The organism is Quadrisphaera sp. KR29 (assembly GCF_052644995.1).
The window spans coordinates 346,030-402,435 of sequence record NZ_JBQXXG010000001.1 but is presented as its reverse complement, the minus strand read 5'-3'; the positions used below and the strand labels follow the sequence as shown (position 1 = coordinate 402,435).

Annotated in this window: 54 protein-coding genes, 1 tRNA gene and 1 pseudogene (2 of these 56 cut by a window edge); 24 read left to right on the top strand and 32 right to left on the bottom strand. The window is 77.4% G+C overall.

All coding sequences use genetic code 11. The features are described from left to right. Positions 1 to 422, bottom strand: partial view of a GuaB1 family IMP dehydrogenase-related protein gene (locus ACUN9U_RS01675; RefSeq protein ID WP_445483181.1) — the 5' end (the start) only. Its footprint begins 1,042 nt before the window's first position; 422 of the gene's 1,464 nt are visible here — the first part of the coding sequence; it begins with the start codon at positions 420 to 422; its stop codon lies off the left edge, out of view. 128 nt (positions 423 to 550) lie between these two features. On the opposite strand from ACUN9U_RS01675, the gene ACUN9U_RS01670 reads away from it, so the two are divergent. Together ACUN9U_RS01670 and ACUN9U_RS01665 are read left to right on the top strand one after the other, a co-directional pair. After that, positions 551 to 4,471, top strand: coding sequence for a multifunctional oxoglutarate decarboxylase/oxoglutarate dehydrogenase thiamine pyrophosphate-binding subunit/dihydrolipoyllysine-residue succinyltransferase subunit (locus ACUN9U_RS01670; protein WP_445483180.1), 3,921 nt, complete (start codon positions 551 to 553; stop codon positions 4,469 to 4,471). Between the two features lie 7 nt (positions 4,472 to 4,478). After that, a complete protein-coding gene (locus ACUN9U_RS01665) occupies positions 4,479 to 5,084 on the top strand; it encodes a GDSL-type esterase/lipase family protein (RefSeq protein WP_445483179.1) in 606 nt (201 codons plus the stop codon). 131 nt (positions 5,085 to 5,215) lie between these two features. Here ACUN9U_RS01665 and ACUN9U_RS01660 read toward each other — a convergent pair whose 3' ends face one another. The 3 genes from ACUN9U_RS01660 to ACUN9U_RS01650 all read right to left on the bottom strand — a co-directional run bounded on the left by ACUN9U_RS01660 (position 5,216) and on the right by ACUN9U_RS01650 (position 8,275). Next, positions 5,216 to 6,202: a zinc-binding dehydrogenase gene (locus ACUN9U_RS01660; RefSeq protein WP_445483178.1), complete on the bottom strand. Its 987-nt coding sequence runs from the start codon at positions 6,200 to 6,202 to the stop codon at positions 5,216 to 5,218. 17 nt (positions 6,203 to 6,219) lie between these two features. Next, a complete protein-coding gene (locus tag ACUN9U_RS01655) occupies positions 6,220 to 7,122 on the bottom strand; it encodes a YhjD/YihY/BrkB family envelope integrity protein (RefSeq protein ID WP_445483177.1) in 903 nt (300 codons plus the stop codon). An 85-nt stretch (positions 7,123 to 7,207) separates the two neighbouring features. Beyond that, positions 7,208 to 8,275 carry a type IV pilus twitching motility protein PilT gene (locus tag ACUN9U_RS01650; protein ID WP_445483208.1) on the bottom strand — a complete coding sequence of 356 codons (1,068 nt, stop codon included), beginning with the start codon at positions 8,273 to 8,275 and terminating at the stop codon, positions 7,208 to 7,210. Positions 8,276 to 8,480: 205 nt separating this feature from the next. Here ACUN9U_RS01650 and ACUN9U_RS01645 point away from each other — a divergent pair, with 205 nt between their 5' ends. After that, positions 8,481 to 8,555: a 50S ribosomal protein bL37 gene (locus ACUN9U_RS01645; RefSeq protein WP_370591786.1), complete on the top strand. Its 75-nt coding sequence runs from the start codon at positions 8,481 to 8,483 to the stop codon at positions 8,553 to 8,555. A 106-nt stretch (positions 8,556 to 8,661) separates the two neighbouring features. On the opposite strand, the gene rsrA is transcribed toward ACUN9U_RS01645, so the two are convergent. Both rsrA and ACUN9U_RS01635 read right to left on the bottom strand, forming a co-directional pair. Next, positions 8,662 to 8,973, bottom strand: coding sequence for a mycothiol system anti-sigma-R factor (gene rsrA, locus ACUN9U_RS01640; RefSeq protein ID WP_445483176.1), 312 nt, complete (start codon positions 8,971 to 8,973; stop codon positions 8,662 to 8,664). Continuing rightward, positions 8,970 to 9,614, bottom strand: a pseudogene (locus ACUN9U_RS01635) (sigma-70 family RNA polymerase sigma factor); the annotation flags it as partial. The pseudogene ACUN9U_RS01635 and the gene rsrA, both read right to left, overlap by 4 nt. 234 nt (positions 9,615 to 9,848) lie before the next feature. Between ACUN9U_RS01635 and ACUN9U_RS01630 the strand changes: the two are divergent. From ACUN9U_RS01630 to rsgA, 3 genes are all read left to right on the top strand, one after another. Beyond that, positions 9,849 to 10,412, top strand: coding sequence for a DoxX family protein (locus ACUN9U_RS01630; protein ID WP_445483175.1), 564 nt, complete (start codon positions 9,849 to 9,851; stop codon positions 10,410 to 10,412). Between the two features lie 177 nt (positions 10,413 to 10,589). After that, positions 10,590 to 11,930: a 3-phosphoshikimate 1-carboxyvinyltransferase gene (gene aroA / locus ACUN9U_RS01625; RefSeq protein ID WP_445483174.1), complete on the top strand. Its 1,341-nt coding sequence runs from the start codon at positions 10,590 to 10,592 to the stop codon at positions 11,928 to 11,930. Further along, positions 11,930 to 13,006: a ribosome small subunit-dependent GTPase A gene (rsgA, locus tag ACUN9U_RS01620; RefSeq protein ID WP_445483173.1), complete on the top strand. Its 1,077-nt coding sequence runs from the start codon at positions 11,930 to 11,932 to the stop codon at positions 13,004 to 13,006. The genes aroA and rsgA overlap by 1 nt, the downstream gene beginning before the upstream one ends. Before the next feature lie 39 nt (positions 13,007 to 13,045). Here rsgA and ACUN9U_RS01615 read toward each other — a convergent pair whose 3' ends face one another. Further along, complete coding sequence (locus ACUN9U_RS01615) at positions 13,046 to 13,696, bottom strand: hypothetical protein (RefSeq protein ID WP_445483172.1); 651 nt, start codon at positions 13,694 to 13,696, stop codon at positions 13,046 to 13,048. A 37-nt stretch (positions 13,697 to 13,733) separates the two neighbouring features. Then, on the bottom strand, positions 13,734 to 14,078 hold the full coding sequence (locus ACUN9U_RS01610) for a DUF2087 domain-containing protein (RefSeq protein ID WP_445483171.1): 345 nt from the start codon (positions 14,076 to 14,078) through the stop codon (positions 13,734 to 13,736). Between the two features lie 37 nt (positions 14,079 to 14,115). Between ACUN9U_RS01610 and hisN the strand changes: the two genes are divergently transcribed. Next, complete coding sequence (hisN, locus tag ACUN9U_RS01605; protein ID WP_445483170.1) at positions 14,116 to 14,904, top strand: histidinol-phosphatase; 789 nt, start codon at positions 14,116 to 14,118, stop codon at positions 14,902 to 14,904. Between the two features lie 87 nt (positions 14,905 to 14,991). Here the strand turns inward: hisN and ACUN9U_RS01600 are convergent. The 4 genes from ACUN9U_RS01600 to ACUN9U_RS01585 form a co-directional block, all read right to left on the bottom strand. Beyond that, positions 14,992 to 15,065 (bottom strand) — tRNA-Met (locus ACUN9U_RS01600). A gap of 107 nt (positions 15,066 to 15,172) precedes the next feature. Beyond that, entirely contained in the window at positions 15,173 to 18,139 is a 2,967-nt protein-coding gene (locus ACUN9U_RS01595) for a UPF0182 family membrane protein (protein WP_445483169.1), read from the bottom strand. A 277-nt stretch (positions 18,140 to 18,416) separates the two neighbouring features. Next, a complete protein-coding gene (locus tag ACUN9U_RS01590) occupies positions 18,417 to 19,541 on the bottom strand; it encodes a YlbL family protein (protein ID WP_445483168.1) in 1,125 nt (374 codons plus the stop codon). Next, the gene (locus ACUN9U_RS01585) at positions 19,538 to 20,719 is read right to left on the bottom strand and encodes an NAD-dependent epimerase/dehydratase family protein (protein ID WP_445483167.1); all 1,182 of its coding nucleotides are present in this window, start codon (positions 20,717 to 20,719) and stop codon (positions 19,538 to 19,540) included. Before ACUN9U_RS01585 ends, ACUN9U_RS01590 begins: the two co-directional genes overlap by 4 nt. 186 nt (positions 20,720 to 20,905) lie before the next feature. Between ACUN9U_RS01585 and ACUN9U_RS01580 the strand changes: the two genes are divergently transcribed. After that, positions 20,906 to 22,465, top strand: coding sequence for a zinc-dependent metalloprotease (locus ACUN9U_RS01580; RefSeq protein WP_445483166.1), 1,560 nt, complete (start codon positions 20,906 to 20,908; stop codon positions 22,463 to 22,465). A 7-nt stretch (positions 22,466 to 22,472) separates the two neighbouring features. Then, positions 22,473 to 23,042, top strand: coding sequence for an NUDIX hydrolase (locus ACUN9U_RS01575; protein WP_445483165.1), 570 nt, complete (start codon positions 22,473 to 22,475; stop codon positions 23,040 to 23,042). Positions 23,043 to 23,148: 106 nt separating this feature from the next. Here the strand turns inward: ACUN9U_RS01575 and ACUN9U_RS01570 are convergent, their stop codons facing one another. Continuing rightward, positions 23,149 to 23,763, bottom strand: coding sequence for a M48 metallopeptidase family protein (locus ACUN9U_RS01570; RefSeq protein WP_445483164.1), 615 nt, complete (start codon positions 23,761 to 23,763; stop codon positions 23,149 to 23,151). 335 nt (positions 23,764 to 24,098) lie between these two features. On the opposite strand from ACUN9U_RS01570, the gene ACUN9U_RS01565 reads away from it, so the two are divergent. The 4 genes from ACUN9U_RS01565 to ACUN9U_RS01550 all read left to right on the top strand — a co-directional run bounded on the left by ACUN9U_RS01565 (position 24,099) and on the right by ACUN9U_RS01550 (position 27,356). Further along, entirely contained in the window at positions 24,099 to 24,254 is a 156-nt protein-coding gene (locus tag ACUN9U_RS01565) for a DUF5679 domain-containing protein (RefSeq protein ID WP_109773365.1), read from the top strand. 84 nt (positions 24,255 to 24,338) lie between these two features. Further along, positions 24,339 to 25,313: a hypothetical protein gene (locus ACUN9U_RS01560; RefSeq protein WP_445483163.1), complete on the top strand. Its 975-nt coding sequence runs from the start codon at positions 24,339 to 24,341 to the stop codon at positions 25,311 to 25,313. A 114-nt stretch (positions 25,314 to 25,427) separates the two neighbouring features. Beyond that, positions 25,428 to 26,843 (top strand): ABC1 kinase family protein, encoded by a 1,416-nt coding sequence (locus ACUN9U_RS01555; protein WP_445483162.1) that lies wholly within the window; start codon positions 25,428 to 25,430, stop codon positions 26,841 to 26,843. Positions 26,844 to 27,002: 159 nt separating this feature from the next. Beyond that, positions 27,003 to 27,356: a histone-like nucleoid-structuring protein Lsr2 gene (locus ACUN9U_RS01550; RefSeq protein ID WP_445483161.1), complete on the top strand. Its 354-nt coding sequence runs from the start codon at positions 27,003 to 27,005 to the stop codon at positions 27,354 to 27,356. 91 nt (positions 27,357 to 27,447) lie between these two features. On the opposite strand, the gene ACUN9U_RS01545 is transcribed toward ACUN9U_RS01550, so the two are convergent. From ACUN9U_RS01545 to ACUN9U_RS01515, 7 genes are all read right to left on the bottom strand, one after another. Beyond that, the gene (locus ACUN9U_RS01545) at positions 27,448 to 27,876 is read right to left on the bottom strand and encodes a pilus assembly protein TadG-related protein (RefSeq protein ID WP_445483160.1); all 429 of its coding nucleotides are present in this window, start codon (positions 27,874 to 27,876) and stop codon (positions 27,448 to 27,450) included. Between the two features lie 38 nt (positions 27,877 to 27,914). Next, positions 27,915 to 28,421, bottom strand: coding sequence for a pilus assembly protein (locus ACUN9U_RS01540; protein WP_445483159.1), 507 nt, complete (start codon positions 28,419 to 28,421; stop codon positions 27,915 to 27,917). After that, positions 28,418 to 28,822, bottom strand: a complete 405-nt coding sequence (locus ACUN9U_RS01535; protein WP_445483158.1) for a pilus assembly protein — start codon at positions 28,820 to 28,822, stop codon at positions 28,418 to 28,420. The genes ACUN9U_RS01540 and ACUN9U_RS01535 overlap by 4 nt, the downstream gene beginning before the upstream one ends. Beyond that, positions 28,819 to 29,046, bottom strand: a complete 228-nt coding sequence (locus tag ACUN9U_RS01530) for a hypothetical protein (protein WP_445483157.1) — start codon at positions 29,044 to 29,046, stop codon at positions 28,819 to 28,821. The genes ACUN9U_RS01535 and ACUN9U_RS01530 overlap by 4 nt, the downstream gene beginning before the upstream one ends. A 146-nt stretch (positions 29,047 to 29,192) precedes the next feature. Beyond that, the gene (locus tag ACUN9U_RS01525) at positions 29,193 to 30,035 is read right to left on the bottom strand and encodes a type II secretion system F family protein (protein WP_445483156.1); all 843 of its coding nucleotides are present in this window, start codon (positions 30,033 to 30,035) and stop codon (positions 29,193 to 29,195) included. Next, positions 30,032 to 30,901 (bottom strand): type II secretion system F family protein, encoded by an 870-nt coding sequence (locus ACUN9U_RS01520; RefSeq protein WP_445483155.1) that lies wholly within the window; start codon positions 30,899 to 30,901, stop codon positions 30,032 to 30,034. Before ACUN9U_RS01520 ends, ACUN9U_RS01525 begins: the two co-directional genes overlap by 4 nt. Further along, a complete protein-coding gene (locus ACUN9U_RS01515; RefSeq protein WP_445483154.1) occupies positions 30,902 to 32,140 on the bottom strand; it encodes a CpaF family protein in 1,239 nt (412 codons plus the stop codon). It abuts the gene before it with no gap. Between the two features lie 461 nt (positions 32,141 to 32,601). On the opposite strand from ACUN9U_RS01515, the gene ACUN9U_RS01510 reads away from it, so the two are divergent. Then, positions 32,602 to 37,011: an FtsK/SpoIIIE domain-containing protein gene (locus tag ACUN9U_RS01510; protein WP_445483153.1), complete on the top strand. Its 4,410-nt coding sequence runs from the start codon at positions 32,602 to 32,604 to the stop codon at positions 37,009 to 37,011. 48 nt (positions 37,012 to 37,059) lie between these two features. On the opposite strand, the gene ACUN9U_RS01505 is transcribed toward ACUN9U_RS01510, so the two are convergent. Then, complete coding sequence (locus ACUN9U_RS01505; protein ID WP_445483152.1) at positions 37,060 to 38,247, bottom strand: endonuclease/exonuclease/phosphatase family protein; 1,188 nt, start codon at positions 38,245 to 38,247, stop codon at positions 37,060 to 37,062. Between the two features lie 149 nt (positions 38,248 to 38,396). Here ACUN9U_RS01505 and ACUN9U_RS01500 point away from each other — a divergent pair, with 149 nt between their 5' ends. The 3 genes from ACUN9U_RS01500 to ACUN9U_RS01490 all read left to right on the top strand — a co-directional run bounded on the left by ACUN9U_RS01500 (position 38,397) and on the right by ACUN9U_RS01490 (position 40,353). Further along, positions 38,397 to 38,894 carry a GNAT family N-acetyltransferase gene (locus tag ACUN9U_RS01500; protein ID WP_445483151.1) on the top strand — a complete coding sequence of 166 codons (498 nt, stop codon included), beginning with the start codon at positions 38,397 to 38,399 and terminating at the stop codon, positions 38,892 to 38,894. Between the two features lie 167 nt (positions 38,895 to 39,061). Further along, positions 39,062 to 39,523 (top strand): anti-sigma regulatory factor, encoded by a 462-nt coding sequence (locus ACUN9U_RS01495; RefSeq protein WP_445483150.1) that lies wholly within the window; start codon positions 39,062 to 39,064, stop codon positions 39,521 to 39,523. 11 nt (positions 39,524 to 39,534) lie between these two features. Continuing rightward, a complete protein-coding gene (locus ACUN9U_RS01490) occupies positions 39,535 to 40,353 on the top strand; it encodes a SigB/SigF/SigG family RNA polymerase sigma factor (protein ID WP_445483149.1) in 819 nt (272 codons plus the stop codon). Positions 40,354 to 40,432: 79 nt separating this feature from the next. Here ACUN9U_RS01490 and ACUN9U_RS01485 read toward each other — a convergent pair whose 3' ends face one another. Further along, the gene (locus ACUN9U_RS01485) at positions 40,433 to 40,873 is read right to left on the bottom strand and encodes a hypothetical protein (protein ID WP_445483148.1); all 441 of its coding nucleotides are present in this window, start codon (positions 40,871 to 40,873) and stop codon (positions 40,433 to 40,435) included. A 278-nt stretch (positions 40,874 to 41,151) separates the two neighbouring features. Here ACUN9U_RS01485 and ACUN9U_RS01480 point away from each other — a divergent pair, with 278 nt between their 5' ends. After that, on the top strand, positions 41,152 to 41,400 hold the full coding sequence (locus tag ACUN9U_RS01480) for a WhiB family transcriptional regulator (RefSeq protein WP_445483147.1): 249 nt from the start codon (positions 41,152 to 41,154) through the stop codon (positions 41,398 to 41,400). 77 nt (positions 41,401 to 41,477) lie between these two features. Here the strand turns inward: ACUN9U_RS01480 and ACUN9U_RS01475 are convergent, their stop codons facing one another. Further along, positions 41,478 to 42,971, bottom strand: coding sequence for a sensor histidine kinase (locus ACUN9U_RS01475; protein WP_445483146.1), 1,494 nt, complete (start codon positions 42,969 to 42,971; stop codon positions 41,478 to 41,480). A gap of 59 nt (positions 42,972 to 43,030) precedes the next feature. Here ACUN9U_RS01475 and ACUN9U_RS01470 point away from each other — a divergent pair, with 59 nt between their 5' ends. Continuing rightward, the gene (locus ACUN9U_RS01470; RefSeq protein ID WP_445483145.1) at positions 43,031 to 43,546 is read left to right on the top strand and encodes a DUF2505 domain-containing protein; all 516 of its coding nucleotides are present in this window, start codon (positions 43,031 to 43,033) and stop codon (positions 43,544 to 43,546) included. Here ACUN9U_RS01470 and ACUN9U_RS01465 read toward each other — a convergent pair. Genes ACUN9U_RS01465 through ACUN9U_RS01455 form a run of 3 tightly spaced genes read right to left on the bottom strand, consistent with a single transcriptional unit; the run spans position 43,539 to position 46,310 of the window. Next, positions 43,539 to 44,081, bottom strand: coding sequence for a DUF6912 family protein (locus tag ACUN9U_RS01465; RefSeq protein WP_445483144.1), 543 nt, complete (start codon positions 44,079 to 44,081; stop codon positions 43,539 to 43,541). The genes ACUN9U_RS01470 and ACUN9U_RS01465 overlap by 8 nt on opposite strands. Further along, positions 44,078 to 45,547, bottom strand: a complete 1,470-nt coding sequence (locus tag ACUN9U_RS01460) for an AAA family ATPase (RefSeq protein ID WP_445483143.1) — start codon at positions 45,545 to 45,547, stop codon at positions 44,078 to 44,080. The genes ACUN9U_RS01465 and ACUN9U_RS01460 overlap by 4 nt, the downstream gene beginning before the upstream one ends. A 1-nt stretch (position 45,548) precedes the next feature. After that, positions 45,549 to 46,310 (bottom strand): SAF domain-containing protein, encoded by a 762-nt coding sequence (locus ACUN9U_RS01455; protein WP_445483142.1) that lies wholly within the window; start codon positions 46,308 to 46,310, stop codon positions 45,549 to 45,551. A 238-nt stretch (positions 46,311 to 46,548) separates the two neighbouring features. Here ACUN9U_RS01455 and ACUN9U_RS01450 point away from each other — a divergent pair, with 238 nt between their 5' ends. Continuing rightward, positions 46,549 to 46,782 (top strand): helix-turn-helix domain-containing protein, encoded by a 234-nt coding sequence (locus tag ACUN9U_RS01450; RefSeq protein ID WP_445483141.1) that lies wholly within the window; start codon positions 46,549 to 46,551, stop codon positions 46,780 to 46,782. 41 nt (positions 46,783 to 46,823) lie between these two features. On the opposite strand, the gene ACUN9U_RS01445 is transcribed toward ACUN9U_RS01450, so the two are convergent. Continuing rightward, complete coding sequence (locus ACUN9U_RS01445) at positions 46,824 to 47,375, bottom strand: hypothetical protein (protein WP_445483140.1); 552 nt, start codon at positions 47,373 to 47,375, stop codon at positions 46,824 to 46,826. 97 nt (positions 47,376 to 47,472) lie between these two features. Between ACUN9U_RS01445 and ACUN9U_RS01440 the strand changes: the two genes are divergently transcribed. Further along, positions 47,473 to 48,336 (top strand): LysM peptidoglycan-binding domain-containing protein, encoded by an 864-nt coding sequence (locus ACUN9U_RS01440; protein ID WP_445483139.1) that lies wholly within the window; start codon positions 47,473 to 47,475, stop codon positions 48,334 to 48,336. After that, a complete protein-coding gene (locus tag ACUN9U_RS01435) occupies positions 48,333 to 48,887 on the top strand; it encodes an Rv3235 family protein (RefSeq protein WP_445483138.1) in 555 nt (184 codons plus the stop codon). The genes ACUN9U_RS01440 and ACUN9U_RS01435 overlap by 4 nt, the downstream gene beginning before the upstream one ends. Positions 48,888 to 48,932: 45 nt before the next feature. Here ACUN9U_RS01435 and secA read toward each other — a convergent pair whose 3' ends face one another. Further along, positions 48,933 to 51,629: a preprotein translocase subunit SecA gene (gene secA, locus ACUN9U_RS01430; protein ID WP_445483137.1), complete on the bottom strand. Its 2,697-nt coding sequence runs from the start codon at positions 51,627 to 51,629 to the stop codon at positions 48,933 to 48,935. 127 nt (positions 51,630 to 51,756) lie between these two features. Here secA and ACUN9U_RS01425 point away from each other — a divergent pair, with 127 nt between their 5' ends. Beyond that, a complete protein-coding gene (locus tag ACUN9U_RS01425) occupies positions 51,757 to 52,959 on the top strand; it encodes a GNAT family N-acetyltransferase (protein WP_445483136.1) in 1,203 nt (400 codons plus the stop codon). Beyond that, complete coding sequence (locus tag ACUN9U_RS01420; protein ID WP_445483135.1) at positions 52,956 to 53,336, top strand: hypothetical protein; 381 nt, start codon at positions 52,956 to 52,958, stop codon at positions 53,334 to 53,336. Before ACUN9U_RS01425 ends, ACUN9U_RS01420 begins: the two co-directional genes overlap by 4 nt. A 45-nt stretch (positions 53,337 to 53,381) precedes the next feature. Here the strand turns inward: ACUN9U_RS01420 and ACUN9U_RS01415 are convergent, their stop codons facing one another. The 4 genes from ACUN9U_RS01415 to hpf all read right to left on the bottom strand — a co-directional run. Beyond that, positions 53,382 to 53,597, bottom strand: a complete 216-nt coding sequence (locus tag ACUN9U_RS01415) for a hypothetical protein (protein WP_445483134.1) — start codon at positions 53,595 to 53,597, stop codon at positions 53,382 to 53,384. 105 nt (positions 53,598 to 53,702) lie between these two features. Beyond that, entirely contained in the window at positions 53,703 to 54,962 is a 1,260-nt protein-coding gene (locus tag ACUN9U_RS01410; RefSeq protein ID WP_445483133.1) for a winged helix-turn-helix domain-containing protein, read from the bottom strand. Between the two features lie 105 nt (positions 54,963 to 55,067). Further along, positions 55,068 to 55,811, bottom strand: coding sequence for a response regulator (locus ACUN9U_RS01405; RefSeq protein WP_445483132.1), 744 nt, complete (start codon positions 55,809 to 55,811; stop codon positions 55,068 to 55,070). 240 nt (positions 55,812 to 56,051) lie between these two features. After that, positions 56,052 to 56,406, bottom strand: partial view of a ribosome hibernation-promoting factor, HPF/YfiA family gene (gene hpf, locus ACUN9U_RS01400; RefSeq protein ID WP_445483131.1) — the 3' end only. It continues 428 nt past the right edge of the window; 355 of the gene's 783 nt are visible here — the last part of the coding sequence; its start codon lies off the right edge, out of view — the gene reads right to left on this strand; it ends in the stop codon at positions 56,052 to 56,054.

The window sequence follows — 56,406 nt, the reverse complement described above, 5'->3', positions numbered from 1 at the left end:
CAGTCGGCCTCGGTGACCACCCCGACGGGCGAGCGCTGGGCGTCGAGCACGACGGCGGCCCCGTGGGAGCGCTTGGGCAGCAGGTGCAGCGCGTCGGTGACGGTGTCGGTGGGCGACAGCTCGACGGGGGTCTCCAGGACCGGGTGGCGGCCCTTGACCCAGGCGAGGACCTCGCGGACGACGTCGAGGGGCAGGTCCTGCGGGAGCACCGCCACCCCGCCGCGGCGGGCGACCGTCTCGGCCATGCGCCGGCCGGAGACGGCCGTCATGTTGGCGACGACGACGGGGACGGTCGTGCCGGTCGCGTCGTCGCTGGACAGGTCCACGTCGAGGCGCGAGGTGACCGCCGACCGCGAGGGGACGAGGAAGACGTCGTTGTAGGTCAGGTCCGTCGCGGGCCGGTGGCCGGGCAGGAAGCGCACGTGGACCCAGGGTAGCCGAGGGGTGGCCGGGCGGTGCCCGGCTCGCTCCTCCGGGCGCGCGGCGGGCGGGTAGGGTTGGTCAGCAAGACTTCGCCAGCGCCGACACGTGGAAGTGGGCGATCCTCGCCGTGACGCAGACACCGACGACCGGTGGACGCCAGGACGGGCCGGGGTTCGACCCCGCTGCCGCGTTCGGCGCCAACGAATGGCTGGTCGAGGACCTCTACCAGCAGTACCTCGCAGACCGGTCATCGGTCGACCCCGCGTGGTGGGACTTCTTCGCCGGCTACGCCGCGAAGGGCTCCGAGGCCCCGGAGGGCTCCAACGGCTCGGGGCAGCAGGCCCGGGGCGGGGACGCCCCCGGCCGCAGCTCCGCGGCGGCGGGCTCCAGCAGCGGCCCGGCCGGCGCGTCGGGCAACGGCTCCGGCGGCGGCGGCTCGGGCAGCGGTGCCGCCGCAGCGGCCCCGTCCCGGCCGGTGAGCCCGCCGCAGCCGGCGCCCGCCAGGGCGACCGCCCCCGCGAAGGCACCGGCCTCGAGCACCGACGTGCCGGCCTCGCCCGGCGCGCCCGGCCCCTCGCGGCCGGCCGAGCGCCCCGCCCCCCGCGGCAGCACCCCCACGCCCGCCCAGGCCGGTGCGCCCGCCCCGCGCACCGCCGCGGGCGGCGACGGCGACCAGCCCACGGCGGTGCGCCTGCGCGGCCCGGCCGCGCGCGTGGTCACCAACATGGAGGCCTCGCTCACCGTCCCCACCGCCACCAGCGTGCGGACGGTCCCGGCCAAGCTCCTCATCGACAACCGCATCGTCATCAACAACCACCTCAAGCGGGCCCGCGGGGGGAAGGTCTCCTTCACCCACCTCATCGGCTTCGCGGTGGTCGAGGCGCTGCGCGAGATGCCCGAGATGAACTGGGCCTACACCGAGGTCGACGGCAAGCCCGGCGTCCTGCAGCCCGCTCACGTGAACTTCGGGCTGGCCATCGACCTGCCCGCCAAGGACGGCTCGCGCCAGCTGCTGGTGCCCTCCATCAAGAACGCCGAGACCCTCGACTTCGCCCACTTCTGGGCCGCCTACGAGGACCTCGTGCGCCGCGCCCGCTCCGGCGCCCTGGGCGTTCCGGACTTCGCCGGCACCACGATCAGCCTCACCAACCCCGGCACCATCGGCACCGTGCACTCGGTGCCGCGCCTGGTGCAGGGCCAGGGCACGATCATCGGCGTCGGCGCCATGGACTACCCGGCGGAGTACTCCGGCGCCTCCGCCGAGACCCTCGCCCGCCTGGCGGTCAGCAAGACCCTCACGCTGACCAGCACCTACGACCACCGGATCATCCAGGGCGCGCAGTCCGGGGAGTTCCTGCGCCTGGTGCACGGCAAGCTGCTCGGCGACGACTTCTGGGACGGGATCTTCACCGCTCTGCGGATCCCCTACGAGCCGGTCCGCTGGGTGCAGGACATCTCCGTGTCCCACGACGACGAGATCGGCAAGACCGCGCGCGTCGTGGAGCTGGTGCACGCCTACCGGGTGCGCGGCCACCTCATGGCCGACACCGACCCGCTGGAGTACCGCCAGCGCCGCCACCACGACCTGGACATCCGCAACCACGGCCTGACGCTGTGGGACCTCGACCGCGAGTTCCCCACCGGCGGGTTCGGCGGCAGGCCGCTGATGAAGCTGCGCGACATCCTCGGCGTCCTGCGCGACTCCTACTGCCGCACCGTCGGCCTGGAGTACATGCACATCCAGGACCCGGCGCAGCGCCGCTGGATCCAGGAGCGCGTGGAGCGGCCGTACACGCCGCTGAGCCGCGAGGGGCACCTGCGGGTGCTCAAGCGCCTCAACGACGCGGAGGCCTTCGAGACCTTCCTGCAGACCAAGTACGTCGGCCAGAAGCGGTTCAGCCTCGAGGGCGCGGAGTCCGTGATCCCGCTGCTCGACGCGGTGCTGTCCGAGGCCGCCCACGCCGGCATCGAGGAGGTCGGCATCGGGATGGCCCACCGGGGCCGCCTCAACGTCCTGGCCAACATCGCCGGCAAGAGCTACGCGCAGATCTTCCGCGAGTTCGAGGGCGTGCAGGACCCCAAGTCGGTGCAGGGCTCCGGCGACGTGAAGTACCACCTCGGCACCGAGGGCGTCTTCACCGCCGAGGACGGCGCCGAGACGAAGGTCTACCTGGCCGCGAACCCCTCCCACCTGGAGGCGGTCGACCCGGTGCTCGAGGGCATCGTGCGCGCCAAGCAGGACCGCATCAACCTGGGCGGCTCGCGCTTCCCGGTGCTGCCGGTCCTCGTGCACGGCGACGCGGCCTTCGCGGGCCAGGGCGTGGTGGCCGAGACGCTGAACCTGTCCCAGCTGCGGGGGTACCGCACCGGCGGCACGGTGCACGTGGTCATCAACAACCAGGTGGGCTTCACGACGGCGCCGGCCAGCTCGCGGTCCTCCTTCTACTGCACCGACGTCGCGCGGATGGTGCAGGCGCCGATCTTCCACGTGAACGGTGACGACCCCGAGGCCTGCGTGCGCGTGGCCAAGCTGGCGTTCGCCTTCCGCGAGGAGTTCGCCAAGGACGTCGTCATCGACATGGTCTGCTACCGCCGCCGCGGCCACAACGAGGGTGACGACCCCTCGATGACGCAGCCGCTGATGTACGGCCTCATCGAGGCCAAGCGCAGCACCCGCAAGCTGTACACCGAGGCCCTCATCGGCCGCGGCGACATCACGCTCGAGGAGGCGGAGAAGGTCCTCGACGACTACCGCCAGCAGCTCGAGCGCGCCTTCGAGGAGACCAAGGACGGCGCGGAGCCCCCGGCCCGCCCGTCCGGTGACGGCACCAACGCCGGTCTCGACCGGCCGGCCTCCCAGCGCGACGAGTCGGTGGCCGACCCCTCGCAGACCGCCGTCGACGTCCAGCTGGTGCAGGCCATCGGCGCAGCCCACACCGAGCTGCCCGAGGGCTTCACGGTGCATCCCAAGCTGCGCCCGATGCTCGACAAGCGCGCCCAGATGACGCGCGAGGGCGGCGTCGACTGGGCCATGGGCGAGCTCATGGCCATCGGCTCCCTGCTGTCCGAGGGGACCGGCGTGCGCCTGGCCGGCCAGGACAGCCGCCGCGGCACCTTCGCCCAGCGCCACGCCGTCCTGATCGACAGGGTCACGGGCGACGAGTGGACGCCGCTGCAGAAGTTCGCCACCGGCGACGCGCGCTTCTGGGTGTACGACTCGCTGCTGTCCGAGTACGCCGCGATGGGCTTCGAGTACGGCTACTCCGTGGAGCGGCCGGACGCGCTGGTGATGTGGGAGGCCCAGTTCGGCGACTTCGCCGGCGGGGCCCAGACGATCATCGACGAGTTCATCTCCTCCTCCCAGCAGAAGTGGTCGCAGCGCTCCTCGGTGGTGCTGCTGCTCCCCCACGGCTACGAGGGGCAGGGGCCCGACCACTCCTCGGCGCGCATCGAGCGGTTCCTCCAGCTGTGCGCGGAGGAGAACATGACGGTGGCGATGCCCTCGACCCCCGCGTCGCACTTCCACCTGCTGCGCCGCCAGGCCTACGCGCGGCCGCGCCGCCCGCTGGTGGTCTTCACGCCCAAGTCGATGCTGCGCCTCAAGGCCGCCAGCTCGCCGGTGTCGGCGTTCACCGAGGGCGGCTTCCAGACCGTGCTCGGCGACGACCCGAGCGCCGTCGACGCCTCGTCGGTGGACAGGGTGCTGCTGTGCTCGGGCAAGGTCGCCTACGACCTGCTCGCCGAGCGGGAGCGGCGCGGCGACCGGCGCACCGCCGTCGTCCGCCTCGAGCAGCTCTACCCGCTCGACGCGCGCGGGCTGGGCGAGGTGCTGTCGGCCTTCCCGACCTCCGCCGAGCTCGTGTGGGTGCAGGAGGAGCCGGCCAACCAGGGCGCGTGGCCGTTCCTCGGGTACGCGCTGGCGGAGGTGCTGGCCGACAGGTCGGTGCGCCGGGTCAGCCGGCCCGCGTCGGCCTCGCCGGCCACCGGCCGGTCCAAGGCCCACGCGGTGGAGCAGAAGAGCCTGGTCGCGGAAGCGCTCGACCGTTGAGCCGGCGGTGAGGGCTCCGGCCACGCGCGTCTGCGTGGTCGGGGACGACCTCGTCGCCGGGGTGGGCGACCCGCGCGCGCTCGGGTGGGTCGGGCGGGTCGCCGCCCGGACCCGCACCGAGCACGACGCGGTCGCCGCGACGGTGATGGCGCTGGGGGTGCCCGGGGAGTCGACCTCCCGCCTGCGCGAGCGCTGGCACGCCGAGGCGTCGCGGCGCTGGGGCGGCGCCGACGACCGGCTCGTCATCGGGCTGGGGACCGCCGACGCCGCCGCGGGCTCCTCCCTGGCGCGCAGCCGGCTCAACCTCGCCGACGTGCTGGACACCGCGGCCGCCTCCGACGTGCCGGCCTTCGTGGTCGGCCCGCCGCCGCCGCTCGACCCGTCGCTGCGCGCGGCGGTGGCCGAGCTGGCCGGCGGCTGGGCCGACGTCTCCAGTCGCCGCGGGGTGCCCTACGTCGACTGCTTCGGGCCGCTGCTCGCGCACGACCAGTGGATCGCCGACCTGGAGGCCGGTGACGGCGTGCACCCCGGGCAGGTGGGCTACGGCCTGCTCGCCTGGCTCGTGCTGCACGGCGGCTGGCACGCCTGGCTGGGCCTGCCGCTCACCCCCTGACCACCGAAAGCCGCAACCAAGCGCTCGGCTGCGGTTCCACCACCCCAGATACCGCAACCAGGCGCTCGGTTGCGGTTCCACCACCCCAGATACCGCAACCAGGCGCTCGGCTGCGGAACGGGAGCAGGGGGTCAGGGGCGGATGACGAGCTTGCCGAACACCTCGCCGGCCTCCAGCCGGCGCAGCCCCTCGGCGGCCTCGGCCAGCGGCAGCACGTCGTCCACGAGGGGACGCACGCCCGTCGTCGCGCACAGCCGCACGAGGCGCCCGAGCTCCTCGCGGCTGCCCATCGTGGAGCCGACCACGCGCAGCTGGGTGAAGAAGACGCGGGTGAGCTCGGCCGGGGCGTCGCCGGTGGTGGCCCCGCACACCACCACGGTGCCGCCGGGCCTCAGCGACCGCAGGGAGTGCCCCCAGGTGGCCCTCCCGACGCTCTCCATCACGGCGTCGACGCGCTCGGGCAGCCGCTGGCCGGGCTCGAACGCCGCGTGCGCCCCGAGCTCCAGCGCCCGGGCGCGGCGCTCCTCGCTGCGGCTGGTCACCCACACCCGCAGCCCCGCGGCAGCGGCCAGCGCGACCAGCGCCGTGGACACGCCGCCGCCGGCGCCCTGGACGAGCACGGTGTCCCCGGGCGCCGTCCCCGAGCCCGTGAAGAGCATCCGGTAGGCGGTCAGCCACGCCGTCGGCAGGCACGCGGCCTCCTCGAAGGAGAGCTCGGCGGGCTTGTCCACGAGGTTGCGGGCCGGCACCCGCACCACCGGGGCCAGCGTGCCGGGCCAGCGCTCGGACAGCAGGGTGCGGCGCGGGTCGAGGGTCTCCTCCCCCGCCCAGCCCGGGTCGGACAGGACCGCGTGGACGACGACCTCGCGCCCGTCCTCGGTGGTGCCTGCCGCGTCGCAGCCGAGCACCACGGGCAGCGCCTCGGGGTGCACGCCCACCCCGCGCAGCGTCCACAGGTCGTGGCGGTTCAGGGCTGCGGCGCGCACCTGCACGGGCACCCAGCCCTCGGGCACGGGGGCCGGCTCGCGCTCGGCGACCTCCAGGTGCTCCAGGGGGTCGTCCCCGGGCTCGGTCGACGGCGGGGTGTCCGGGCTGCGGACGGCGCGGGCGGCCAGCACCCCGGCCACGCTAGCCCTCAGGCCACGGGCTCGCCCGGGCGCACCAGCTCGGCCACCTCGCGCCGGGTGGCCAGCAGCCGGGCCGCCTGCTGGGTGGCCACGTAGCCGAGCAGCGCGACCAGGTGGAGCAGCCAGACCCACAGCAGGACGGCGGTCCAGCCGCCGACGGCCTGGTTGCCGCCGAACGGCGCGCCCAGGTCGATGGGCAGCCACAGGAAGAGCGTGAAGCCCTGCAGGAAGCCGGAGATGAACGCGCCAGTGGCGAACCCGCCGACCAGGGCGAGGCGCCAGGACGGCGGGTCGGGCGCCACCACGCGGAAGGACCACGCCAGCGGAACGGACACGGCGATCCAGTCGACGTTGAGGGCCACGTAGACCCCCAGCGCGGTGGCGGCGGCGCGCCCCTCGCTGAACAGCGTGGCCAGCATCGGGGTGATCCCCAGCACCGCCAGCAGCAGCAGCGGCGCGGCGGCCAGCACGGGCAGGACGGCGATGCGGCCGCGCCAGCCGGTGCGCCGCTCGGTGACCCGGTCCAGCGAGCCGTAGGCGCGGCGCAGCCCCTCCCCGTACAGGCTGGCCGCGAAGGCGGCGAAGAGCGCCACGAACCAGCTGGTGGAGGCGGCCTGCTCGATGACGGTGCGGGCCACCGCCCCGGCGCCGGAGCTGCGCGGCAGGGCGGCCTCCAGCGTCGTCGCCAGGTAGCGCATGCGCTCCTCGCCGACGACGAGGGTGGAGAGCCGGACGGCGAGCATGAGCATCGGCACGCCGGCGATGGCCGCGTAGAACGTCACGGCGGCGCCGTGCAGGAGCAGGTCCTGGCGGCTGAGCTGGGTGCGCACCGCCCAGGGCAGCGCGGCCAGCACCTCCCGCCACGCCGGCGGGGCCGGCCGGCGCCGCGCTCGGGGGACCACGGTGCTCACACCCCCATGCTGCCCGCTCGGGCGTGCGCGCGCGGCGGTGGAGCCGCCGACCCGCCGCGGCCGTCGTCGTCGTCGTGACCGGTGGTCAGCTGCTGATGCCGAGCCGGCGCAGCTCCACGGCCAGGTCGTGCGGGTGGCTGGAGGCGCCCAGGGCGTCCTCCTCGCTGACCACGCCGTCGCGCACCAGCGCGACCAGGGCCTGGTCGAAGGTCTGCATGCCGTAGAAGGCGCCGTCGGCGATGAGGTCGTGGATGCCCGCCGTGAGCGCCGGCTCGGCCACCGCCTGGGCCAGGCGCGGGGTGCCCACGGCCACCTCCAGGACGACGACGCGCCCCTGGCCGTCGGCCCGCTGCACGAGGCGCTGGCACACGATGCCGCGCAGCGAGCCGGCCAGCCCCAGGCGCACCTGCTGCTGCTCGTGGGGCGGGAAGAAGTCGACGATGCGCGAGACGGTCTCGGTGGCGTCGGTCGTGTGCAGCGTGGAGAGCACCAGGTGACCGGTCTCGGCGGCCGACAGCGCCGCCCGCACGGTCTCGGCGTCGCGCATCTCCCCCACGAGGATGACGTCGGGGTCCTGGCGCATCGCGGCGCGCAGGGCCGTGGCGAAGTCGCGGGTGTCCACGCGCACCTCGCGCTGGCTGACCATGCCCAGCTTGTCGGGGTGCAGGACCTCGACGGGGTCCTCCAGGGTCATGATGTGGCACTCGCGGGTGCTGTTGATGTGGTCGACCATGCTCGACAGCGTCGTGGTCTTGCCCGAGCCGGTGGGCCCGGTGACCAGCACCAGCCCGCGCGGCTCCAGCGCCAGCGAGGAGATGACCGCGGGCAGCCCGAGCTCCTCCAGGCCGATCGGCGTGGTGGAGACCCGGCGGAAGACCAGGCCCGCGGAGCCGCGCTGGCGGTAGGCGTTGACGCGGAAGCGGCCGACGCCGGCGATGGAGTAGGCGAAGTCGGCCTCGCTGGTGCGCGCGAAGTCGTCGGCGAGGTCGGGCCGCAGCACCTCGGCGACCATCTGCTCGGTGTCCGCCGGCAGCAGCTCGGGCGCGCGCAGCTTGCGCAGGCGACCGTCGATGCGGATCCGCGGCGGGGAGCCCACCTTGCAGTGCAGGTCGGAGCCGGACAGCTCGACCAGGGCGCGCAGGTACTGCTGCACGGTCGACGGCGGCGTCGACGGCGGCGTCGACGGCGGCGTCGACGGCCCGGGGGCCGGGTGGCTCTGGGCGGGGACGCGCGCGCCGTCGCTGACCTGGGTCACCCCGTGGCCATCGGCTCGTGGCGGCGGGCACCTGAGCCTGTGGGACCATCGAGGTGAGCCTGACGACGTCAGCGCAGCCCCGAGACGGTGAGGAGGTCCCGCCATGAGCAAGCGCGCACGCAAGCGCCGCGACCGGAAGAAGGGTGGCGCCAACCACGGCAAGCGCCCCAACTCCTGAGGGAGCGGGCAGCGACAGCTGCTGGCAGCACGAGAGGCCGGGACCCGTCGGGTCCCGGCCTCTCGTCGCTGCGCCCCGCCCGCCGGCGGTGCGGTGGCGGGTGTGCTCAGCCCTCGACCGTGGTGGTGCGGGTGACGCGCGTGACCACCGAGGTGCCCTCCGCGGAGCGCGCGGTGACCGTCTGCACGGTCTGCACCCTGGTGATGGAGGCGACGATCTTCGCGCGCAGGTCCGCCGGGGCCTGCTCGACGCAGCACCGGCGCACGAGGGCCTTCAGCGCCGCCTCCACCTCGTACTCCTCCAGGCAGGGCGGGCAGGCCTCCAGGTGCCGGTGGATGTCGGCGAGCTCGGCGACGGTCGCCTCCCCGTCGAGCACCGAGTAGATGCGCTCCAGGACGCCGTCGCACTCCGCGCTCACGACGCCTCCCCCGTGCCCGCGGCGGCGGCGCTGGCGGCGGGGATGAGCCCGCGGTCCCGCGCGTAGTCCTCCAGCTGGTGGCGCAGGATGCGGCGTCCGCGGTGCAGGCGCGACATCACGGTGCCGATCGGCGTTCCCATGATCTCGGCGATCTCCTTGTACGCGAAGCCCTCGACGTCCGCGTAGTAGACCGCCATCCGGAAGTCCTCCGGGACGGCCTGCAGGGCCCTCTTGACGTCGGAGTCGGGGAGGTGGTCGAGCGCCTCCGTCTCCGCCGACCGCAGGCCCGTCGAGCTGTGCGCCTCGGCGCGCGCCAGCTGCCAGTCCTCGATCTCGTCCGTGGCCGCCTGCTGCGGCTGCCGCTGCTTCTTGCGGTAGGTGTTGATGTAGGTGTTGGTGAGGATCCGGTACAGCCAGGCCTTGAGGTTGGTGCCCGGGCGGTACTGGTGGAAGCTGGCGAAGGCCTTGGCGAACGCCTCCTGCACCAGGTCCTCGGCGTCGGCGGGGTTGCGCGTCATGCGCAGCGCCGCGGAGTACAGCTGGTCGAGGTGCTGCAGGGCCTCGGCCTCGAAGCGGGCCGTGCGCTCCTCGGTGGTCTCCTCGGAGCCCGCACCGTGCTCTCCGACGCGTCGTCGGTGGTCTCACCGGCGGTCGCGGCACTGGTGGTGGGGTCGTCGCTCATCGCCCCCCACGATAGTCGCGGGGGTGGGACGAGGGCTTCTCCAAGCGGTTCGGCGACGAGCACGCGCTCCTCCTGCTCCGGCGGGTCTGGCGTCCGCCACGCCGTGCAACGCCGCCCGTCCGGGGCTTGTTCCGGTGGCCGGCCGGGCACCGCCCGTGGTGCGGGCCGTCGGCCGGTGCGGTAGGACGGCTGCATGAGCCTCGTCCGTCGTCTCGCCCGACCGCTGCTGGCGGCCCCGTTCATCCACGGCGGCATCGACCAGCTCCGCAAGCCCTCCGCCAAGACCGACGGGGGCGGCCCGATCATCCCCGCCCTCAAGGGCCTGGCCGTGGGCCCCGTGACCCTGCCCAGCGACGACGCCGGCCTGGTCCGCCTCAACGGCGCCCTGATGACCACCGCCGGCGTGGCGCTGGCCCTGGGCAAGGCGCCGCGGGCCTCCTCGGCGGTGCTCGCCGCCTCCCTGGTGCCCACCACCCTCACCGGGCACCGGTTCTGGGAGGCGCCCGACCCCAAGACCCGCCAGCTGCAGCTGGTGCAGGCCCTGAAGAACGCGGCGCTGTTCGGCGGGCTGCTCATCGCCGCGGTCGACCTCGACGGCAAGCCCGGCCTGGCCTGGCGCGCCCAGCACGCCGCCAAGCAGACCCAGCGCTCGGCCAAGGCCGTCACCGCCGCCGGCACGGCCGTGGCCAAGCGCACGCAGAAGAAGGCCCGCAAGAGCGCCAAGCGCGCCCAGAAGCGGCTCGACGCCCGCGGCTGAACCACCCCGCCCGCCGCGCGCGCGGCGGGCACCGGCACGGGCCGGGTCCTGCACCGCAGGACCCGGCCCGTCGTCGTCCTCCGCCGTGCTGGGGCGCCGCCGCCGGGGCGCGGGGGGTGGCGCGGACGGGGTCCGGCTCGTCGCCAGCCCGCCGGCACCGCCGTAGGCTCGGCGGCGATGAGCGCCTCCACGAGCACGGCAGCCACCGCACCCCCGGAGTGGGAGGCCCCGACCAGCGAGGCCGGCGTCGACGCCGAGGTCCGCCTGCCGGGCTCGAAGTCCCTGACCAACCGCTACCTCGTCCTGGCGGCGCTCGCCGAGGGACCCTCGGAGCTGCGGGCCCCGCTGCGCTCGCGCGACACCCTCCTCATGGCCGCCGCGGTCTCCGCCCTCGGCGCCCGCGTGAGCGACCTGCCTGCCGGCCCCGCTGACGCCGTCCCCGGCTGGCGCGTGGAGCCCGGGGCGCTGCGCGGCGCCGGACCGCTGGACTGCGGGCTGGCCGGCACCGTGATGCGCTTCCTGCCGCCGGTGGCCGCCCTGGCCAGCGGCGACACCACCTTCGACGGCGACGCCCACGCCCGCACCCGTCCCATGGCGCCCCTGGTCGGCGCCCTGCGCGACCTGGGAGCCGACCTCGACGACGGCGGCCGCGGCCTGATGCCGTTCACGGTGCACGGCGCCGGCCGGCTGCCCGGCGGGCGGACGGTGCTCGACGCGAGCGCCTCCAGCCAGTTCGTCTCCGCGCTGCTGCTGGCCGGCGCCCGCACCGACGCCGGCGTCGAGGTGGTCCACGAAGGACCGCCCGTGCCCAGCGCGCCGCACCTGGTGATGACCGAGCAGGTGCTGCGCGACGCCGGGGTGGAGGTCGAGTCCGACCTGCCCGCCAGCGGCGGCGCCTCGGGCACGCGGTGGCGGGTGGCGCCCGGCCGGGTGGGCGCCCTCGACGTCGACGTCGAGCCCGACCTGTCCAACGCCGCGCCGTTCCTCGCGGCGGCGCTGGTCACCGGCGGACGGGTCACCGTGCCGGGCTGGCCGCAGCGCACCACGCAGGCCGGTGACGCGCTGCGCGACCTGCTCGACGAGATGGGCGCCGACGTCGACCTCACCCCCGAGGGCCTCACCGTGCGCGGTGGCGACGGCGTCTCCGGCATCGACGCCGACCTGCACGACGTCGGGGAGCTCACCCCGGTGCTGGCCGCGGTCGCCGCGCTCGCCGACACCCCCACCCGGCTGCGCGGCATCGCCCACCTGCGCGGCCACGAGACCGACAGGCTCGCGGCGCTGGCCGCGGAGCTGAACGCCCTCGGCGGCGACGTCTCCGAGACCGGGGACGGGCTGCTCATCCGGCCGCGGCCGCTGCACGGCGGCAGGTTCTCCACCTACGGAGACCACCGGATGGCGACGGCGGCGGCGGTGCTGGGCCTGGTGGTGCCCGGCGTCGTCGTCCTCGACGTGGGCACCACCGCCAAGACCCTGCCCGGCTTCACGGGCCTGTGGGCGGGGATGCTCGCCCGCTGATGGCCGAGGACCGCCGGCGCGCCTCCGGCTACGACGAGCGCGACGTCAGGGTCAGGCCCAACCGCCGCGGGTCGCGCCCGCGCACCAAGGACCGCCCCGACCACGCCGAGGCCGTGCCGGCGCGCGTGCTCACCATCGACAGGGGCCGGATCACCGTCCTCGTCGGGGAGGGCGAGGACGACGAGCGGCAGGTCGTGGCGATGCGCGCCCGCGAGCTGGGCCGGGCCGGCATCGCCGTGGGCGACCGGGTCGGCGTGGTCGGCGACACCAGCGGCGCCGTCGACACCCTCGCGCGGGTGGTGAGGATCGAGGAGCGCAGCTCGGTGCTGCGGCGCACCGCCGACGACACCGACCCCGTGGAGCGGGTGCTCGTGGCGAACGCCGACCAGCTGCTCGTGGTGACGGCCGTGGCCGACCCGGCACCCGTGCAGCGCATGGTGGACCGGTGCCTGGCCGCCGCCTACGACGGCGGCCTGGAGCCGGTGCTCGTGCTGACCAAGGCCGACCTGGGCGACCCCGCCGAGGCGCTCGCGGCGTGGGCGGCGCTCGACGTGCCGGTGCTCGTGGTGCGCCGCCGGGTCCTGGAGGACGGGACCCGCGTGCTGGACGGCGTCGACGCCGTGCGCGAGCGGCTGACCGGGCACGAGAGCGTGCTCGTCGGGCCGTCCGGCGTGGGCAAGTCGACGCTGGTCAACGCGCTGGTGCCGGGCGCGGGCCGGGCGACCGGCACGGTGAACGAGAGCACCGGGCGCGGACGGCACACCTCCAGCTCCGCGGTGGCGCTGTCGCTGCGCGACGGCGACGGCGCGCGGGCCGGCTGGGTCATCGACACCCCGGGCGTGCGCAGCTTCGGTCTGGCGCACCTGACCCCCGAGCGGCTGCTGCGGGCCTTCGGCGACCTCGAGCCGGGCACGGCGGAGTGCCCGCGCGGCTGCACCCACGACGACGCGGTGACCACCGAGTGCGCCCTGGACGCCTACGTGGCCTCCGGCGCCGCCGGGGAGGCCGGTCCGGCGCGGCTGGACTCGCTGCGGCGCCTGCTGCGCAGCCGCTCCGGGGAGGCCGACCTGCGCTGAGCCTGCCCGGGTCACCGGCTTCCGGAGCACGTCCGGGCATCAGGACCGCCGGGGACGGCCATCCGGCAGGCCGAGGGCGCGGCGCTCGAGAGCGGCCAGGGCCTGCGTGGCCCGCGGGTCGCCGCGGCGGACGTCGGCCAGCGGGTCGGGGCTGACGGCCGCCAGCGCCGAGAGGGGCTGGCTCGCCAGAGCCCGCCAGGCGAGGAGCTCGGTGCGGCTGCGCCGGGTCTCGCCCTGGACGTCGGCGTCGCCGTCCAGCCAGGCCCGCGCGGCCCCCGCCCGCCGGGCGAAGCGCAGCCTCACCGGCAGCCACAGCGCCACGACGAGCAGCACGGGCAGCACCGCGACGGCGAGCCCGAGGACGGTCGCCAGGTGGCCGATCGTCGCTGCGAGGTCCGCGCCGGCGGTGGCGAGGTCGCCGGCGGAGCCGCTGGCGCCCGTCAGGGGCGAGGCCAGCTCGTCACCGACCAGCGGCACGCGTCCCGCGGCATCGGCGGCGCCGCCCAGCTGGTCGCTCAGGCCGCCCGCGCCGCGGGACAGGGAGCGCGCCGGGTCGGCGAGGGCGGCGACGGCGCCGTGGACCACCACCCCGGTCACGACGCACACCACCGCCCAGACCAGGACGGCGACGTCGGCGGTCACCTGGCGGGCGCGGCGAGCGGGGCTGGCGGCGTAGGGCTGCAGGGGCACGCCCCGATCCTGTGCCGGGCCCCGTGCTCGCGCAGGGTCAGAGGTCGACCGAGCCGCCGGTGCGCCAGTAGACCGCGTCGGCCCTGTCGAGGAAGCCCTCGTCGACGAGGTAGCGGCGCAGGGCGGCGACGTCGTCGTGGAAGGCCCGCAGGAGGGCGTTGACCTCCAGCTCGGGGTAGCGCTCCCCCGGCTCGAAGACCCTGGCGATGAGGTCGAGCACCACGAGGCGCTTGGCGCGCTTGGCGGGGATGCTGGTCAGCCGGCCGTCGGCGTCCAGGAAGGCCCGCAGCACCTTCTCGCGCCCCGCCAGGGCCTGCTGCAGCGGCTCGCCGATCGCGCCGTCGGTGCTGCCGCTCGTGCTGCCGTGAGGTGCGGGGACCACGTCACCCAGGGTAGGCGGGACCGCTACGGTGCCCCGTGTGCCTCTCTACGACGACGACCTGAGGCTCGCGCACGTCATCGCCGACGCCGTGGACAACCTCACCTCCGCCCGCTTCAAGGCCCGCGACCTGGTGGTCGAGACCAAGCCCGACCTGACGCCCGTGACGGACGCCGACAGGGCCGCCGAGGAGATCGTCAGGTCGCAGCTGAGCCGCACTCGCAGCCGCGACGGCTTCGTGGGCGAGGAGAGCGGCACCTCCCGGGGCTCCTCGGGGCGGCAGTGGGTCGTCGACCCGATCGACGGGACGAAGAACTTCGTCCGCGGCGTGCCGGTGTGGGCCACGCTCATCGCCCTCCTCGACGACGGGGAGCCCGTGCTCGGGGTGATCTCGGCGCCGGCGCTGAACCGCCGGTGGTGGGCGGCGCGGGGCACCGGCGCCTACACCGGGCCGCGCCTGAGCTCGGCGAAGCGGCTGCAGGTCTCGCAGGTCTCCGCCCTCGGTGACGCCAGCCTGTCCCACTCCGAGATCTGGGAGTGGGAGGAGGCGGGGCGCCTGGAGGGCTTCCTCGACCTCACGCGGAAGGTCTGGCGCACGCGCGGCTACGGCGACTTCTGGAGCTACGTGCTCGTGGCCGAGGGCGCCGCCGACATCGCCTGCGAGCCCGAGCTGGCGCTGCACGACATGGCGGCGCTGGTGCCGGTGGTCACCGAGGCCGGGGGGCGCTTCACCTCGCTGGACGGGCAGGACGGCCCGCACGGCGGGAACGCGGTGGCCACCAACGGCCTGCTGCACGACGAGGTGCTCGGGCTGCTGGCGCGCCGCTGACGACCGGGCCGGCGCAGCGGCCGCGCCGGCACACCCTGGACAGCACGAAGGCCGCCGATCCAGAGGATCGACGGCCTTCGCCAGGAGTAGCGGGGGCAGGATTTGAACCTGCGGCCTCTGGGTTATGAGCCCAGCGAGCTACCGAGCTGCTCCACCCCGCGTCGGTGAGATGAACACTACCCGACCTCCGGCGGGGAGCCAAAACGGGTCCCCACCGCCGCAGCGGTGGGAACCCGTCAGGTGGGAGCGGCGCCGGGGCGCCGCGGACTCAGCCCGTGGCGCCCGCGGCCTCCGAGGGGCTGGCGGCGCCACCGGCGGCCGCCGCAGCCTCAAGGGCCGCCCGCAGCCGCTGCTGTGCCTCGCCGTAGGCGGCGAAGTCGCCGCGCTGCAGGGCCTGCTGGGCGTCCTGGTCGGCCTGGATGGCCTCCTGCAGCGCCGCCTGCGCGTCGGCCGGCAGCGGGGTGCCGGGGGCGCTCGGCGAGGGCGCAGGCGTGCTCGGCGCAGCACTGGGAGCGCTCTCCGAGGGCGACGGCGAGGGAGTCGTCCCGTCGCCGGGGGTCGCACCGGGCGGCGGCTCGTCGCCGGAGCCCTGGCCGACGTCGCCGGCCTGCGCCCCCGAGTCGCCGCCGAAGACCTCGTTGAGGGCCTCGTTGAGCGTGGGGGCGAAGCCGATGTTGTCCCCGAAGGAGGCCACCACGCGCCGCAGCACGGGGTAGGCCGTCTCACCGGTGCTCTGCACGTACACCGGCTGGACGTAGAGCAGGCCGTCCCCGACGGGCAGCGTCAGCAGGTTGCCGTTGATCACCGACGACCCGCCCAGGCGCAGGATGTTGAGCTCCTGCTGGACGTTCGGGTCGGCGTTGATCTCCGCCTGCACCTGGCCGGGGCCCTCCACGGTGCCCTCGGTGGGCAGCTGCAGCAGCCGCAGCGCGCCGTACCCGGGCGCCTTCTGCCCGGCCGTGGAGCCGGCGTCGGCGTCGACCGCGAGGTAGCCGGTGAGGATGTTCCGGCCCGCCTGCCCCGCCTGGTTGCGCGGGATGTACGTCGTGGTCAGGGAGAACGAGGGCTCGTCCTGCCCCGGCATCTGCAGCGTGAGGTAGTACGGGGGCTGGGCCGGCGCCGTCGTGCCCTGCTGGGTCGGTGCCGTCGGCTCCGGGGGCGAGGTCCAGAAGTCCTGCTGGGAGAAGAACGCGCCCGGGTTGGTCACGTGGTAGCTCGACAGCACCGTGCGCTGGACCTTGAAGAGGTCCTCGGGGTAGCGCACGTGGGAGACCAGGTCGGCCGTCATCTCCGAGATCGGGCGCAGGGCGTCCGGGAAGGCCCTGTCCCAGGCGCGCAGCACCGGGTCGTCCGGCTCCCAGGCGTACAGGCGCACCGCACCGCTGTAGGCGTCCACGGTCGCCTTGACGGAGTTGCGCATGTAGTTGACGGTCCGCGGCGGCAGCGCCGCCACCGTGCCCGACGCCGTGGTCAGGGTGTCGGTGGTGGCCGCCTCCAGGGGCTGCGGCTGGGAGTACGGGTACTCCGAGGAGGTCGTGTAGCCGTCGACCACCCACAGGACCCGGCCGTCGACGATCGTCGGGTACGGGTCGCCGTCCAGGGTGAGGAAGGGCGCCACCTTCTGCACGCGCTCGCGCGGGGTGCGGTCGTACAGGATCTGGCTCTCGGGGTTCAGCGAGCTGGAGAGCAGGATGTTGGCGTCGCGGAACTTGATCGCGTACAGCGCCCGCTCGAGGTAGTTGCCCACGCTGGGCCCGCCGTCGCCGGTGTAGGTGTAGCGGACCTCCCCGCCCTCGGCCGTGTCGTCCGGGTAGTCGATCTCCTGGCGGGGGGCGCCGTCGGGCGCACCCACGATGGAGTACTCCGGGCTGTTCTCCCCGAAGTAGATGCGCGGCTCGTACTCCGGCAGGGAGCCGCTCGTGGGGATGCCCCCCTCGAGGTAGCGGGGCAGGCCGCTGCCGCCCTGCTCGTTGCCGGCCGCGGCCACCAGGCCGTACCCGTGCGTGTACTGGGTCCGGGTGTTGACCCACGACTGGTTGCCGATGCCGCTGAGGTTGAGCTCGCGCAGCGCCACGACGACGTCCTGGCTGGAGTCACCGAGCTGGTAGCGGTCGACGTCGAGCGGGTCGGGGAACTGGTAGAAGTTCCTGACCTGCTGGTTCTGCCCGAACGTGGGCGGGACGACGGCCGGGTCCAGGATGCGGATGCTCGCCGTGGTGCCCGAGTCCCCCTGCAGCGCGCCGGGCGTCGCCTGCTGGTCGGGGGTGTAGCGGGTGACCTCCGTGTCGGCGAGCCCGAACGCCGCGCGCGTCGCCTCGATGTTGTCCGCGATGTACGGCGCCTCGACGTTCGCCTCGTTCGGCACCACCTGCACGCGCTGCACGACCGCGGGCACGATGCCGGCCGCCACGACGGCGACGACGACGAGCAGGCCCACCCCGGCGGCCGGGAAGCGCCAGCCGCCGCGCACCGCGGTGACGACGAAGAGCACCGCGCAGATCACGGCCGCGATGGCCAGGATCCCCCGCGCCGGGACGACGACGGCGACGTCGGTGTAGCTGGCGCCGGCGAAGCGGGCGTGGGTGTTGGTCAGCGTGGAGTACCTGTCGAGCCAGTAGCTCACCGCCTGCAGGCCCACGAGCACCGCGGCCGTGCTGGCCAGCTGCACGCGGGCCGCGACGGTGGTGCGCGCGCCCGGCCCGGAGACGCGCAGGGCGCCGTACAGGTACAGCGTCACCGCGCCGGCGATGCCGGCCAGCAGCACGACGGCCGTGAGCAGGCCCACCACGAACCGCACGAAGGGGATGGTGAAGACGTACAGCCCGACGTCGTGCCCGAAGACGGGGTCGACCTGCCCGAAGCTGGTGCGGTTCCACCACAGCAGCACCGTCTCCCAGCGGCTGGAGGCGGCGGAGCCCGCGAACAGGCCCAGCAGCAGCGGCAGGACGACGGTGAGCACGCGGCGCAGCGGCTCCAGCCCCTCGCGGTACCTGTCCAGGCTGGCCGCGGGGCCGGGCACGGGGGCGTAGACCGGCCGGTGGCGGTAGGCGAGCGCCATGCTGGCCGCCACCGCCGCCGCCATCAGCGCCCCGGCGACCAGGAAGAGGACCACCCGCAGCGCCAGCTGGGTCAGGTACACCTGGCTGAACCCGACCTGGCGGAACCACAGGACCTCGGTGATGACGTTGGTCAGCAGGCTCAGCAGCAGCAGGACGACGGCGACGCCCACGAGCACCGGGACCAGCGGACGGCGGCGCTGCGGACCCCCCCGGGCTGTGCCGGGCGCACCCGGGCGCGGTGGGCGGGGCGGTGGCGACGTCACCGGGCTCTTCCTCCATCAAGCCCGTCGGAGCTCCGACGGGCGGCTCGGGGCGGGCTCAGATCGTCGCACGCCCCGCTGGGGCGCAGGTCCCCCGGACCGCCCCCGGGCGATCACAGGAGGGTCACGGCTGGCTGGGAACCGCCTGACCAGCTGCCCAGCCGGTCAGCGGGCCGGTCGACGGGCCGGGCGCTCAGGGGCAGCCGGGCAGGTCGCGGCCGCCGCCGCTGCCGACCTCCTCCACGGCCCGCCGGGCCTGGGCCAGGGTCGAGACGGCCACCACGCGCAGCCCGTCCGGCACGTGCCCGGCCACCTCCGCGCAGTTGGCCTGGGGCGCCAGGAACACCTCGGCGCCCGCGGCGCGGGCGCCGAGCATCTTCTGCCGGACCCCGCCGATGGCGCCGACCGCGCCCGTGGAGTCGATCGTCCCCGTGCCCGCGAACCGCTGCCCGCCGGTCATCTCCCCCGGCGTCAGCAGGTCGACGACGCCGAGGGCGAACACCAGCCCGGCGCTGGGCCCGCCGACCTGGTCCACGGCGATGCGCACGTCCACCGGTGGCTCGGCGCGCTCGCTCACGAGGACGCCGAGCACCGGTGAGCCGTCCTCACCGGCGCCGACGGGGACGACCACGTCCTGGCGGGCGCCGTCGCGCTCCACCTCCACACCGGCCCGGCCCCCCGCGCCCACGGCCCGCACCGCGTCGCGCAGGGCGGAGGCACCGGTGACGGGCGAGCCGTCCACGGCCGTCACGACGTCGCCGTCGCGCAGCAGGCCCGCGGCCCCGGAGCCGGTCACCACGTCGGTGACCACCACCCGCACGGGCACGTCGTAGCCGAGCTCGGTCAGCGCGGCGACGGTGGCGGCCTGCTGGGAGCCGGTGAAGGCGGCGGCGTTGCTCTGGTCGACCTGCTCCTCGGTGGCGCCCGGGGGGAACAGCGCGGCCGCCGGCAGCACGGCGCTGTCGTCGTCCAGCCAGGCGGCGACCTGCCCACCGAGGTCCAGGGACCTGCCCGGTCCCCCGCTGACCCGGACCGTGGTGAGGTCCAGGGAGCCCGACGTCGGGTAGGTGCGGGCCCCGGTGATGGTGATCAGGCGCTGGTCGCCCTCGCCGGACAGCACGTCGCGCACCGGTCCGGGGCTCTCCACGGCGAACGGCACCGGCACCAGCGCGACCACCGAGACCAGCGCCACGGACACCGCTCCGCACACCAGCGCGGCCACCGCCCGCGCCGAGGCCCGCACCCGCTCCGGTGCCGCCGGGCCGGCTCCCGGAGCCGCCGCGAGCCCGTCGGCGGGCTCCGGGGTGGGCGCGCTCACCGGCCCCGCCTGGCCCGGGCCTGGCGCAGCACCGCCGCCGTGGCCACGACGGCGACCGCCGCCCCGGCCGCCCCGGCCGCGCCCAGCGCCGCCTGGCTCGGCAGGCGCGGGCCGGTCGCGGCGCCGCGCCGGGCGGCCCGCCGCTCGCGCACGTCCTCCAGCAGCACGGCCAGGCACTCCTCGTTGCCGTGCTCCGGGCGCCACCCCGCGGCGCGCAGCCGCTCGGAGGAGACCGCCCACGGGTGCACGACGTAGGCCAGGTCGCCGGCGGGCGTCGGCAGCAGCCCCAGGCGTGCCAGGCGCTCCGCCGTCGCGTGGGCCAGGCGGGCGGGCAGCTCCACCGAGCGCAGCCCGGAGGAGCGCTCCAGCGCCTCGTGCACGAGCACGCCGTCCGCACCGGCGCCCATCGCCCCGGTGAGCCCCTCGCGCAGGACGACGGCGACCGCGGCGGCGAGGTCGTCGACGTGGCAGAACTGCCACACCGGCGCCCGCTCGCGCAGCGCCAGCAGCCGGGGCACCTCGAACGAGCGGGTGACCACCGTGTCGACCCCCGGACCGACCACCGCGGCGGGCCGCAGCACGGCCGTCGGGACGCCCGGCATCGCCTGCGCCGCGCGCGCCCACACCTCCTCCACCGCGAGCAGGTCGCCCACCAGGCCGTCATCGGGGGCGGCCAGCAGCGGGGCGCCGTCGGGCAGCGGCACGGGCGCGTCCGGCAGCGCGCCGTGCACCATGGCGCTGCTGACCAGGACGAGCCTGCGCGCACCGGCCGCCGCCGCGGCCGTCACCACCGCCCGCACCGACGCCTCGGCGCGCTCGCGCCGGGTGGCCGCGGGCACGGCCAGGGCCGCGCGCAGGTCGCTGTCGAGCGCCACGTGGACCACCGCCGCCGGGGGCTGGCCCGCCGACATCGCGGCGAGCACGTCGGGGGTGGTGAGGTCGACCCGGACCCGGCGCAGCCGGCCGCCCGTCCCGGCGTCGGCGTCCGGCTGGTCCGGCCGGCGGCCGCCCGGTGCGGGGTCCGGCGCCGCGGTGTCCTCCAGGGCGACGACGACGGCGCCCCGGGCCGCGAGCCGTCGTGCCAGGGCGCGCCCCGCGGGCGACTGCGCGCCGGTGACCACGACGTGGCCGTCCTCGGGCGGCGCGGCCCGCGCGGCGCCGTCCACCGGGTCAGCCACCAGCGATCCTCCTCCGCTCCACCAGGTCCGGCCGCGGCGCCCGCTGCCGGCGGCGCTCCGGGGCGGCCACCACCGGCTCCCCGTGGGTACCGTGGGTGAGGACGGCGCCAGGCACATCCTGCCGCGTCGTCCCGGCGGCGGCCGCCGCACCGCCACCGCTCGTCCCGACCCGCGGCTGGAGGACCGGTGCCCGACACCCCGCCGCCCCCTCGTCCCGACGAGGACCCGGAGGAGGGCAGCCCCGGCTCCTCCGGCGGGCCCCAGGACCCCCTGTCCCAGCTGTTCTCCGCCCTCGGGGGCGGCGCACCCGGCGGCCTCCCGGGCGGCCTCGGTGGTCTGGGCGGCCTCGGTGGCCTGGGCGGGCTCGGCGGGCCGGGCGGCCAGGGCGGCCTGCCCGGCGGCATCGACCCCGCCCAGCTGTTCGAGCAGCTCCAGAAGGACCCGCAGGCCATGGCGCAGGCGGTGGCGGCCGTGCAGCAGCTCATGGCCTCCGCCGGAGACGGCCCTGTGAACTGGCAGCTGGCGCACGACGTCGCCCGCCAGGCCGCCGTCGCCGAGGGCGACCCCGCGCCCAGCTCCTCGCAGGAGCGGGAGGTGGCCGAGGCGCTGCGCCTGGCCGACCTGTGGCTCGACCCGGTGACCGACCTGTCCTCCGCCTCCGCGGCCGGGCGCGCCTGGTCGCGCGCGGAGTGGGTCGAGGCCACGCTGCCCACCTGGAAGCGCCTGGCCGAGCCGGTGGCCAGCAGCGTCGCCGACGCCGTCGCCTCGGCCATGGCCGAGCAGGTGCCGGAGGAGGCGCGCGCCATGGTCGCCGGTGCCAGCTCGATGATGCGCTCCCTGGGCGGCACGGTCTTCGGCGCCCAGCTCGGCCAGGCCGTGGGCGGGCTGTCCCACGAGGTGGTCTCCGCCACCGACGTCGGCATCCCCCTGGTCGCCGGGAGCACCACCGCGCTGCTGCCCAGCGGCGTGGCCGCCTTCGCCGACGGGCTCGGGGTGCCCGCCGGAGAGGTGCGCCTGTTCCTGGCCGCGCGCGAGGCCGCCCACGCGCGGCTGTTCGCCGGCGTGCCGTGGCTGCGGGGCCACCTGCTGGGCACGGTGGAGGCCTACGCGCGGGGGATCACCCTGGACACGGGCCGCATCGAGGAGGCGGTGCGCAGCATCGACCCCTCCGACCCGACCGCGCTGCAGGAGGCGCTGGCCTCGGGGGTGCTCGAGCCGGAGAAGACCCCCGCGCAGCAGGCGGCGCTGGAGCGCCTGGAGACGGCGCTGGCGCTGGTGGAGGGCTGGGTCGACCACGTCGTCGACGCCGCGACCCGCTCGACGCTGCCCAGCACCGCGGCGCTGCGGGAGGCGGTGCGGCGCCGCCGCGCCGTCGGCGGACCCGCCGAGCACGTCATGGCCGGCCTGGTGGGCCTGGAGCTGCGCCCGCGGCGCCTGCGCGAGGCCTCCCGCCTGTGGGCGGCGGTCGAGGCGGCGCGCGGTCCGGAGGGCCGCGACGCCGTGTGGGCGCACCCCGACCTGCTCCCCACCGCGGCCGACCTGGACGACCCCGACGGGTACGCCACCCGGCGCAGCGACGCGGAGGCCGCCTCGGCCGACGTCGACGCCGCCCTGGAGGCGCTGCTGCGCGGCGAGGACCCCCGCGGCGACGACCCGCGTCCCGAGCAGCCCGGCGACGGCCAGCCCGGCGACGGCCACCCGGGCGACGGCCACCCCGGCGGCGGGCCCGCCGGCCCGCCCCGCTGACGGCCCGGTGACCCCCGCCGAGGCCGACGCCGAGCTGGCGCGGCTGCGCCCGGCCGACCCCGAGCAGGCCGCGCTGGTCGCGGACTACCGCGCCCAGCTCGCCGCCCACCCCGGCGCGGGCGGTGGCTTCGCCGGCAGCGCCCTGCACCGCGCCGGCCCGCCGGCCCACCTGACGGCCTCCGCGCTGGTGCTGGACGAGAGCGCCACCCGGGCGCTGCTCCTGCTGCACCGCAAGGCCCGGGCGTGGCTGCAGCCGGGCGGCCACCTCGAGGGCGCTGACGCCTCCCTGCTCGCCGCCGCCGTGCGCGAGGCCTCCGAGGAGACCGGCCTCGGTCCGCTGCTGCGCCCGGCCGCGGGGCTGGTGGACCTGCACCGCCACGCCCTCGGAGCGGCGTTCGGGCGCTGCCGGGAGCACCTCGACGTCGCCTTCGTCCTCACCGCTCCCGAGGGGGCCCAGCCGGTGGTCAGCGCCGAGAGCGACAGGGTGGCCTGGTTCCCCCTCGACGCGCTGCCGGGCGGCGTCGCGCCCGACGTGCCACCGCGGCTGCGGCGGGCGGCCGCGCTGCTGCGCGCCTGAAGCCTCCCCCGTCCTCGCAGCCGGGCGCCCGGATGCGGTTCCAGGGTGGGCGGGAAGCGCAGCCGGGCGCCCGGTTGCGGGAAGGGCGGCGGCGCGCCGCTCAGCGTCAGCCGGGCAGCTGCGCGGCCGGGTCGGCGCCGTCGTCGACGTCGTCGATCGGCAGGTCGCGGGCGGTGGCGAAGCCCTCCAGGTAGCCGCGGGCGCGCTCGGTGCGCGGGTACGCCTCCACGAGCTCCCAGAAGGCCTCGCCGTGGCCGTGCTCGAGCAGGTGCGCCAGCTCGTGGACCAGCACGTAGTCGACCACCCAGGAGGGCATGCCCTGGAGCCTGTCGGAGAGGCGGATGGTGCCGTCGGCGGTGGTGGTCGAGCCCCACCGGGTGGTCTGGTTGGCCACCCACCGCACGCTGGAGGGACGGGCCCGCCCCCCGAGGTAGCGCGCGCTGAGCTCGGAGGCGCGACGGGCGAGCGCCTCGTCGCTGGGACGGCGCCGCTGGTCCTGCGCCGCGAGCCGGGAGACCATCCGCTCCACCCAGACGCGCTCCTGGGCGCGGGTGAAGCCGGCGGGGATGCAGACCACCACGGTGCCGCCGTCGCGGAAGGCCGTCACGGTGCGCCGGCGCCGGGCGCTGCGCCGCACCTCCACGGGCGGCGGGCCGGACGGCGGGGTCGCGGGGGCGTGCGCGGGGTCGGTCCCGACCGCTCGCGCCCCCTGCGCCGCCATGGGCCAACGCTACTGCCCCGCACGCCCCTCCACCGGCCACGACACCCGGCTGGCGGCCAGGTGGGGGACCCGCTGGTGGCGCCGTCCGCCGGGGCGGTGGCGCACGCCCCGGCGGACAGGGCCGGACGGGCGTCCCCGCGTTGACGGTCGGGGGCGCCGGCCCTACCGTCAGGAGCAGTCCTCCGGTCGGGGGGCCCACCGCAGGGGAAGGCGGCACGGCCCACCGACCGGGGGACGACTGCTGCCAGGCACCGGTGTCCGGACCAGCCGCTACGGTGGCGCGGACCGCCACACCCGTCCGGGCCCCAGCCCGGGCCTGACACGAGGAGGCCCCCGTGGCCGAGACCTACTCGGGCTCGTTCTACTGCGTGAAGTGCAAGGAGAAGCGCGACGCCGAGGGCGGCGTCGTCGAGACCAACGGCCGCCGCATGGCCAAGGCGAAGTGCCCCGTGTGCGGCACCAACCTCAACCGCATCCTCGGCAAGGCCTGAGGGCCGCCGCAGGGCCGCTCCGCTGGCGCCGCTCCCTGTGGACGGCGCCAGCGGGCCAGGGGCCGCGGGTGCCAGGCTCGAGGGGTGACGGCCCCTCCCACCCGCAGGCTGCGCCCCGGCCTGCTCACCGCCTGGCGCTCCCCCGGCCGGCTGCAGGTCGGCGTCGGCACCGGGGCCCAGGTGCTGGAGGGTCTCACCGCCGCTGAGGAGCTGGTGGTCGACGCGCTCGCCACCGGGGCCGACGCGACCTCCCTGCACCGCCTGGCCGCCCTGCACGGGGGCACCCCGGAGCGCACCGCCGCGCTGCTGGAGGCCCTGGAGGGCGCCGGCGCGCTGGAGGCGCCCCCCGCGGCCCCGGGCGGCCCGGGAGGGCTGGAGGGCGCCGTCGCGGTGGTGCTGGGCGCCTCCCCCACCGGGCGCGCCGTCGCGCTGGGCCTGGCAGCGGCCGGGACGGGCACCGTCCTGGTCGAGGACGAGGCGCCGGTGACGCGGGCGGACGTCGGCCCGGGCGCCTTCGACCCCTCCGACCTGGCCCTGCCGCGGGGCGCCGCCGCCGCACGGGCCGTCGCCCGCCGGCACCCCTCCACCCGCACCCGGGCCGGTGCCCAGGAGCGCCTGCGACCCGACGTCGCCGTCGTGCTCGCCTCCGGGGCCCACGACGCGCGCCGCAGCGAGCCGCTGGTCCGCGAGGGCGTGGTGCACCTGGGGGTGCTGCACCGGGGCGCGACCGCCGCGGTCGGCCCGCTGGTGCGGCCGGGCAGCGGTGCCTGCCTGCGCTGCCTGGACCTGCACCGCGCCGACCGGGACCCGGAGTGGCCGCGCCTGGTGCCGCAGCTCAGCGCTCCCGCGGGCGGGCCCCGGCGGCCCGAGGCGCCGGAGCTCGCGGCCCTGGTCGCCGCGGTCGCCGTGCAGCAGGTCGTGGCGCACCTGCTCGGGCACGACCCCGCCGCCGTGGACGCGACCCTCGAGGTGGACCGCTCCGGGGCCCTGGGCGTGCGGCCCTGGGCGCCCCACCCGCGCTGCGGGTGCACCTGGGACGGGGGTGGGCCGGCGGGGTGACCTGACGGGGTGGGTCAGGGGTGGGTCAGGGGTGGGCCGGAGAGGTGGCCGGGCGCGGGTGCGTGCGGCCGGGCCCCGCCTGCGCGCAGCAGCCGGCCGTCGCAGGATGGCGGGGTGGACGCACCCGCGCAGGACCCCCTGGACCGCGAGCCGGACGGCAGTCCGGGCGAGCAGGACGACGACGAGCGCGCCGGCCGGCGCGGCGGCGCCATCCCTCGCGGGTCGCTGAGCCGGGGGCTGCGCCTGGCGGGGCTGCCCGCCGCCTTCGCCGGGCGCCAGGCCGTCGGCCTGGGTCGCCGGATCGGCGGCCGCTCGCAGGCCGACGTGCAGGCCTCGGTGCAGCAGGCGACGGCCGAGCAGCTGTTCAAGGTGCTGGGCCAGCTCAAGGGCGGGGCCATGAAGGTCGGGCAGGCGCTGTCCGTGCTGGAGGCCGCGCTGCCCGAGGAGCAGGCGGGGCCGTACCGCGCCGCCCTCACCAAGCTGCAGGACGCAGCACCGCCGATGCCGGCGGCCACCGTGCGCGCGGTCATGGCCGCCGAGCTGGGCCCGGCCTGGCGCTCGCTGTTCACCACCTTCGAGGAGAGGCCGGCCGCCGCGGCCTCCGTGGGGCAGGTCCACCGCGCCACCTGGTCCGACGGGCGCCCGGTGGCCGTGAAGGTGCAGTACCCCGGGGCCGGGGACGCGCTGCTGGGCGACCTGGAGCAGGTCGGCCGCCTGGTGCGGGTGGCCGCCGGCTGGATCCCCGGGATGGAGGTCGGGCCGATCATCGCCGAGCTGCGCGAGCGGGTGGCCGAGGAGCTGGACTACCGCGCCGAGGCCGCCTCCCAGCAGGCCTTCGCGGACGCCTTCGCCGGCGACGAGGAGGTGGTGGTCCCCGCCGTCGTCACGGCCACTGGCCGCGTGCTGGTCAGCGAGTGGCTCGACGGGGTGCCCCTGTCGAAGGTGATCGCCGACGGCACGCAGGAGCAGCGCGACCTCGCCGCCCGCCGCTACCTTGAGGTGCTCCTCCTCGGCCCCGCGCGCGCCGGCCTCCTGCACGCCGACCCCCACCCGGGCAACTTCCGGCTCACCCCCGACGGGCGCTTCGGGATCCTCGACTTCGGGGCGGTGAACCGCCTTCCCGACGGAATGCCGCCCGCGATCGGCAGGCTGCTCGGGGCGGCCCTCGACGGGGATTCCGAGACCGTCGCCGACGGGCTGCGCGAGGAGGGCTTCATCCGCGAGCGCATCCAGGTGGACCCCGCAACGCTGCTCGACTACCTGGACCCTTTCCTGGAGCCGCTGCGCCACGAGGAGTTCCGCTTCGACAGGGCGTGGCTGCAGTCGCTGTTCCGCCACGTCAACGACCGCGAGCGGCCCGAGTGGACCATCAACCTCAAGGTCAACCTGCCTCCGGAGTACGTGCTCATCCACCGGGTGTGGTTCGGCGGCATCGGGGTGATGTGCCAGCTGGGCGGTGTGGTGCCCGCGGTGCAGGTGCTTTCCGACTTCCTGCCCGAGTTCGCCGAGGAAGAGCCCGCGGGCGCATGAGCCCGATTGTCCTGGACACCTTTTCGCGGTCCGTTCCGGTGACGCCCGAGACGACACGGGGACCTCGCATTGCGAATTCCTCACGACATGTGCGATAAAGGCGCTGATCGTCCTCCTCGCGGTGGACGAGCCACCCCAGCGCGACGTGAGAGAGACGGCATGGCCACCAAGACCATCACGCACATCACCGACGACCTCGACGGGAGCTCGGACGCCGAGACCGTCAAGTTCGGCCTCTGGGGAGCGACCTACGAGATCGACCTCTCGGAGGAGAACCAGAAGAAGCTCGAGGCGGCCCTGGAGCCCTTCCTGGCCGTGGCGCGCAAGAGCGGTGCGGCGGGCGCCCGCCGCACCGGGACCTCGCGCAGCACCTCCGCCTCGTCCTCCGCGGGCGGCGGCGACTACGACGCGAAGGCGGTGCGCGCCTGGGCCTCGGCCAACGGCGTGTCCGTCCCCGCGCGCGGGCGCATCCCCAAGACGGTGCTCGAGCAGTACCAGTCCGCCGCCGGCTGACCGGCGCCGACCGCGCAGCGCCCGCTCCCCTCGGGGGGCGGGCGCTGCTGCGTGTGCGCGCTCCACGGCGGCGGGCGGCGGCGTGCGGGCCTCAGGGCAGGACGAGGCCCTCGCGGGCGCGGGAGGTGACCTGCAGCGGCACCACGACGCCGTCGCCGACCCACGCCGGCACCAGCGCCGGGCGCACCGCGGCCGCCAGGGTGACCTCCGCCGTCAGCCCGTCGGGGCTGCCGGTGGGCTCCACCACCGCCAGACCGACCAGGTCGGAGGGCTGCGGCGTGCGCGCCAGCAGCGCCGCGGCGCTGCGCCGCACGCCGGCGTCGTCCAGGGGCACTCCCTGCCCGGGCAGGACGCCCGCGCGGTAGTAGGCCTCCTCGTCCAGGGCGTCGGCGGCGTCGAGCGCGGCGGAGTCGGCCACCGAGAGCAGGTGGGTGCGGGCCAGGTGCAGCTCGGTGGCCGCGGCCCCCACGAGCACCAGGGCGGTGACGACCACGGCGTCGACGACGACCAGCGGGGTCACCGACCCCCGGTCGCCGCGGAGTCGCTGGCCGCCGGGGCTCACCGGCCGGTCCTGAGCGCCGAGAACCTGTCGACGACGGCGGAGCCCGCGGCCTCGACTGGCACCTGCGCGGGCACGGCGGGGCGCAGCAGCGGCGGCACGAACGGCAGCGGGACCTCCACGCGGACGGTGACGACCACCGCGGTGTCAGGGGCCAGGCACCCGGCCGCCTCGCAGGCGGTGGCGGCGGTCGCGTCGGCGGGGGTGAAGCCCTGGTCGGCCAGGGCGAGGTCGAGCGCCGCCTGCGCCCGCGCGGGGGCGTCGGCCGGGTCGGCGGCGGTGACGTAGGCCCGGGCCGCTGCCCGGGAGCCCGCCGAGGCGGCGTACGCGCCGGCCTGCAGGCGGGCCAGGACCACCACGAGGTAGGCCACCGGAACGAGCAGGAGCAGCGCCAGGACGACGAACTCCAGCGAGGCGCTGCCGGCCTCGCCCTCGGTGGCGCCCGCCCCTCCCGCGGCGCGGGCGCGGGGGCGCAGGGACCCCAGCGCAGCGCGCAGGCGCCTCACGGGAGCACCTCCACCAGGCCGTGGCCGCGCACCGTCATGGAGCCGCCGCCGAACCAGCCGACCAGCGGCAGGGGCACGGTGGCGCTCACCTCGACGACGTCCAGGCCGCCGGAGCGCACCCGGGCGGCCTGCACGTCGTCGGCGTAGGAGGCCGGCAGCGAGGCCCGCACCAGCTCCCGGGCGCGCTCGGCCCCGTCGGCGGGCGTGCGGTCGGCCAGGGCGCCGAAGCGGGCGCCCTCCCCGACGCAGTCGACCAGGGTGCCGCGCAGGTGCAGCGCGAGCGCCAGCTGCAGCAGGCTGGCGAAGAGCACCGAGACCAGCGCCATGACCATGACGCTCTCCGCGACGGCCGCGCCGGCGTCGCCGCGGGGGCGGCGCCGGGCCGGTCGCGCGGGCGTCACGGGACCTGGACCGCCGCCATGGCGCCCTGGAACATCTCGGTGAGCATGGGGCCGGCCACGGCCGCGAGGCCGACGACGATGCCCGCCGTCATGACGGTGACGAGCACCCAGCCGGGCACGTCACCGCGCTCGCGCTCAGCGGGTGCGGTCGCGCCGAGCAGGTGCGGCAGGCCGCCGGACGCGGCGGTGGCGGCGGTCAGGAGCAGGGTGGCGAGGCGGTGCACGGGTCCTCCGGTGGGTTGCGGGTGTCGGATGGGGCGGTCAGAGGTGAGCAGGGGCGGTCAGGGCGTCAGGCGCAGGACGGCCAGGCCGGGGTAGACGGCGAAGAGCACGGTCACCGGGAGCACGAGGAAGACCACCGGGACGATCATCAGCAGCTCCTTGCGCCCCCGGCCTCCACGAGGCGGCGGCGGGCCAGCTGGCGCACGTCCTGGGCCTGCGCGGCGAGCACGTCGGCCAGGGGCGAGCCGCGCTCGACGGCCACGGCGACGCCGTCGACGAAGCGGGCCAGGGGGGCGGCCGACGTGCGCTCGCCCATCCGCGCCAGTGCGGCCACCAGCGGCGTGCCGGAGCGGGCGTCGGCCAGGGTGGTCCGCAGCTCGCCGGCCAGCTCCCCGCGGCACGTGCGCGAGACCCGCTCGAGGGCACCCACCGCACCCTCCCCGGCGCCGACGGCCAGGGCGAGCAGCTCGGCGACGGTGGGCAGCTCGGCCAGCAGGCGCTCCTCGCGGCGGCGGACGGCCCGGCCCAGCGCCTGGTCGCGCGCCAGCACGCCGCAGGCGGCGCCGGTCGGCACCAGCAGCACCGCCGCGAGCAGCGGGCCTCCCCGGGCGACGACGACGAGGGCGGTCAGCAGCGCTGCGCCGGCGCCCAGGGCGCCCCACACCACCTGCTCGGCGCGGTAGTGCTCCACCGCGGTGGTGCTGCCGGCCTGCAGGAGGCGGCGGCAGGTGGCCGCGGTGCTCGGCGAGCGGCGCGCCGCCAGGCGCGCCAGGGGGGCCAGCAGGCCGCCCGGACCCGTGCCGAGCACGCGGGCCAGCGCCCCGGCGGGGGCGCGGCCGGGGGCCAGCAGGCGCGAGCCGCGCGGCCTGTCGCTCAGGTGGGGTGCCAGCCGGGCGTCCAGCGCCGGGCGCGACCAGGTGGGCACCCCGAGCAGCGCCAGCCACAGGCCCGCGCCGGCGAGCAGGCCGAGCGCGCCGCCGAGGGGGCTCACCGCAGCACCCGCTCGTCCTCGGGCAGCCGCCCGACCCGGCGCATGACCGCGTAGGCCAGCGCGCAGCACACGGCGCCGCTGAGGATCACCAGCGCCCCGGCCGGCTCCCGGAAGGCGCTGACCGTCCCCGGGCGGGTGCACAGCAGGAGCAGCACCACCCAGGGGGCGGCGACGGCGAGGCGCGCGGTGGCCACCGTCCAGCTCTGCCGGGCCAGCAGCTCACCACGGGTGCGCGCGTCGTCGCGCAGGAACGCCGACAGGGACCGCAGCACCCGGCCGAGGTCGCTGCCCCCGACCTCGCGGGTGAGGCGCAGCGCCTCGAGCACCCTGTCCGCCACCGGGTCGGCGAGGGCGTCCTTGAGGCGGTCCAGCGCCGGCAGGAACCGGCCGGTGGCGCGGTGGTCGTCGGCGAAGTCGGCGAACGCGGGCCGCAGCGGCTCAGGACCGTGCACGGCCAGGGCCGCGAGCGCCTCGGGCAGCGACAGCCCCGCGCGGACGCCGGAGGCGAGGTGGTCGACGGCGTCGGGCCACAGCTCGCGCACCGCGGCGGCCCGGGCGCGGGCGCGCCCGCGCAGCAGCGCGACCGGACCCCAGGACGCGCCGGCCCCGAGCACCAGGGCCAGGGGCACCGACCCGGAGACCAGCAGGGCGGCCGCGGCGACGGCCAGGGCGCACGCCGCGCACGCCGCGCCGAGTGCGGCCACCGGCAGCCCGGCCGCTCCGGCGGCGGCCAGCAGGTCCTCGGCGCGGGCGCGCAGCCCGGGGCGCGCCGCGGGCGCGGCGTCGTCGTCGTCCGGCTCGGCCCAGCAGGCCCACCAGGCGCAGAACAGGCCGGCGCCCAGCAGCAGTCCGGTGAGGGCGCCCACTCACGCCTCCTGGCGCAGCAGGGCCGCGAGGTCGAAGCCGGCGCGGGCGAAGCGCTCCTCGTGCGGGGCCGAGCCGCTGCCGCGCACGAGCCGCGGCCCGCCGCCGTCCAGCACGGTGCCGAAGACGGTGCCGGTCTCGATGACGCCCGCCTCCACCCGGCCGGGCACCGCCAGGACCTCGCGCACGCGGCGGCGGCCGTCGGCCTCCAGCGCCACGTGCACGACGAGGTCGACCGCGGAGGCGACGGTGGGGACCACGAAGTCGGCGGTGACGTTGGGCCCGGCCAGCAGGGGCAGGGTGCACAGCTTGGTCACCGCCTCGCGGGCGCTGTTGGCGTGCACGGTGGCCATGCCGGGAAGACCCGAGTTCAGCGCGATCAGCAGGTCCAGGCTCTCGGCCTGGCGCACTTCCCCGACGACCAGGCGGTCGGGGCGCATGCGCAGCGCCTCCTTGACCAGCCGGCGCAGGGTGATCTCCCCGGTGCCCTCCAGGCCCGGCTGGCGGCACTGCAGGCCGACCACGTCCCGGCCCGCGAAGGCGAGCTCGAAGACCTCCTCGACGGTGATGACGCGCTCGCGGGAGGGGATCGCCGCCGACAGGCAGTTGAGCAGCGTCGTCTTGCCCGCCTGCGTGCCCCCGGCGACGAGCACGTTCAGACCCGAGGCGACGGCCGCGTCGAGGAAGGCGGCGCACGCGGCGGTCATGGTGCCGAGCTGCACGAGGTGCTCGGTGCGGGAGGCCCTGACGACGAACTTGCGGATGTTCACCGCCCAGTGGCGGCGGGTGACGTCGGGGATGGCGACGTGCAGGCGGGCGCCGGAGGGCAGTGCCGCGTCGACGAAGGGCGAGCTGAGGTCGAGCCGGCGTCCGCTGGTGCGCAGCATCCTCTCGACGAGGTCGTGGACGGCGCTCTCGGTGAGGATCGTCGTGGTCAGCTCCGAGCGGCCGCCGCGGGCCACGAAGACCTTCCCCGGCTCGTTGATCCAGATCTCCTCGACCTCGGGGTCGTCGAGGTGCACCTGCAGGGGGCCGTACCCGGCCACGGCGTCCACGACGGCGCGCACGGTGGCGCTGCGGTCTGCGAGGCCGGGCAGCGACCCGGTCAGGCTGCGCTCGTCGTAGTCGGCGACGACCTCCTCCACGAGGCGGCGCACGACCTCCGCGTCCTGGGCGGGGTCCAGCGCGCGGCGCCTGACCAGCTCGCGGACCTCGTCCTCGACGATGGTGGTGGCCTCCACGGCGGTCCCCTCCTCGTGTGCGTCGTCGTGCTGGGTGCCCGTGCTGGGTGCCCGTGCTGGGTGCCCGTGCTGGGTGTCGTGCTCGGTGGGCGCCGCGGCCCGGCGGGCCCGGCGCAGCGCGGCGCCGTCCCAGGGCCCGGGGCCTCTCAGGACGGCGCGGCGCAGACGCTAGGCGGGTCCGCGCGCCGGGCGCTGGCGTGCGGGTGACGGCCGCCCCTGCGGCAGGAGCGCGCCGACCCACAGACCCCGGATGGTCACGCGCAGTGACCGCTCGACCACCGCAATCCCTCGCGAAGCGGGACGGAGCACGACGGCGCGGGACGAAGCGGTGCGGCACGGGCGAAGCGGACGCCCGTCCCCAGCCTCCACGGCGGTGGCCCGCGGCCCCGACCGCGCCCGGCTGTCCACAGGTGCGGGGCCGGTGCCGGCGCGGGACCGCCCTGGGCGGGCAGGGTCGGCGGGTGCGCCTGGAGGTCACCGTCCGCCGCGCCGGCTGCCCCGCACCCGGCGTGGACGTCGTCGTCGAGGCCCCCGCCGGTGCACCGCTCGCCCGCGTGCTGCCCGACCTGGCCCGGGCCGCCGGGCTGCCCCCGGTGCCGCCGCCTGCCGTGGGCGTCGCCGGCGCCGCCGTCCCCGCCACCGCCCGGGTGGGCAGCCCGCCGCTGCTGCGGGGCGCGGTGGTCGAGCTCGCCCACCCCGGCGCCCAGCCCCACCTCCGCCTCGATGACCAGGACGGCGACCAGGACGGCGACCCGGACGGCGACCCGGGCGGCGCGGGCGAACCGGACCCCGGGCCCGCCTCGCCGCTGCTGCGCGTGCTGTCGGGCCCTGCGGCCGGTGCCAGCGCCCGCGTCCCCCTGGGCAGGACGCACCTGGGGCGGGGACGGGGGTCGCTGCTCGTGCTGGACGACCCGGCGGCGTCGCGCCGCCACGTCGAGCTGGACGCCTCCCCCGCAGGCGTCAGGGTCCGCGACGCCGGCTCGGCCAACGGCGCCCAGCTCGACGGCGTCCCGCTGGCGCGCACCTGGACCCCGCTGCCGGACGGCGCGCTGCTGGGCGTCGGCTCCGGCGTCCTGCAGCTGTGCGCCCGGCCCGCCGGTCCCGCGGCCCGCGAGGTGCGCCCCGACGGGTGCGGCGGCCTGGTGCTGGCCCCGGGAGCACCGCCGGAGCCCGAGCCCGGTCCGCCGTCGCCCGTGGAGGTGCTGCTGCCGGCGCCCCCGGTGCCCCCGGCTGCTGCTCCCGTGGCGTGGGTCCCGGTGCTGGCACCGGCCCTCCTCGCCGTCCCGCTGGCGCTGCTGTGGTCACCGGTGGTGCTGCTCCTGGGGGTCAGCGGCCCCCTGGTCGCCGTGCTGTCGGCCCTCGTCGACCGCCGGCGCCGCTCGCGCCGCCACGCCGCGGCCGTGGCCGAGCACCGCGCCGCCAGCTCCCGCGCCCGCGCCCGCGCGGCCCGGGAGCTGGCCGCCGAGCGCACCCGGCGCGAGCGGCGCCACCCCGGGCCGGCGGTGGTCCTCGAGGTCGCGCAGCAGCGCGGGGACCGGCTGTGGGCGGCCCCCGGGGCCGGCGCGGTCCCCCGGTGGCCGGTGCGGGTCGGTGCTGGTGCGGTCCTGGCCGACGTGGTGCTGCAGCACGAGGACGGCGGCGGCGGGGACGGCGACGCCGGGGACGACGGCCGGGAGGACGCCGGCCCCGGCGCCGGGGGCGCCCGGCGCGGCGCGCGGGAGCGGCTCGAGCACCCCAGCGCCCCCGTGGTCGTCGACCTGGCGGTGACCCCGCGGGTGCACGTGACCGGTGACGGACGCGCGGCCCGGGCCGCGGTGCGCGCCCTGGTCGGCCAGCTGGCGGTCCTGCACCCCCCGGAGCACCTGCGGCTGCGGGTGGTCACGGACGACCCTGCGGCGTGGGGGTGGACGCGCTGGCTGCCCCACGCTGAGCCGGGAGGGCCAGGGGCGCCGGACGCGCCCGTGCTGGTCGTCGTCGACTCCGCGCTGGGCTCCGGGGGCTCAGCAGGCGCGGACCAGGACGCGGACCGGGACGCGTCGCGGGCCGTGCACGGCGACCTCGTCGTCGTCCTGGGGCGCCCGCCGGCCGCCGGGTCGGCCGGGGCCGCGGAGCTGCGCGTCGCGCCGGGCGGCGCCGCCACGTGGAGCGCGGCGGGCGCGCGCACGCGCCTGGTCGCCGACCTGGTCTCCACCGCCTGGGCCGAGGAGGTCGCCCGCCGCCTGGCCCCGCTGCGCACGCCCGCCGCCGCGGGCAGCAGCCCGGCGCCGGCGCCGTCGCTGGTGGAGCTCACCACCCGGTCAGCGGGCACCGACCCGCTCGACGCCGCCGCCGTCCGGCGGCGCTGGGCCCGCGCCGGCGGGGGCGGCGCCGCCGTCGCCGTGGGGACCAGGGCCGACGGGTCGCCCTGGGTGGTGGACCTCGACGCTGACGGGCCCCACGCCCTGGTGGCGGGCACCACCGGCGCCGGCAAGTCCTCGCTGCTGGTGGCGTGGGTGCTGGCGCTGGCGGCGGCCGCGCCGCCGGAGGAGCTGTCGGTGGTGCTGGTCGACTACAAGGGCGGCGCCACCGCGGGACGGCTGCGCGGCCTGCCGCACCTGGTGGGGACGGTGACCGACCTCGACGAGCACCTGGCCCACCGCGCGCTGGTGTCCCTGACCGCCGAGGTCAGGCGCCGCGAGCGCGTCCTGGCCGAGCACGCGGCGGTGGACCGCGCGGAGCTGCTGCGCTCGCACGCCGACGGCGCGCGGCTGCTGCCGCGGCTGCTGGTCGTGGTGGACGAGGTGAGGGTCCTGGCCGACGAGGTGCCCGACCTCGTGCCCGGGCTGGTGCGCCTGGCGGCGGTCGGCCGGTCCCTGGGGGTGCACCTGGTGCTCGCCACCCAGCGCCCCGCCGGAGTGGTCAGCGCGGACGCCCGCGCCAGCACGAACCTGCGGGTCGCGCTGCGGGTGCGTGACGCGGCGGACTCCCTCGACGTCCTGGACGACCCCGGCGCGGCGGCGCTGGCGCCGGAGCGGCCCGGGGCGGCGCTGGTGCGCCGCGGCGGTCGGGGGCTGGAGGCGGTGCAGGTCGCCTCCCTGGTGCGCCACGAGCCGGCGCCCGTGCGCGTGCTGCCCACCGGCCGGGGCGCCGCGCCCGACCCCGCGCGCGGGAGCCGGGACGCCCCGGGGGTCGACGAGGTGCCGCTGCTGGTCGCGTCCCTGCGACGCGCCGCGGACGGCCGCAGCGAGCACCCCCGCCCCCGGGCCCCGTGGCTGCCGGCGCTGCCCGAGCTGCTGCCCTGGCGCCACCCCGGTGACGTCCCCGGCGCCCACGGCGCACCCGGCGCCCACGGCGCCTCCGGCGCCCCCGGGGCGGTGGTCCCGGGCGCTGGCGGCGGTCTGCCGCTGGGGCTGCTGGACGAGCCGGAGGTGCCGGCGCAGCGCCCGCTGCACTGGGACGCCGCCGCGCCGCTGGCGGTGTGCGGCGGTCCGGGGTCGGGGCGCACCGCGCTGCTGCGGTGGCTGGCCGTCGCCTCGCCCGGCGAGGTGCACCTGGTGGGGGCCGCGGCGGAGCTGGCCGACCTCGCGGCGCTGCCGCAGGTGGCCAGCACCGTCGACCCCGACGATGGCGAGCACCTCGTGCGCGTCCTGCAGCACCTCACCGGCGCGGTGCGCGCGCGGGGCGGGGCGCGTGCCGGCCACCTGGAGCGGCTGCCGCTGCTGCTCGTCGACGGCGCTGACCGGGTGCTCGCCGGGCGCGCCGGCGGCGGGTCGCGGCCCGGGACCGACCTCGCCGCCGACCTCGCCGCCGACCTGCTCGCCGGCCTGGTCGCCGCGGGAGCACCGGTGGTGCTGGCCACCGACACCGCCGCGCTGTCCTCCCGGGCGCTCTCGGGGGTGCGTGAGGTGCTGCTGCTCGCTCCGGCCGACCGCACGGCTGCGGTCCTCGCCGGGGTGCCCGCGTCGGCCGCTCCCGTCCACTGGCCCCCGGGCAGGGCGCTGCGGCTGCGCCCGGGACCGCTGCGCGAGTGCCAGCTGCCCCTGCTGGACCCGGCCCGCGCGGGGGACGCGAGGGCGGCGGCGCAGGACGAGGAGGGGGCCGTTCCCGCCGGGCGGACCGTGCCGAGCGCGCCGAGGGTGCCGAGGGTGCCGCCCCTGCCCGGGCACCTGCCGCTCCAGGACGCGCGCCTGGTCCACCGGCGCTCCCCCGGGCCCGCTGCCGGGCAGGTCGTCCCGGCCGAGCTGCTCGTCGGCGTGGGCGGCCTGCGGGGCGCTGCCGCGGGGCTGTCCCTGGAGGCGGGCTCCGGCGCGCTCGTGCTGGGCGCCGCGGGCACGGGCAGGACCAGCGCGCTGCGGCTGCTCGCCGCGCTGGCCGCGTCCGCCGGCCGCGGCTGCGTGCTGGTCCGCCCGCGGACCCCGCCCGGACCGGTCGGGCAGCCGGGGGGTCCGCAGGGGGCTGAGGAGCTCCGGGGACCGGGGCTCGCGGTGGTCGGCGGCACGGACGCCGACGCGGCCAGGGCGGTGCTGGGCGCCCTGGCCGCGCAGGTCGCGGGCTGCCCGCCCGCAGGCCAGCCCGGACCTCCGCTGGTGCTGGTCGACGACGCGGAGCTGCTGCTCGGCTCGCCGGTGGAGTCCGTCCTGCTCGACCTCGCCGACGGCGCGGGCCCCTCGTGCGCGGTCGTGGTCGCGGGGACCAGCGGCCTGCTGCCGGCGCACCGGGGCCTGGCGGCGTCCGTGCGGCGGCACCGCAGCGGCCTGCTGCTGCACCCCCTGGCCCCCGGCGACGCGGAGGTGCTCGGCGCCCGCACGCCCGCGGTGCGCGGCGGCCCGCCCGGGCGGGCCACCCTGGTGCGCGCCGGGGCCGCCCTCACCGTCCAGCTCGCCCAGCCGTGACAGCGGTCGCGACCGCGGGTGCCCCGCGCGGGCCCACCGGGGGGAGCCTCAGCGGCGGGCCAGGTGCACGACGAGGCCGCGGTGGTCGCTGGCCCCCACGGTCACCACCTCGGCGGACAGCACCCGCCAGGCCCGCTCGTCGACGAGCACGTGGTCGATCGGGGCCGACAGCAGCGCCGGCACCGAGGCCGGCCACGTGCCGAGCCCCCCGGCGCCGGCGGCCGCGGCGGCGTCGACGCAGGGCCCGAGGTCGCGCAGGGCGGGGTGGTCCAGGGTGGCGTTGAAGTCCCCGGCCACCACGGCGCCCGGGCTCGCGGTGCACGCCGCGACGGCCCGGGGGACGTCGGCCCGCCACCGCTCCACCATGCCGCCGCGCGGCACCGGGGCGATCGGGTGCACCGCCACCACGGGGCCCGGCAGCTCGGGGGTCGTGGCGGCCACGGCCGCCAGGGCGACCTCGGGCGCCGGCGCCGGGGAGGGCGCCCCGAGCCGGGCGGCGACCAGGAGGCTGGTGGCGTGGGTGGGCTCCGGGGAGGTGCTCGCCGTGGCCAGGGCGTACGCGGAGGCACCGCCCGTGCCGGTGCCCAGGGAGTCCACGACCTGCTGCGCCAGGGCTGCGGGCGTCTCCGGGAGGACGACGACGTCGGCGCGCGCGCGGGCCACCGCGTCGGCCACCTCGCCCGGGGCGGCGCCGCCGTGCTCGGTGTTGAGGGCGAGCACCACCAGGTCGGCGGCCGCGGGCGCCGCGGCGGGAGGCAGCACCCCGCGGTGCGCCAGGACCCCGGCGTGCACGACGGCGGCCAGCGCCAGGCCGGTGGCGAGCAGGACCGAGGGGCGCAGGCCGGAGGGGCTCAGGCCGGAGGGGCTCAGGCCGCGGCGCGCTCGCTGCCCGGCCGGGCGGGAGCGGCGCCGCACGAGCCGCAGCAGCGCCGCGGCGGCCAGCACGAGCAGCGCCGCAGCGAGCAGGACGATCGCCAGGACGCCGCGGAAGGGCAGCAGCTGGGCCAGTGGCACCCGGCCGGCCAGGCCCGCCGCGCCGGGCAGCGCGGTGAGCAGCGCGGTGAGCAGCGCGGCGCCGACCACGGCGAGCGCCGCAGCGCTGGCCACCGGCGGCGGCAGCACCCGGCGGCCCGGACCACCCGCAGCGGGCCGGCGGGCAGCGGCGGAGCGCGCCGGGGGACGCGAGGGGCCGCGCCGCGGGACGACGTCGACGGGGTCGGCGCCCGCGTGCTGCACGCCCTCTACGGTGCCACCCGGGGCGCTGCGCCCGCGGGAAGCCACCCCCGGGTGGCCCAGCCCGAGCGCGCCGGCGCACCGCCCAGGACGACGAGCGGGGAGGGCGCGTGGCGCCGAGGACGAGGATCCGGTGGGCCGAGCCCGCCGACGTGGCAGCCCTGGACGGCCTGGTCCGCGAGCTGGCGCTCTACGAGCGCGAGCCCGACGCGGTGGAGGCCACCCCGCAGGACCTCCACGCAGCGCTGTTCGACCCGGGTGCCCGGGTGCGGGCGCTGGTCGCGGAGGTCGAGGAGGACGGGGCGTGGGTCGTGGCCGGCACCGCCATCTCCTTCACCACCTACTCCACCTGGACCGGGCGCCACGGGACCTGGCTGGAGGACCTCTTCGTCCAGCCGCGCCACCGGGGGCTGGGGCTGGGCCGCGCCCTGCTGGCTGCGCTGGCCGCCGAGGCGGTCGCCAGCGGGCACCGGCGCCTGGAGTGGTCGGTGCTGGACTGGAACACCCCGGCCCAGGCCGTGTACACCGCCATCGGCGCGCAGCCGCAGGAGGAGTGGACGCGCTGGCGCCTCGACGGCGCGGGCCTGGAGGCGCTCGCAGCCTCCGCCGGCGCCGCCGCGCCCGGCGGCACGGGCGGCGCCGGGGCCTGACCGGCTCCGCCCGCCCCCGGCCCGCACCCGTGCGGACGCGGCCGGGCCCGGCCCACCTGCGCGCGCCGGCGTGCAGGTGCGACGATGACGGCGTCGTCCAGGACGACGACGCGGTGGCGTCCCGGCTGCGCCGGGGACCGGACGAGGCACCACGAGGAGGCGACGGCGTGACAGCTCCGGCCGGTGGGCCCCCCGGCGCCCAGGCGGGCGACCGCGTCGAGCTCGTGGTGCCCGCGGCGCCGGAGTACCTCTCGGTGCTGCGCACGGCCACGGCGGGGCTGGCGGCGCGCCTGGACCTGACGATCGACGAGATCGAGGACCTGCGCATCGCCGTCGACGAGGCCTGCGCGCTGGTGCTGGGACCCCAGGCGCTGGACGCCCCCTCCGACCCCGGCGCGGTGGAGCGGGCCGGCGCCGCCGGCGCGGCGGCGCCGGTGCTCACGGCCCGCTTCGAGCTGGTGGGCGCGGGACTGCAGGTGGAGGTCAGCGGCCCGGCGAAGACGCTGCCCAGCCGCGAGAGCTTTGCGTGGGCGGTGCTCGAGGCACTGGTCAGCGGCCTGCAGACCGGTCAGGACGAGGCCGGGAGGCACTGGATCCGCCTGCGCCACGACGGGCCCGGGCGCGGGTAGCGCGGCCCGCCGTGAGCGCGCAGGGACCCGAGGGCACCACCTCCTCCTCGCTGGTGCGCCCCGGCGTGCCCGAGCAGGCCTCGGGACCCCACCCGGACCTGCCGCCCGAGCTGCTCGAGCTGTCCCGGCTGCCCGAGGACGACCCGCGCCGCACCGCGCTGCGCCACCGGGTGGTCGAGGCGCACCTGCCCCTGGTGCGCCACCTCGCCCGCCGCTACGCCGACCGCGGCGAGCCGATGGACGACCTCGTCCAGGTCGGCACCATCGGGCTGCTCAAGGCCGTGGACCGCTACGACGCCGACCGCGGGGTGCCGTTCTCGGCCTTCGCCGTCCCCACGGTGCTCGGGGAGATCCGCCGCCACTTCCGGGACCGCGGGTGGGCCGTGCGGGTGCCGCGCCGCCTGCAGGAGCTCTCGCGGACGCTGGCCGACGCGCGCACCGAGCTGACCCAGGAGCTGGGCCGCGCCCCGACCGTCGCGGAGCTGGCCGAGCGGGCCCAGGTGGACGAGGACGCCGTCCTGGAGGGCATGGAGTCGGCCGGGGCGTACACGACGGTGCCGCTGGACACCGGGGAGGTCGACGCGCCCGGCGCGTGGCTGGCCACCGATGACGAGGCGCTGCGCGTGGTGGAGGACCGCGAGGCCCTGCGCCCGCTGCTGGCGCGGCTGCCGGCGCGCGAGCGGCGGATCATCGCGCTGCGCTTCGTGCGGGGGATGTCGCAGTCGCAGATCGCCGAGGAGGTCGGCATCTCGCAGATGCACGTCTCCCGGCTGCTGTCGCGCACCCTGGCCACCATGCGCGCCGAGCTCGGCGACGGCGCCCACGGCTGAGCCGCGCCCGGCGGCCCGTCGGTGGGCCCCCCGGCCTCGGCGCCGCTGCCCAGCCGCGGCGGCCGCGGCGGCCGCTGGGTCAGTGGACCGGGGGGACGGCCTCGTCGTCGCCGACCCAGACCGAGACCGGCCGCGAGGCCAGGCACACCCCGGCGACCACCGCGAGCGCCACGAAGCCGGCGGCCACCGGCCAGAGCCGGCCGGTGACGAACGGGGCGGTGACCACCACCTGGAACAGCTGCCAGGTCAGCGCGGGCGCGCGGGCCCAGCGGCGCCCGGCGAGCAGCGCGCGGCAGCACACGGCGAGCCCGGTGCCGAGGGCGGCGGCGACCACCGCGGTGGCCACGGCGCCCGAGGGCAGGGCGGCCGCGCCACGGGTCAGCTCGACCGCGTAGAAGACCACGACCACGGCCAGCGCGAGCACCTCCACGGCGACGGCGGCCACGGCGACGACCAGCGCGGTCGGCCTCCGGCCCGTCGGCTGCGCCCCGACCGCGCGCCCACCCCTGCTGCTCGCCACCGACGTCCTCCTGGTGCGACCCGTTCCCGATTGCGGAACAGTCTGCGGTGCTCCACCGTTGGACAGACCAGAGCACGGAAGTTCTCAGCACGACGAACACCGGAGCCCGGCACCCCGCGGGTGACTCGCCGCACACAACCCTTGTGCAACACAGCGGACTCTGTGACGATACCTGCGGACGGGGCGCCGCTGAGCGCCCCATATACGTGTTCGGACTCGTGAACCGCTTCACAAGGCGGGACGACCGGACGACCCCCGATGCACCGAGGAGCTCACTGATGGACTGGCGGCACCGCGCTGCGTGCCTCGAGGAAGACCCCGAGCTGTTCTTCCCGATCGGCAACACGGGCCCTGCCCTGCTGCAGATCGAGGAGGCCAAGGCGATCTGCCGGCGCTGCGACGTCGTGGAGACCTGCCTGAAGTGGGCGCTGGAGAACGGGCAGGACTCCGGCGTCTGGGGCGGTCTCTCCGAGGACGAGCGCCGAGCGCTCAAGCGCCGCACCGCGCGCGCTCGCCGCGCCGGCTGAGCACGCACGCGCCGCGAAGGGCCGCTCCCGCTGGGGGCGGCCCTTCGTCGTCGGTGCACCTGCGGACCCCGCTCGCCTCAGACCGCGGCGACCGCGGGAGCGCGGTCCCCGCGCGGCTCGCGCAGCTCCGCGCTGACCACGGCCTCGGCGCCGCCGTCGGGCCGGTTGCGCCACACGATGCTGCCGCGCAGCTCCCCCGCGACCAGCGCCTGCACGATCTGGGTGCCCAGCCCGCCGGCCAGCGGGGAGAAGTCCTCGGGGAGCCCGGCGCCGTCGTCGGCGACCGTGGCGACCAGGGAGGTGCCCTCCCGCTCGGCGCGCACCTCCACCCGCCCGTCGCCGCCGCGCAGGCCGTGCTCGACGGCGTTGGTGACGAGCTCGGTCAGCACGAGGGCCAGCGCTGTCGCGTCCTCGGCGCCCACCTGCCCGAAGGTGCCGATGCGCTTGGCGCTGGCCGCACCCGAGCTGGCCGCGAGGCTGGCGATGAGCCGCAGCCCGCGGTCCATGACGTCGTCGAACTCGACGACCTCCTCGAAGCCGGCCGAGAGCGTCTCGTGCACGAGCGCGATGGTGCTGACGCGGCGCATCGCCTCCTCCAGCGCCGCCTTGCCGGCCTCGGACTCGATGCGGCGCGTCTGCAGCCTCAGCAGCGCCGAGACGGTCTGCAGGTTGTTCTTCACCCGGTGGTGGATCTCCCGGATGGTGGCGTCCTTGGTGAGCAGCTCCTGCTCGCGGCGGCGCAGCTCGGTGACGTCGCGGCACAGCACCAGCGCCCCGGTGCGCACGCCCTCCTCCAGCAGCGGCACCGCCCGCAGGGACAGCGCGGCCTGGCGGGACTCCACGTCGCAGCGCCACGGCGCGCGCCCGGTCACCACCAGCGGCAGCGTCTCGTCGACCTGGTGGGCGCTGTCCAGGCAGCTGGCGGTGACCTCGGCCAGGGAGCGGCCCACGAGGTCGCCGGTGAAGCCCAGGCGGCGGTAGTCCGAGCGGGCGTTGGGGCTGGCGTAGACCACCACGCCCTCCACGTCGAGGCGCACCAGGCCGTCCCCGACGCGCGGGGCGCCGCGGCGGGTGCCGGTGGGCGCGCCCTGGTGGGGGAAGGCGCCCTCGGAGACCATCCGCGCCAGCGCGTCGGCGCACTGCAGGTAGTTGCGCTCCAGCCGGGAGGGCGCGCGCGGCACCGACAGGCTCGTGTCGCGGGACATCACCGCGATGACGCGGCCCTGGCGCACCACGGGCACGGTCTCCTCGCGCACCGGGGAGCCGTCCAGCCACTCCGGGTCGTGGTCGCGGCAGATGCGCGCCTCGGCGTAGGCCCTGTCGACCTGCTCGCGCTGCCCGGGGGCGATCCGCGTGCCCACGACGTCCTCGTCGTGGACGGTGACCCCGGTGCTCGGGCGGCAGTGGGCGACGACGACGAAGCCGCCGTCGCGGTCGGGGACCCACAGCAGCAGGTCGGCGAAGGAGAGGTCGGAGAGCATCTGCCAGTCACCGACCAGGAGGTGCAGCCACTCCTCGTCGTGGGCGTCGAGCACTCCCAGCCTGCGCACGAGCGAGCTCAGGGTCGGCACGCGCCAACCCTAGGGGCACGCGGGAGGTCGTCGCGGGGCACCGGCCCTACGGTGGGCGGGTGCGCCTCGACGTCCTGCTCCGCTACCCCGGCGATCCGCACCGGGTGGCGGCGCTGCTGGCCGACCCGGCCGTGCTGGACCGGCTGCTCGCCGCCAGCGACGCCCTCTCCCACGAGGTGCAGGTCGAGGGCTCCGCGGACGGGCGCTTCGTCGTCGTGGTCGAGCGGGTGCTGCCCACCGACGAGCTGCCCGACGTCGCCCGCCGCTTCGTGGGCGCCTCGATGAGGCTGCGCCAGGTGGACACCTGGGAGGCCCCTGCCGCTGACGGCTCGCGCGCCGGCACCACCGAGCTGCAGGTGCCCGGCGCCCCCGTCAGCGCCACGGCGGCGACGGCGCTGCGCCCGGTGCGCACGGGGGTGGTGCCGGGCCGCGGCGTGCACACCGAGCACTCGCTGAGCGGCACGCTGACCGCCTCGGTGCCGCTGCTCGGCGGGAGGATCGAGCGGGCCGCGGAGGAGCCGCTGGTGCGCGCGCTGCGCGACCAGGAGCGCGAGCTCGCCCAGGTGCTCAGCTGAGCTCGGTGGCGAGCGCCTCGAGCTCGGTGGCGTCGTACCAGAGCAGGTCGTGGCCCTGCGCCCCGTCGACGGTGAAGGACGCGTCCTCGTCGCCGGCGTCCGCGGCGGCCAGCGCGGCCGCCGCAGCCGCGACGTCGGGGACGGCCTCCGCCTCGTCGACGTGGGCGCTGACCACCGCCGACAGGGGCAGCGGCCCGGCCAGCTCGACCCGGGACAGGGCCTCCGCCGGGTCGTCCTCGCCCGCGGGTCGCGGGCGCACCTGCGCCGCGGGGACGTCGGCGGCCAGCACCAGCCGGCGGGCCGGGCCGCCCGCGCCACCGGCGAGCAGGCGCAGGGAGGAGTCCGCGGCGTCGAGCATCGCCGCCAGCTCGAGCTCCTCGGCGTCGCCCTCGGTGTAGTGCTCGCGCAGGCCCGGGGTGACCGCGTGCACCGGCGCACCGGCGGGCAGGTGGCCCTCGCGCAGGCACGCGGCGAGCTGCTGCGGCGACAGGGCCGCGTAGACGCGCTCGGAGGCGCCGCCGGAGGAGGGGCTCACCCGCGCATCCTGGCCCACGGCCGCCACCGGGCGCGCGCGGGGGCCGCGCAGCCCTCACCGCCCGCCGCCGCGGCCAGCAGCTGGCCGGCCAGGCCGGCCAGCGCGGCCCTGGCCGGCGAGGCCGGCGCCGACTCCCGCAGGGTGCGGCCGGTCAGCAGCGCCGTGTCGCAGGCCGCCCGGTCGTCGGGCACGAGCACCGCGTCGCGCACGCCGGCGTAGCGGGCCAGCGCCTCGGCCACGCGGGCCGCCGGGGCGCGTCCCACCGCGGCGGCGCGGACCTTGGTGACCACGGTGCGCCGCCGCCCGAGGAGGTCGGGCTGGGCCTCGGCGAGGTCGCCCAGCGCGCGGACGAGCCGCTGCAGGCCCACCGGGTCCGCCTGGCCCACGACGACCACCTCGTCGGCGGCGGCCAGCGCGGTGGTGGTGGCCGCGTTGCGCCGGGGGGCGGCGGTGTCCAGCACCAGCTCCTCGTCCTGCTCCAGGGCGGAGGCGCAGTCGATGACCGTCCAGCTCGCCGCTGACCGGCAGGTGGACCACAGCTCCTCCAGGGCCGCGGCGCCCAGCTCGTGCCAGCGGTCGGCGCGCGGGAGCCCCGTGAGCACCGACAGGCGCGGCAGCACGACGGGCGCCAGCTGCAGCAGCCGTCCCGTGGTCAGGGTGCCCGCGGCAGCGGCCCGGCACGCCGCGGCGATGCCGGCGGACTCGTCGAGCAGGCCCAGCACCTGCGCCACGGAGGCCGACCAGGTGTCGGCGTCGACCAGGACCACGTGCTCGTCGAGGGCGGCCAGCTCGGCGGCCAGCGACACCGCCACGGTGGTGCGGCCCGGCGCACCCGGGGCGCCCCAGACCGCCACGACGCGACCTGGCCGGGCCGGAGGTCCGGCGTCTCCGGGTGCCCCCGCACCCTCCTGCTCCTGGTCGCCGGCCGGGACAGGACGGGCGCCGTCGGCCGGGTGGCTCCCGGGCGGGCCCGCGAGCGCGGCGGGCAGACGCTCGAGCGCGGGGGTGGGCGACGGCGACGGGACGGCGCCCGTCGCGGCGGCCGCGGCGACCCCCGCCGCGGACCCGCCCGCGAGGAGCTCGGCGACGGCGGCGGTGACCGCGGTGGCCACCTGCTCCCCTGGCGAGCCGGCCGCGACGTGGCGGGGGACGCCCAGCGCGGCCAGGCGGGCGGCGGCCGCCGCAGCGCCCGTGGCGGGCAGCACGCCCACCACGGCCGTGCCGGCGGCGACCAGCCGGGCGACCGCGTCCCGGTCGAGGCGGTGCAGGTCGCCGGAGACCAGCGCGGCGCGTCCGTGGCCGGCGGCGCTGGCGGAGAGCAGCTCGCCCAGGTCGGCGCACCGGCGCACCACGCTCACGCCCGGGGCGCGCCCGAGGGCGGCGACCAGCTGGGCCTCCTCCGGGCCCGGGACGGCGGTGAGCAGCGGCAGCGGCGGGGCGCCGTGGTGGCGCGCGGCACCGGCCACCTCAGCGGCCCGCCGGGACGGAGCCGGGCACGAGCACGAGCGAGACGGTCGCCTCGGAGGCCAGGGCCCGCAGGGCGTCCTGCAGCTGGGCGGGCGGCAGCTGGACCTGGACCAGGGCTCCGCGGCCCGCGGTGAAGGAGCCGCCGTCGGTGACGACCTCCTGGACGACGGCGCCCGCGGCGAGCTGGCGGGGCGCGGTCGGGTCCTGCGCCGCCGAGGTGGCGTCCGCGGCGCCGGGGGCGGTGGCCGTGCCGCCGGCGCTCGTCCCGCTGCCGGCCGTCAGGGCGGGTGCGCCGGGGCGGGCAGGAGCGGGGGTCACCCACACGTCGACGAGGGCCCCGGCCACCAGGCCCGACGGCACCGGCCCGGTCACGGGGAGCCCGACGGGCCGGGTCGTCAGCTCTGTGGCGCTGCCGACGGCGCTGCGCGGCAGCAGGTCACCGGAGGTCACCTCGCGCAGCGCCACCGCCCCCGCCGGGGGCTGCTGCGCCGCGGACAGGTACCCGGCCTCCCCGCCGTCCAGGTGGACCCGCACCGCGCGCAGGTCGGAGGTGGTGATCTCCTGCCCGGGCACGAGGGTGCGCGCCGCCACCCACACGGGGACCGTCGCGTCCGCGGCCGAGACCACCCGGGCGCCCGCCAGCACCGAGGCCAGCACGAGCAGCAGGCCCACGACGAGGCGGGGCTCGCGCCAGGAGGGGGCGCGCAGCCGCGAGGCCGGCGGCGGGGCGGGGACGAGCGCGGTCGGGCGGACAGCGGCCATGGTGGCTCCTGCGAGGGCGTGGTGCGGGTCGGGCGTCACGGAGCGTGGCAGCCGGAGGGGTCGTCACCCGAGCCTGCGCGCGCCGGATCGCTCCGTCCGGGTGGCGCTCGTGCTCGACCGGCTGACCCGCGGTGCCGCGCTCGGGTGCCGGGAGGCACAGGGGGCAGCCCCTGGTCACAGCGGGTGATCGGCTGTGGACGGCAGCCCGAGGGGCGCCGGGGCGTGCGACCATCCCGGGGTGGCCGCGCGCTTCATGACCCTCGCCGACGTGGCCGAGACCCTCCAGGTGTCGGCCGCGCAGGCCTACGCCCTGGTCCGCAGCGGCGAGCTGCCGGCCATCAAGGTCGGTGGGCGCGGGCAGTGGCGGGTGGAGATCTCCGTGCTGGAGGACTACATCCAGGGCAAGTACGCCGAGACCCGGGCGCTGGTCGCCTCCAGCGACGCCCTCGAGGACGAGGCGCTCCCCCGCTGAGGGTCCTGGCGCGGTCCCCCGCCCGCAGTGCCCGAGGGTCGTCAGCGCGCACGGCGCAGGCAGGCCAGGGCGGGCAGCGGCACCGCCCACGTGCCGCGCACGGCTCCGGGACGGCGCGCCTCGTCGACGGCGTGGCGGGCCAGGTCGAGGTGGTCGGCGCCGACCCTGTCCACCGTGCCGGTGAGCACGACCCCGCCGGGCTCGCGCAGGTGAAGCCTCACCGCCGAGCGGTCCCGGGCCACCCCCCGCAGCACCGAGGTGAGCCCCAGCCGCCCCTCCACGGCGCCCGCCGGAGCGGCCACGGCGCGCGTCAGGCCCTCCACGACGAGCACGGCCGCCAGCGGCACCAGCGCCTCACCGCCGGTCTCCTCCAGCAGGAGCCAGTCCGGTCCGGCGGCCCGCAGACCGCCGGCCACGGCCTCACCGCCGGCCAGCCGCAGCACGAGGGGCTGCCCCACCGCACCGCGCACCCTGTCGCGCAGCTCCACGCCGGCGACCTCGGCCCTGACCCGCTCGGCGTGCATGCCGGCGACGTCGTCGTCGGCGGCCTCGAGCTGGGCCTCCAGGTCGGCGAACAGAGCGTCCCAGCGCATGCGCCCACGGTAGGCGCGCTGCTCCCCCGGGTTGGCGCCGTCCACAGGCGGGAGCAGCGCGGCGGGGCACCGCAGGCACGTCGTGCATCATCCGCACATGGCACCGATCGACAGCAAACGGCACCAAACAACAGCAAGCGCACGCCGGCGCCACTGGCGCCGCACCCGGCAGCTGGTGGCGGCGGCGGCCGTCACGGCGCTCGGCACCAGCGGCGCGCTGCTCGCGCTGGACGCCGTCAGCGGTCTGCGGCGAGCCCCGCTCGACGTCGACTCCGCCGTCGCAGCGCTCACCGGCCTCGTGCTCGGGGGGCTGCTGCTCGTGTGGTGCTGCGGTGCGGCAGCCGCCCTGGTCGCCACCGCCGCGGGAGCGGCCAGCCGCACCGGCGCCCTCCTGCAGGCGCTGGCCGAGTCGACCACGCCGGTGCTCCTGCGCAGGGTCCTGGCGGCCGCGCTCGGAGCGGCCGTGCTCGGCGGCGTCTCCGGCCCGGCGCTCGCGGCGGGCGGCTCCTCGGGCCGGACCGCCGACGTCGCCGCGAGCACCGCTCAGGCCGCGCCGGCAGCCCCTCTGCTCGGCCCAGCCCTCACGTGGCCGGCGACGCGCCCGGGCGCCACCGGCACCGCGAGCGCGGCGGGCACCGCGGGCGCGCCGGCGCCGCGCTCCACGCTCCAGCCCACGCCCACGCCCAGCCCCCGAGAGTCCGCAGCACCGGTGGCACCCACGGCACCCTCCCGGGTCTCCGACGGCGGCGGGGCCCCGGGGCCGTCGGCGGCCGCGGTGCGCACCGAGGTCGTCGTCCAGGGGGGCGACACGCTGTGGTCCATCGCGGCCCGCCACCTCCCCGAGGGCAGCACGCGGGCGGCGGTGGCCGCGGCGTGGCCCCGGTGGTACGCCGCCAACCGCGCCGTCATCGGCGCCGACCCCGACCAGCTGCGCCCCGGCCAGCGGCTGGTGGCGCCGTGAGCGCCGCCCGGGTGCCCGCGCCGAGGAGCGCCCCCGCACCCGCACCCCCGGTCCTGCGGGTCGTGCCCGCCCCCCGCTCGGAGCCGAAGGCGCTCGGGGCGCCCGTGGAGCGCCGCCGCCCACCGGTCATCGCGCTCCAGGGGGTGCTGCCGCTGGTGCTGGACGGCCGGCTCCCCAGCGGTGTGGACCCCGCCGTGGCGCCGCGCCCGACGGCGTCGGCCTCGCTGCCCGAGCCCGAGCCGCTGTGCGCCGGGCTGGTCGTCGCCGCCGTCGAGGTCCTGGCCGGCACGCGCCCCGCGGCGCAGCTGCTGCGCTGGCTGACGGCCGACGTCTACGCCGGGCTGCAGCAGCGCGCCGCGCTCACCCAGCGGGTGCGGGGACGGCGCCGGCACGCGCGCGCCGTCGTGCGCAGGGTCCTCGCCAGCTCACCGCGCGACGGGGTCGTGGAGGCGGCGGCCGTGGTCTGGGACGGCGAGCGCGTGCGCGCCGCAGCGCTGCGCCTGGAGGGCGTGGACGGTCGCTGGCGCGTCACCGCCCTCCAGGTCGGCTGAGCCAGCAGCGGACCCGGAGGGCGGGAGGACGGCGGGTGAGCCCGCTCAGGCCTTCCGGCGGGCCCGGCGCTCGCGGCGGCTGCCGCCCTCGGGGGCGCCACCGGTGACCTCCACGTCGCCGTCCGCGGACGGCGCGGTGTACTGCAGCTGCTGCGGGGCGCCGCCGCCCTCCAGGCCGGGGGCGACCAGCGCCGGGGCCTGCTCGCCGGCCACCGCCGCGGCGTCGTCGCGGACCGGCTCGGCCGGCACCTGCACCTCGAGGTTGAAGACGTAGCCGACCGACTCCTCCTTGATGGCCTCGAGCATGGCCTGGAAGAGCTGGTAGCCCTCGCGCTGGTACTCCACCAGCGGGTCGCGCTGGGCCATCGCCCGCAGCGAGATGCCCTCCTGCAGGTAGTCCATCTCGTAGAGGTGCTCGCGCCACTTGCGGTCCAGCACGCTGAGCACCACGCGGCGCTCCAGCTCGCGGATGACGGGGGCGCCCAGGGTGCGCTCGCGCTCGAGGAACTGCTGCTCGGCGTCGGACACCAGCTCCTCCAGGAGCATCTGCTGGGTGACCGCGGAGCGGCCGCCGGCCTCCTCCTCCACCTCCGCCACGGTGATCGACACCGGGTACAGCGTCTTGAGGGCCTGCCACAGCTGGTCGAGGTCCCAGTCCTCGGCGAAGCCCTCGGAGGTCGCTGCGGTGACGTAGGAGGTGACGACGTCGCGCACGAAGTGGCCCACCTGCTCGTGCAGGTCCTCCCCCTCCAGCACCCGGCGGCGCTCGGCGTAGATGACCTCGCGCTGGCGGTTGAGGACGTCGTCGTACTTGAGGACGTTCTTGCGGATCTCGAAGTTGCGGGACTCCACCTGGCTCTGCGCGCTCTGGATGGCGCGGCTGACCAGCTTGGACTCCAGCGGCACGTCGTCGGGGATGCCCGCGCGGGTCAGCATGGACTCGGCCAGACCGGAGTTGAACAGGCGCATGAGGTCGTCGGCCATCGACAGGTAGAAGCGCGACTCGCCCGGGTCGCCCTGGCGGCCGGAGCGGCCGCGCAGCTGGTTGTCGATGCGGCGGGACTCGTGGCGCTCGGTGCCGAGCACGTACAGGCCGCCGAGCTCGGTGACCTTGGCGGCGTCGGCGGCCACGGCGTCCTTGGCACGCTGCAGCGCCTCGGGCCAGGCGGCGTCGTAGGCCTCGGCGTCCTCGACGGGGTCCAGGCCGCGCTCGGACAGCTCGGCCACCGCCAGGAACTCGGCGTTGCCGCCGAGCATGATGTCCGTGCCGCGGCCGGCCATGTTGGTGGCCACGGTGACGGCGCCGGCGCGGCCGGCCATGGCCACGATCGCCGCCTCCCGGGCGTGCTGCTTGGCGTTGAGCACCTCGTGGGGGATGCCCTTCTTGACCAGCTGCTGGGAGAGGTACTCGCTCTTGGCCACGCTGGTGGTCCCCACCAGCACCGGCTGGCCGGTGGCGTTGCGCTCGGCGATGTCCTCGACCACGGCGTCGAACTTGGCGACCTCGGTCTTGTAGACGAGGTCGGGCTGGTCGGTGCGGGCCACCGGCTTGTTGGTGGGGATCGGCACCACGCCGAGCTTGTACGTGCCGTGGAACTCGGCGGCCTCGGTGGTGGCCGTGCCGGTCATCCCCGAGAGCTTGTCGTAGAGGCGGAAGTAGTTCTGCAGCGTGATCGTGGCCAGGGTCTGGTTCTCGGCCTTGACGGCCACGCCCTCCTTGGCCTCGATCGCCTGGTGCATGCCCTCGTTGTAGCGGCGCCCGGCCAGGATGCGGCCGGTGTGCTCGTCGACGATGAGCACCTCGCCGTCGGCGACGACGTAGTCCTTGTCGCGCGTGAAGAGCTCCTTGGCCTTCACCGCGTTGTTGATGTAGCCGACGTAGGGGGTGTTCACCGAGTCGTAGAGGTTGTCGATGCCGAGCTGGTCCTCGACCTTCTCGATGCCCGGCTCGAGGATGCCGACCGTGCGCTTCTTCTCGTCGACCTCGTAGTCCACGTCGCGCTGCAACCGCCGCACGATGCGCGCGAACTCGGCGAACCACTTCGAGGCGTCGCCCTGGGCCGGGCCGGAGATGATCAGCGGGGTGCGGGCCTCGTCGATGAGGATGGAGTCGACCTCGTCGACGATGCAGAAGTGGTGGCCGCGCTGCACCAGGTCGCCGGCGTTCCACGCCATGTTGTCGCGCAGGTAGTCGAAGCCGAACTGCGTGTTGGTGCCGTACGTGATGTCCATCCCGTACTGCGCGCGGCGCTCGGCCGGCGCCATGCCGTCCAGCACGCAGCCGCTGGTCAGCCCGAGGTGGCGGTACACGCGGCCCATGAGGTCGCTCTGGTAGCTGGCGAGGAAGTCGTTGACGGTGATGACGTGCGTGCCCTTGCCGGGGATGGCGTTGAGGTAGGCGGCGAAGACGCCGGTCAGGGTCTTGCCCTCACCGGTCTTCATCTCCGCGATGTTGCCGCCGTGCAGGGCGGCCCCGCCCATGAGCTGCACGTCGTAGGGGCGCTGGCCCAGGACCCGGCGGGCACCCTCGCGGACCACCGCGAAGGCCTCCGGCAGCAGGTCGTCGAGCGACTCGCCGTCGGCGTGGCGGGCGCGGAACCTGTCGGTCTCCTCGGCCAGCTCGGCGTCGGACAGGGGGGTGAAGTCGTCCTCGAGGGCGTTCACCTGCTTCACGAGCCCCTGCAGGCGGCGCAGCGTCCGACCCTCGCCGGCGCGCAGCACCTTCTCCAGCAGACCAGGCACGGTCCCTCCCCGCTCCGTTCGCAACCACCGCTCGACAAGCCGCTCGAGAGGCCGCGTCCATCGTAGGCGCGGGCCGTGGCGCGCAGGCCCACTTGCCCAGGCGGCTGCCAGGGCCCACTGTGCGCCCGTGCCCGGCAGCGATCGCGAGGACCCCGCCCCCGCAGCGCTGCGCCTGCGCGAGCAGGGCGTGCTCGTGCGGCCGTCGTCGTCCGCTGACACCCCGGCCCTCGCCTCCCTGCTCGACGAGCGCGACGTGCAGCGCTGGCTGCCCGATCTCGGGGCCTGTGCGGCGCCGGGCGCGCTGGGGCTGCCGGGCCGCCGCCCCTCCGGCCCGGTGCACCACCTGGTGGTGGAGGTGCGCGGTGCCTTCGCCGGGGTGGTGGTGCTCGCCGAGGACGGCGACGGCGGCGGCTGGCTGACCTGCGCGGCGCCGGTGCCCGCACGCGGTCGCGGCACCACGGCGGCCGCCGTGCGCCTGGTGCTCACCTGGGCCTTCGTCGAGCTCGGGCTGCAGGCCGTGCACTGGTGCGTGGAGGCCGGCGCGTGGCCGGCGCGGCGGCTGGCGTGGGCGTGCGGCAGCGGGCTCGACGGCACGGTGTCCTCGCTGCTGCCGGTGGGAGGGGACCTGCGCGACGCCTGGGTGGGCACGTGGCGCTGGGACTCCCGCCTGCAGGCGGTGGACCGGTGGCTGGTGCCGGTGGAGCTGGTGGGCGGCGGCGTGCGGCTGGGGCCGCACCGGGCGGCGGACGTGCAGCGGGTGGCGCAGGCCTGCTCGGCGCCCTCGACCCAGGCGTGGCTGCCCTCCCTGCCGTCCCCGTACACCGTGCTGGACGCGGCGAGCTGGATCGCCGGGCGCGAGGAGGAGCAGGCCCGCGGCGCCGGCGTCTACTGGGCCGTCCGCGAGGACCGCCCCGCAGCCCCCGGCGACGTCGAGGAACGCGCCACCGGCACGGGCGACGACGACGAGGTGCCCGGCGCCGGGCCGCTGGTCGCCGAGGTGGGGCTCTTCACGCTCGGGGAGGGCGTCCGCGGCGGGGAGGTCGGCTACTGGTGCCACCCCGACGCCCGAGGGCGGGGCGTGACCACCGCGGCCGTGCGGCTGGTGGTCGCCCACGCGCTGGCGCCCGCTGGGCGGGGCGGCCTCGGGCTGGAGCGCGTCGTCATGCGCATCGCCAGCCGCAACGCGGCGAGCCGCAGGGTGGCCGTCAAGGCCGGCTTCCGCGAGGTGGGGCTCGACAGGGGGGCGGAGCGGCTGCGGGACGGGACCGTCGACGACTTCGTCCGCTACGACCTGCTGGCCGGCGAGGAGCGCACCACACTGGCCCGATGACCGTGCCGAACAGCGGACCCTCCCCCAGCCCGGCCCCCGGGGACCCCTCGCTGCGGCGCGTCCACGTGGTCGTCGACCTGCAGGCCCCCGCCGACGGCGCCGCGGGCGGTCCCGACGCCGCGGCAGAGGCCGTCGCGGCGCACCTGCCCTGGTCGCGGCTGCCGGCGATGACGGACAGCGCCTCCCGCGACGGCGCCGTGGTGGCCGCTGACGACAGCAGGTCCCTGGAGGTGGTGCTGCTGCTGGAGGCGCGCACCGAGGAGGAGGCGGAGGCCGAGGCGGTCGCGGTGGTGCGCGAGGCGCTCGACGGGGCGGGGCTCGGCCCGGAGTCGGCCAGCCCCAGCCAGGTCGTCGTGCGAGACGCCTACCTGCCCTGAGGCCACGCCCGCAGCGGCGTCGCGGCAGGGCCAAGCGGAAGGACCTCACCCGGGCAGGACGTGGACCAGGTCGGGCAGGACCGGTGTGGCGGTGCGCTGGTAGACCCGCCCGGTCGGGGAGGTCCAGGTGAAGGACCCCGGGGAGGACTGCACCAGGTCCCAGCCCCCGTGGGTCTTGGCGGTGTGCCAGTCGCCGTCCCAGCCGGCGGGCAGGTCGGCGTCATCGCCGACCGCCCACTCCGGGGGCGCGCTCGAGGTCATGGCTCACACGCCGGAGGCCGCCACCGACAGCCCGTGGGCGTCGTCGTCGCAGGTCAGGCGCCTGTTCACGGTCTCACGGAACGTGAGGTCGCCACCCGTCCGGCCTCACCGAGCGCGACGGCCGACCGCCTGCCGCAGGTCCTCGGCGAGGTCGCCGCGCCGGCGCACCTCGACCTCGCCCAGCCCCAGCCACGCGGCCATCGAGGTGAGCTCCCCGGCGAGCTCGTCAGCGGTCTCCGGCGGCGCCCACGGCTCGCCGTGCGCGGAGAGCACCACCAGGACGCCGCGGCCGCGGTCGGCCTTGAGGTCGACCCGCGCCACGAGGGCGTCGCCGAGGAGGAAGGGCAGCACGTAGTAGCCGTGCACGCGCTGGGCCGCGGGCGTGTAGACCTCCAGCCGCACGCGGACCCCGAAGAGCTCCTCGGTGCGCTGGCGGAAGAAGACGAGCGAGTCGAACGGGGACAGCAGCGCGCGGGCGGCCACCCGGCGAGGACGGGGGGCGTCGGCCCAGCGGAAGGCGGGCCGGGCCCAGCCCGCCACCTCCACGGGCACCAGCGCCCCCGCCTCGACGAGCTCGGCGACGGCCCGGCGCGCGGGTCCCGGCCGCAGGCGGAAGTAGTCGCGCAGCGCGGGCTCGTCGGCCACCCCGAGCGCCCTGGCCGAGACCTCGACCAGCCCGCGGACCGCGTCGGCCTCGTCGGGGTCGGGTGCACGGGAGACCTCCGGCGGCAGCACCCGCTCGGTGAGGTCGTAGCGCCGCTCGAAGGAGGCCGTGCGCCCGGCGGCCGTCAGCTCCCCGGTGAAGAAGAGGTGCTCGCACGCGCGCTTGACCGCGCTCCAGTTCCAGCCCCAGTGGTCCCGGGCGCGGGGGGCGTCGTGGGCCAGGGCCACCTCCAGCTCGCGCGCGGTCATCGGCCTGCCGGCGCTCACCTCGGCCCGCACCGCCTCCACGACTCCGGGGTGCTCGCTGACCACGCTGCGGACGCTGCCCCAGGCGTCCGAGGCGGCGCGGGCCATGCGCCACCGCAGCAGCCGGTGCGTGGCCGGCGGCACGAAGCTGGCCTCGTGGGCCCAGTACTCCACCAGCCGGCGGGGGCGCTGCTCGGCGGCACGGCGCAGCAGGTCGGTGTCGTAGGGGCCCAGCCTGCTGAACAGCGGCAGCGTGTGGCTGCGCGCCAGCACCTGGATGCTGTCGATCTGCAGCAGCCCGACGTCGTCCACCACCCGCTGCAGGTGCCGCGCCGTGGGCGTCCCGTGCGGGCGCGCCCGCGCCAGCCCCTGGGCGGCGATCGCCGTGCGGCGCGCCTGCGCGGCCGTCCACCGCTCCGCAGGCGGCAGGAGGCCAGCGGCGGCTGCGTCCGTCACCGGGCCAGCGTGCCAGCGACCGCCGACACCGCCGTCACGGCGGCGGCCGGCGCCGCCGTCACGGCGGCCACCGGCACCCGCGGCACGGGACCGGGACCGACGGCCTCAGCCGAACTCGATCATGCCCTCCTTGACGGCGTACATGACCGCCTCCATGCGCGAGTGCAGCTGCAGCTTCTCGAGGATGTTGCGCACGTGGTTCTTCACGGTGTTCTCGCTGATGAACAGCTCGGCGGCGATGTCGCGGTTGCCCATCCCCCGGGCCACGAGGCCGAGCACCTGCACCTCGCGGTCGGTCAGGCGCGGCACCGGCAGCGACGGGCGGGCCTCGCTGGCGCGCGAGAGCGCGGCGAACTCCGACAGCAGGGCTCCCGCCATCGACGGGCTGATGAGCGACTGGCCGCCCATCACGGCGCGCAGCCCGTCGGCGATGTCCTCGCCGGGCACGTCCTTGAGCAGGTAGCCGTTGGCGCCGGCGCGGACGGCCTCGAAGAGGTCGGCCTCCTCGTCGCTCATGGTCAGCATGATGATCTTCGTGGCGGGAGCGACCGCCTTGATGGCCGAGCAGGCCTCGGTGCCGGACCGGCGCGGCATGCGCAGGTCCATCAGCACGATGTCGGGCAGCAGCGCGCGCGCCTTGGTGATGGCCTCCAGGCCGTCACCGGCCTCCCCGACGATGTCGATGTCGTCCTCGGTGTCGAGGACCATCTCCAGCCCGCGCCGGTACAGCGCGTGGTCGTCGGCCATGAGCACGCGGATCGTGTCGCCGGGCGCGTAGGTGGACCGGACGTCGATCGCGTCACCCGCTGCGTCACCTGCGACCTCAGCGCTCTTGCCTGACCCCGTCACCCGTCGTCCCCCGCTCACGCCCCTGGCCCTCCGCGCGCCCGCCGCCGGTCGCACCGGCGCGGGGCCCGCTCGCGCGCTCCTCGCGCGTCGCACGGCCTCCCAGCATCGTGCCAGCCGTAGCCTCCAGACCTGGACGACTCGCCGACATCCGGTGGCGAAGCGGTGGAAATCCGGCCGATCCGGGCGATCCGGACGGCGCCGGGGGCGGGCGCCCGCCAGCCGGGCGCCCGCCCCCCCGCCTCAGGCCGGGGCCGTGCCCGCCCCCGCCGCGACGGGCTGCCGGCCCTCCGCGGAGGCGGCGGCGCCGTCCTGCTGCGCGGCGGCCGGTGTGCCGTCGTCGGCGGTCTCCCCCTCACCGGCCAGCCGGAGCACGCCGTAGCTCCAGCCGCGGCGGCGGTAGACCACGCTGGGCCGACCGCTCTCGGCGTCGACGAAGAGGTAGAAGTCGTGGCCGACGAGCTCCATCTGCTCCAGGGCGGCCTCCAGGGTCATGGGCGTGGCCGGGTGCACCTTGTCGCGGATCACCACCGGGGACTCCCCCAGCACCCACTCCCCGTCGCCCACCCGGGGCGCCTGCCCGCGGTGGACGTGCTCG

What these genes read in the sequence shown, in the direction of transcription:
- ACUN9U_RS01630 (WP_445483175.1), top strand. Translation starts at nt 9,849, where the DNA reads ATGAGCCTCGTCCGTCGTCTCGCCCGACCGCTGCTGGCGGCCCCGTTC.
- aroA (WP_445483174.1), top strand. Translation starts at nt 10,590, where the DNA reads ATGAGCGCCTCCACGAGCACGGCAGCCACCGCACCCCCGGAGTGGGAG.
- rsgA (WP_445483173.1), top strand. Translation starts at nt 11,930, where the DNA reads ATGGCCGAGGACCGCCGGCGCGCCTCCGGCTACGACGAGCGCGACGTC.
- ACUN9U_RS01570 (WP_445483164.1), bottom strand. Translation starts at nt 23,763, where the DNA reads ATGGCGGCGCAGGGGGCGCGAGCGGTCGGGACCGACCCCGCGCACGCC.
- ACUN9U_RS01550 (WP_445483161.1), top strand. Translation starts at nt 27,003, where the DNA reads ATGGCCACCAAGACCATCACGCACATCACCGACGACCTCGACGGGAGC.
- ACUN9U_RS01480 (WP_445483147.1), top strand. Translation starts at nt 41,152, where the DNA reads ATGGACTGGCGGCACCGCGCTGCGTGCCTCGAGGAAGACCCCGAGCTG.
- ACUN9U_RS01455 (WP_445483142.1), bottom strand. Translation starts at nt 46,310, where the DNA reads ATGGCCGCTGTCCGCCCGACCGCGCTCGTCCCCGCCCCGCCGCCGGCC.
- ACUN9U_RS01445 (WP_445483140.1), bottom strand. Translation starts at nt 47,375, where the DNA reads ATGCGCTGGGACGCTCTGTTCGCCGACCTGGAGGCCCAGCTCGAGGCC.
- ACUN9U_RS01440 (WP_445483139.1), top strand. Translation starts at nt 47,473, where the DNA reads ATGGCACCGATCGACAGCAAACGGCACCAAACAACAGCAAGCGCACGC.
- ACUN9U_RS01420 (WP_445483135.1), top strand. Translation starts at nt 52,956, where the DNA reads ATGACCGTGCCGAACAGCGGACCCTCCCCCAGCCCGGCCCCCGGGGAC.
- ACUN9U_RS01415 (WP_445483134.1), bottom strand. Translation starts at nt 53,597, where the DNA reads ATGACCTCGAGCGCGCCCCCGGAGTGGGCGGTCGGCGATGACGCCGAC.